Here is a 57,671-nt window from a genome sequence, read left to right on the forward strand (position 1 = left end):
GCTGCCAAGCGCAGGGCGGGGCGCGACAGTTCCGGCTCCACGGCAATGACATCGGTCATCGTGGGAGTGTGCCTGATTAAGCGGCCGTTGCCGAGTGGCTGACTAGAACGGAGTCTCCGCCTGAAACGACGGGCCCCGGCACTGCCGCGAGGGAATGCCAATGATTCATATTCGCTACCTGGCAGCGGCTTTCACGTCTGGGCGGAGGTGTCGTCGGCGTAGTGTCCAGGCGCCGGATGGTGTTCATCTGGATGTTGCCCGCGGGGAGATCGTCAGTCTTCTCGGGCCCAACGGCCTCGGAAAGACCACTGCGCTGCAGATTATCACCAAGCTTGCTGCGGCCCCAGCGCGGGACGGCCCAAGTCTGCGGTATCGCACGGCATTGAAAACTCTTGGGAGGTGAAGCTTCAGCTGGGATGGTGAAGCACCGGGCGGCCCGGCGGTGAGGCGGTCGACCGGGGGATGCTTTATGGGGGGGCGAGGGTCGGGATCGGGATCGGTCATGACGGCTCCCGCTGGGCGGCTGCGTCGACAATCATCACGATCAGCATGAGCAGACCCGCGCCCACGGCGGCCGCGGCGACGGCGGTCTCCCCGAAGATCAGGCCGAACCCGAGCCCGAGCACGCCGACCGCGGTCATCCACCAGCCGAGCCGGCCGAAGACCGGAGCCTGGAAGGCCGCGGCGAAGGGCACGAAGTGCAGCCCGACGGCGGTCACCACCCAGGCCGGTTGCAACTCGGCCGCGCCGACGGCGTTCAGCAAGGCGTTCCCGCCGGCCATGCCGACGAGCATGCCGAGGACGCTGAACCCGTAGACCCGGCCCGCGGTAGGACCGGGCGGAGGCAGAACCGGCAGGTGCCGGGAGCGCAGCAGGGAGGCCCAGACGAAGACCACGAGGACGACCGCCCAGGCGACGATCGCGGCCAGCGGCCAGGAGCCCGGCAGGTCACCCCTGTTGACGTGGACGAAGGCGGTCGCACCGGCCGCGCCGATGAGTCCCCCCAGCACCTGGGGGTGCATCGGTTGCGCGATCCCTCGTTGAGGGGCAGCGGGGTGATCCGCCGTGGACGAGGGCATACGGGTTCCTTCCGGGCCTGAGGATTCGTTGTCGTCCATGATGTCCTCCTCGGCCCGGACGGCAGAAGTGGGTGCTCGCACAAGATCCTCATGACGGCTGCCATGCCAGGGTCCTGCTCGACCCTCAGCTCGCGGCCGACGCCCTGCGCGGCGAGCCCAACCCGTTGTCCGAGCGCGAGGCGGTCCGCGCCGCCCGCCGCCGCGGCTGGTTCTGACGTTCGAGAAACCCTCAGGCCCGGCCGAGCAGCTCCGAATGCGGGCTGAGTTCCGGCTGCCAGGTCTGCATCCGGCCCTTGCCCTGGGCCTTCGCCCGGTACATGGCCACGTCGGCCCGGACCAGCAGTTCCGGCAGGCTGATCTGCGCGTCGGAATGCACCAGGCCGATGCTCGCGCCGATCGCGTACTGCCCGGCCGGGCCGCTGGTCAGCGTGGACAGGCCGAGGACGATGCGCTCGGCGATGTGCCCGGCGGTCCGCTCGTCGATGCCCTTCAGCAGCACGGCGAACTCGTCGCCGCCGAGCCGGGCCACCACGTCGTTGTCCCGGACCAGGCTGCGCAGCATCGCGGCCACCCGGACCAGCAGGTCGTCACCGGCCGCGTGGCCGAGGTTGTCGTTCACGTCCTTGAAGTCGTCCAGGTCGATGAACATGACGCTCAGGTCGCCGGTACCGCTGAGCAGGCGGGCCGTGGCCTCGGTGAATCCTTGACGGTTGGCCAGGCCGGTGAGGGGGTCGGTCAGGGCCTGGGTGACGAGTTCGGCGTGGGTCTCGCTGTTGCGGTGGGCCAGGACGACCTGATTGAGGATGCTGCCGGCGGTGGAGACGACGTCGGGCGGTACCCGGCCTGGATGTCCGAGAGCTATGGAGACGTCGGGAATCTCGTCGTAAGCGAGGACTTCCCAGCCACAACCCCCGTCCAGTTCCGAGACTCGATCGATCGACGTCAGGCCGGGCGGTGGCGGGTGCGGGAAACCTGTCGTCCGGTCAAGGTTCAGCCCGTCGGAGGTCCGGATCAAGCGGGCCACGCGCAGGCCAGGCGTGAATGACGCCAGGCTTTCCAGTGCCTGCCAACCCGTTTGGCGGATCCGCTCTCCATCGGTAGCCCCCAGCAACCGGGTGCCGGTTTCTGCGATCAGTCGTTCCCGGCGGGAACTGAACTCGCGGGCGTTGATCGATTCGGCCAACTGCCAGCCGAAGATGCTCAGCGAGACGGTCGTGAAGAACCCCGCGGTCAGCGCGGTGGTGAAAATGTCGGGATTGGGCTGCGCCTGCACATTCCACCAGAGGACGGGTCCGGCCGAGTAGGCGAACAGGAACAGCAGGGCGCGTAGCAGGTTTCGCGCACCACTGCTGTAAAGACAGCGGTACCAGATGGTCTGGAAGCCGATGCCGAAGCCGACCAGCGGGATCGCCGAGATCATCAGGACCAGGGTGAAGCAGAGCGCGTCGAGCACGTCCATGGCCACCGGCACCCGGCCTGTCCTTCGGCCGATCAGCAGCGACGCGGTCAGGACGGCCAAGAGCACGATCATCAGAGGGCGCGGTTCGGCCCGGGCGATCAGCGGCGGCGCGCAGGTGAGCACGGTGGAGAGCACGACGGCCAGACCGATCCAGCGCACGCGGGCCTCGGCCTCGTCGCGCGGCGGGATTCTCCACCACGAACGGTCCGCTTCGCGAACGTCGTCCACCAAAGCCCCATTTCCGCGCCACCGGCTGACGCAGACTACTCACCACCTCATGCTGTGTCTCGACCGGACCGACGCCCGACTTGATCGGTCAAGGCTCAGGACTCGCTGCCCACCGGCAGGCCCTCGGCCAGAAGAGAGCGGTACAGGGCCAGGTGCGAGGCCGCAGCGTCGTCCCAGGAGTGCGCACGGGCCAGCGCCAGGCCACGGGCAGTCCGCGCCGGATCGACGGCACCCGACAGGTCGGCCAGGAGGCCAGCGGCCAAGGACGCGGCATCGGTCGCGTAGCGCACCGAGTCCGAGAAGACCTCACGCAGGACCGGAAGATCGCGAACCACCACCGGACGACTTGCAGCCAGAGCTTCCATTGCGGCCAGGCCGAAGCCCTCGGCGGTGCTGGGGAAGGCGAAGGCTGTGCAGGATGCGACCAGGCCGGGAAGCTCGTCGTCGGGAACCGGGCCGAGCATACTCAGGCGCACTCCCAGCGACGAGACCAAGGCGTCCACCGAAGCCCGGTAGTCGCGGTAGTCGAAGAGAGTCTCACCACCGGCGATGACCAGTTGCACGTCTGGACGCACGGCCTGGACCTGCGCCATCGCAGCCACCAGGTCGAGAGTGCCCTTCCGGGGCTCGATGCCACCGACGGCCAGCACGAAGTCACCGCGCCCCGAATCCGGAACAGCTGAGGAAAAGCGTTCGGAATCAACCCCGTTCGGAATCACGGTAGCGCTCAGGCCCCAGCCGTCCAAGAGCTCAGAAGCAACGGACGAGGACACGCAGACTCGCGCGGTCGGCTCCAGCAGAGCGCGCTCATGGCAGGCAGCCAGTTCCGGGGTGGTGAAGTGGTCCAGGTGATGCACCGTGCGGATCTTGCCCGGGACCGCGTTGGCGGTAATGCAGTCCTGGGCATGGATCACGTCGTACGAACCATGGAAAGCATTGCCGAGAGTGCTGATTGAACGAAGGACGCGTTCGCCGACCGTTTCGTTCTCGTCCGGTGGGAACGGGACGGCCTGCACGGTGACGCGTGGATCGACCGGGCGGAAGAAGGCTTGGTCGCCGCCGCGGGCCAGGGTCCAGACGGTGACGTCCTCGCCCGCGCGAGCCAGCGCCTCGGCGAGGGCAAGGGTGTGGACGACGCCGCCGCGCGGCTTGGTGGAGTAGGTGAGAAGGCTGATCCGCACCCGCTCAGCATGCCTGAGAGATTGCGGTCATGCAGAAGTGTTCCGGACGAAACACTTCGGTAATCACGGCTCACTTCACTAATGAGGCATGAAGGCAAAGGACGACCTCTCGGGTCACCTGCTCGCCGGCGGCCTCGATGGCCGGCATCTGCCCGTCGCCGTGATCGGCGGCGGCCAGGCCGGCCTCGCCGCCAGCTACTGCCTCTCGGCCGCCCGGGTCGAGCACATCGTCCTCGAGCGCCGGAGCATCGGTCACGAGTGGCGGGAAAAGCGCTGGGACAGCTTCAGTCTGGTCACCCCGAACTACCAGTGCCTGCTGCCCGGGCACGAGTACGCCGGCCCGGCGCCGGACGGGTTCATGGTGCGCGACGAGATCGTCGACTACCTGCGGGACTACGTGCGCAAGTTCGACCCGCCGATTCTGGAGGGCGTGGAAGTCACGCTCCTGCGGCACGACGGCCAGCGGTTCGAGCTGCAGACCAGCCGCGGAACGCTCTACGCGGACCAGGTGGTCGTCGCCACCGGCGCCTACCAGTTGCCCAGGATCCCGCGGATCGCCGAACGGCTGCCCGGCAGCGTGTTCCAGCTGCACTCCGGCGACTACAAGAACCCCCAGCAACTGCCCGAGGGCGAGACGCTGGTCGTCGGCACCGGGCAGTCGGGCTGCCAGATCGCCGAGGACCTGCATCTGGCCGGGCGCAAGGTGCACCTGGCCACCGGTACCGCCCCGCGCGTGGCCCGGTTCTACCGCGGCCGGGACTGCATGACCTGGCTCGACGAGATCGGGCACTACACCAAGGGAATCACCGAGTTCGCCGACCAGGACGGCACCCGGCACAAGGTCAATCACTACGTGACCGGCCGTGACGGCGGCCGGGACATCGACCTGAGAGCGTTCGCCCGGGAGGGGATGCAGCTCTACGGCCGGCTCAGCACCATCGAGGGCAGCACGGTCAGCTTCCAGGACGATCTGAAGCGCAATCTCGACGGTGCCGACGCGGTGGCCGAGGGCATCAAGAACCTGATCGACGCCTACATTGCCGAAAAGGGCCTGAACCAACCCGAAGAGCCACGCTACACACCGGTGTGGGAGCCCGGCCCCGACGTCCCTGATCGGATCAACCTCTACACCTGCAACATCAGTTCGGTGATCTGGTGCACCGGGTTCAGCGCCGACTACCGCTGGATCGACCTCCCGGTCTTCAACGGCCACGGTTACCCGACCCACACCCGAGGCGTGACCAGCCTGCCCGGGCTCTACGTGCTCGGTCTGCCCTGGCTGTGGACCTGGGGTTCGGGGCGTTTCCGGGGAATCGGGGACGACGCCCGGCACCTCACCGAGCAGATCCTGCGCAACGCCCAACTCCAGAAGCGGGTGGCATGAAGCACTGCGACGCTCACCGGCATCTCGGCGTGCTGCCCGCCTATCCGTTCTACGGCGGCCCGCCGATCCAGGCCGACATCACCGCGCGCGGCACGATCAAGGAGTTGCTGCGCGACCTGGACGAGGAGAAGACCGAACGGGCGCTGGTGATTCCGAACTACGGTGTGCCGCAGGCCGATCTGGCCTTCAGCTTCAACGAGCTGGTGGTCGAGGCCGCGCAGACCGACGAGCGGATCCGGGCCGGCCTCTGGGTCTCGGCCAAGCCACAGGACACCGACCTCACCGCGAAAGCACTGCAGCTGGCCGGCGAAGACGGGGTCAAGGCCCTGAAACTGAGCTTCCTGCTGGGCGGCCAGGTCGACCAGGAAGACGTCCGGCCCGGCCTCGAGAAGATCTTCGCCACCGCCCGGACCCACAACCTGGTCGTCCACGTGCACACCAGCCCGGGCGGCGCCAGCGACATCGACGAGATCGGCAAGCTGGTCGAACGTTACGCCGACGACGTCAAGCTGCACCTGGTGCACTTCGGCGGCGGGATGAGCGGCCACATAAAGCTGATCGGCGGCCGCTTCTTCGACTGGATCGAGCAGGGCAAGCAGGTGTACACCGACCTGTCCTGGGCGATCGGCTTCGCCCCGCGCTGGCTGGCGCAGGAGATCGACCGGCGCGGCCTCGGCCACGACCGGGTGCTGTTCGCCAGCGACCAACCCTGGGGCGACTTCACCGGCGAATACGCCCGCCTCACCTCATCCTTCGTGGACGGCGAACTGGCCGGCCGCGCGCTGCACGGAACGTTCGAGTATCTCTACAACTGAAAGGTCCCGACCAATGACCGAACTGACCGAACTCGAGACCAAGTCCCTCGAGGAGATCCCGCACCCCTCGCTGCCCGAGGGCTCCAGCATCTACGGCGCCACCAAGGTCTTCCCCGACTACAAGGCCGAGAACGGCGAGACCTACTTCACCCTGGTCCACGGCATCGCGCACGAGTCCTCGGTGAGCTTCGTGGCGATCCTGCAGGCCACCCGCGCCCTGCGGAAGGGCTTTGAGTCGGCGATCTACTTCTACGGCCCGGGCTCACTGAACGCCCTTGCCACTCGCGGTTTCCCGACCACCGGCAACAGCGCCTTCCCGGGTGAGCACAACATCAACGATTCGCTGAAGACCTTCATCAAGGAGGGCGGCAAGGTCTACTGCTGCCGCTTCGGCCTCTCGCTGCACGGGGCCCGGGAGGAAGACCTGATCGAGGGCGTCATCCCGACCCACCCGCTGGACGTGCAGGACGCAGTGATCCACTACGCCCGCAAGGGTGCCATCATCAACTCGACCTACATGATCTGAGGTCTGCTTCATGGACACCGTCACGAGAGTGAACCTCGCGGTGCACGGGGTGCGCGTGGACGCCCCGGTCCGGCGCAGCAAGGGCGCCGGGCCGAGCGACGACGGGCACCTGGTTCTCGACGGCGAGAACGCGGCCCTGCCGATCGTGGCCGACAGCCCTTACGTGATTCGTCAGGGCCGGGTCTACGAGGGCCGGATCGATCTCGGCTTGTCGGTGAACACCGTGCAGCGGCCCCAGTTCTACGATCTCAAGACGGCCGACGGTGTCCCCTACGAGAAGATCGCCCTGCTGCACGGTAAGGACGTGCTGGCCACCACGGTGGTGCAGACCTGCATCCGCTACGAGGAGTCGCAGCGCTGCCGGTTCTGCGCGATCGAGGAATCGCTGAAGCAGGGCAGCACGATCGCCGCGAAGACGCCCGCCCAGCTGGCCGAGGTGGCCGAGGCCGCGGTCCGGCTGGACGGCGTGCGGCAGATGGTGATGACGACCGGCACCACCACCGGCCCGGACCGGGGCGCCCGCAATCTGGTGCGTTCGGTCCGGGCGGTGCGCCAGGCGGTCCCCGGCCTGCCGATCCAGGTGCAGATCGAGCCGCCGAAAACCCTTTCGGTGATCCAGGACCTGAAGGACGCGGGCGCCGAGGCGATCGGCATCCACGTCGAGAGCATGGACGACGAACTGCGCCGGAAGTGGATGCCCGGCAAGGGCAGCGTGCCGATGGCCGAGTACGAGGCCGCCTGGGACGAGGCCGTGCGGGTGTTCGGCCGCAACAAGGTGTCCACCTACCTGCTGATCGGGCTCGGCGAGAGCCCGGACGAGCTGGTCGCCGGGGCCAAGACCCTGATCGATCGCGGTGTCTACCCGTTCGTCGTCCCGATGCGCCCGATGCTGGGCACTCTCGCCCGCGCGGACGGCGCGACCCAGCCGTCCGCGTCCGTTGTTGCCGACGTAACCACACGCGTAGGTGCGCTTTTGCGGGAGGCCGGAATGCTGGGCGAGGAACAGGGCGCCGGTTGTGCGGCCTGCGGTGCCTGCAGCGCGCTGAAGGCGGCCGGCGGATGAACGGTGAACTCGGAGAAGTGCTCCTGCGCGACGTCGTCAGGCCGCGGCAGGGGCAGGGGCAGCGCTTCATCATCGAAGACGCGGATCAGCAGGCGCTTCGGGAGTACCACCAGCTCCGGCAGGAACAGTTCGTCGAGGAGCAGAACCTTTTCGCCGGTAGCGATCTGGACGACATCGATCAGGACCGACGGACGATCGTGCTGGTTGCGCGGGCCGGCGACGGTTCGGTGCTGGGCGGGGTTCGGCTCGGCCCGGTCGGCGCCGGTGAGGATATCGGGTGGTGGCAGGGCGGGCGCCTGGTCAGCCGAGGTGGCCTCGGAGTCGGTGCGGCCCTGGTCCGCGCTGCCTGTGCCCGGGCAGAGAGTGCGGGCGTGCTCCGGTTCGACGCCGTGGTTCAGCCCCGTTATCGCTCGTTCTTCACCAAGCTCGGCTGGGATCACGTCCGGCCCACCGAGTTGGCCGGCGTCAGGCACGAGTTGATGCGGTGGCCGATTCACCGGATCGAGGCGCTGACCACCGCCACCAAGCGCGATCTCGGTTCGCTGCTGTCAGGCTTCGCTCATGGCGGTGCGGGTTTCGTCGGCGACGACGGTGCTCCGGTGCCGGACAGCGACCTGGTTGCCGCCTGCGACGCGATTCTGCCGTCCATGGTGGAGCGGGATCCGGACTGGGCCGGCTGGTGCTCGGTACTGGTCAACCTGAACGACCTGGCCGCGATGGGTGCCTCGCCGGTGGCCCTGCTGGATTCCGTCGGTGCCCGGGACAAGTCCTTCGCAGCAAGGATTCTCGGCGGCCTTCGGCGGGCCAGCCAAGCGTACGGCGTGCCGGTGATCGGTGGGCACACCCAGCTCGGCGTGCCCGCCTCGCTGAGCGTCACCGCGCTGGGCCGGACTCCGCAGCCGGTGCCCGGCGGTGGTGGCCGGCCCGGCCAGCGGATCCGGCTCACCGCAGACATCGAAGGCTCTTGGCGGTCCGGATATACCGGGCGGCAGTGGGATTCGACCAGCCGCCGCAGCACCTCCGAACTCCAGGCGATGCTTGGCTTCGTCGGCAAGAGCCAACCGCAGGCGGCCAAGGACGTGTCGATGGCCGGTATCGCGGGCACGCTGGGCATGCTGGCCGAGGCCAGTGGGTGCGGCGCGGTGCTGGATGTGGCCGATGTACCGCGCCCAAGCGAGGCGAGTGCGGGTGACTGGCTGACCTGTTTCCCGGGATTCGCCATGCTCACGGCCGCCGCGCCGGATGCCGGTGAACCCTGGGCCGGACCGGCCGTGTCCGCCGCCTGCGGTGAGCTGGTCGTGGGTGAGGGAGTGCAGTTGCGTTGGCCGGACGGGGAAGTCACCCCGGCCGTGTCCGGAGCCGTGACCGGTCTGGGTCCGGCCGGGACGTTGAGGAGGCAGGCATGAGCGCCATCACGCTGGGGGTCGTCTCGGCGCCGTTCGACCGCGATCTGGAGGCGGACTTCGCCCGGATCGCCACGCTGATCCAGCAGGCTCGCGAGCTCGGGGTGAACCTGCTGGCCCTGCCGGAGGCCACGCTCGGCGGTTACCTGAGCGATCTGCGCGGCAGCGCGCCTCCCCCGCCGGCCTTCCGCCAGGACGGCCCGGAGATCGCGCGCCTGGCCGAACTGGCCGCCGACATGGTGGTCTGCGCCGGATACTGCGAACTGGCCGACGACGGTTCGCTCTACAACAGCGTGGTCTGTGTGCACGACGGCCGGGTGCTCGGCAATCACCGCAAGGTGCATCAGCCGCTGCGCGAGGACGCGCACTACACCGCGGGCGAGAGCTTCACCGCGTTCGACACCCCGGTCGGCCGGATCGGCATGATGATCTGCTACGACAAGGCTTTTCCGGAGTCCGCGCGGTCGCTGGCCCTGGACGGCGCGCAGATCGTGGTGTGCGTGTCGGCCTGGCCCGGGAGCCGGACCAACGCCCCCGAGAACATCGAGGACGACCGCTGGAAGCACCGTTTCGACCTCTTCGACGCGGCCCGGGCCCTGGAGAACCAGATCGTCTGGCTCTCGGCCAACCAGAGCGGGCATTTCGGCTCGCTGCGCTTCGTGGCCAGCGCCAAGATCGTCGGCCCGGGTGGGGACGTTCTGGCCGGCACCGGGGTCGGTGAGGGGCTCGCGGTGGCGAAGGTGGATGTGGAAGAGACGCTGACCGCGGCACGGCGGGCGATGGGGCACCTGCGGGATCGCCGCCCGGCCGCCTATCTGGTCGGCGCCGAGGGCTGAGCGATGGAACGGGGGATCACGATCGCGGCCGTGGCAGCCAGCTTCGGCCGCGACCTGGATTTCGACCTGGCGCGCATCCAGACCCTGATCGAGCAGGCGCGCAAGGCCGGGGCCGGGTTGCTGGTCCTGCCCGACGCCGCGCTCGGGGGCTACCTGCCGGATCTGCGCAATCCCTCGCCGGAGGCGCTGCCGCCCGCGTTGGAGCCGGATCACGAGCTGATCGGGAAGGTGGCGGCCGCGGCGGCCGAGATGGTGGTCTGCGTGGGCTACTGCGAACTCGGCGAGGACGGCGTGAGCCGGTACAACAGCGCGGTCTGCGTGAGCGGCGACGGTGTGCTCGGGCGTCATCGCAAGGTGCACCTGCCGCGGGGTGAGGAGCAGGCGTACTCCCCCGGCAACGCGTTCCGCGCCTTCGACACCCCGGTCGGCCGGATCGGCATGCTGATCGACTACGACAAGACGTTTCCCGAGTCCGCCCGGTCGCTGGCCCTGGACGGAGCGGGCGTGCTGGCCTGCTTGTCCGCCTGGCCCACGAACATCAGCAACCGGGCGCCGCGGATGAGCCAGGACCGCCAGTCCCGGCTGTTCGACCTCTACGACCGCTCCCGGGCGGCCGAGAACCAGGTGGTACTGGCCTCGGCGAACCAGACCGGCGCGCTGGGCGGGATGCGTTTCCTCGGGCAGGCCAAGGTGGTCGGCCCGGGCGGCGACATCCTGGCCCGGACCTGGGCCAAGGCGGGCCTGGCGGTGGCCGAGGTGTTCGTCGAGGCGGAGATCGCCCAGGCCCGGCGCGTGCTCGACCACCTTTCCGAACGGCGTCCCGACACCTACCTCCGATGACCAGGAGTCAGCCATGCCCGAGATGTACTTCCGCGTGACCTGGCCGGACGGCACCGCTCAGCGTTGCTATTCGCCGAGCCTGGTGATCCAGGACTATCTGACACCGGGCGAGAGCTACCCGGTGGCCGAATTCGTCCGGTTGAGTGACGAGGCCCTGACCATCGCTTCCGACCGGGTGCGGGAGAAGTACGGTTTCGCCTGCACCAGCGCGGCGGCCATGCGCGACGAGATCTGGGCCCGGGCCAAGGCCTACGAATCGGGCCAGGTCCGGGTGGAGGGCTTCGAGCGGACGTAAGCCCACGGTCGTACGTCCGGCCCGGGAAGAACCGCCTGTGGTCTGACGATCTTCGCCTCGCCCTTCACCAGGATGGTGCCACCACCGAGTGAGAGGTACGAAGCGATGAAGAAGATCAGCACCGTCTCCGCCCTGGTCCTGGGCAGCAGCCTGGTCGGCGCCGTCCTGCTGGCCCCCACGGCCCAGGCCGCCGACCTGAGCACCGACCGGACTCTGAGCGCGGCCGCGCTGCCTCAGGTGGGCTCGCAGACCGCCTACGTGCAGCGCGAGGAGACGGTCACGGTCTACCGCAACGGCAAGGTGCAGGCCAGGGTGACCGCCGAGTCGGCCGCGCACCCCCGGGGCCAGGGCAAGCTCGTGCTCACCGTGGAGGCCAAGAAGGCGATCTCGTTCAAGGCCGGCCAGTTCATCTGGGAGGACGAGGGCGGCGGCGACAACGAGGCGAGCAACCCCAAGCGCAAGATCAGCGTCCCGGCCGGCACCACCAAGAAGGTCACGATCAAGTACGACGGGGTGGAGGACGGCCACGTGATCTGGGCCAAGGGCTCGGACACGGTGGTCGGCGCCTGGACCGTCGAGGGCCGCCAGGTGGAGGGCCAGTCCAAGCTGCTGCCAGCCAGCTACGTGCAGCGCGGCAGCACGGTCACCGTGTACAAGGGTGGCGTGGTCACCGCCAAGGTCACTCCGAGCAGCGCGAGCTACGCCGACGGCCAGGGCGTGCTGAAGGTCAAGGTCGAGGCCAAGAAGAAGACCACGATCAACCCCTCGTCGTTCGTCTGGGAAGGCCCGGGCGGCGCCGACAACGAGGCCGTGCCCGGTCAGAAGAAGGTGACGGTGAAGGCGAAGAGCACCAGGACGATCACGGTCAAGTTCGAGGACGTGGCCGACGGCGCGGTGTTCTGGGCGCCTCGCGCCGATGTCGTGGCCGGTGCCTGGACGATCGACTGACGAGGTGAGCCGGGCAGACTGCTGAGTCTGCCCGGCTTTCGGGCCCACTACCCTTTCCCGGTGGCTCGTCTCATCCTGCTCAACGGCGCCCCCGGCAGCGGCAAGTCCACCCTGGCCAAGGCTTTCACCGCTGATCGGCCGCTGTCGCTGGCGCTGGACATCGATTCGGTGCGGGGGATGCTCGGCGGCTGGCTGGATCATCCGACCGAGTCCGGCCTGGCTGCTCGCGAACTTGCGCTGGCCATGGCCGGGGTTCACCTGCGCAGCGGGCGCGTCGTCGTGGTGCCGCAGTTCCTCGGCCGGCTGGATTTCGTGCTGCGGCTGGAAGCCCTGGCCTTGGAGGTGGGCGTGCCGTTCATCGAGGTTGCTCTGATCTCCGATGTGGAAGAGGCAGTTTCGCGATTTCTGAGCCGGGCGGACGCGCCCGAGACCCAGGAGCACCGGGATGCCGCGGCCCTCCAGGAGCGCTCCGGTGGGGTTGATCAATTGCGGACGATGTACGCGCGGCTTCTGGAGGTGGTTGCGGCCCGGCCGGCCACCCGCACCGTACTCACCGTGCCCGGCGAGATCGACGTGACCTACGGGCGCCTGCTGGCAGCGATCGGCTGAGCACCGGCGTCCAGGTCGATCCTCCGGGCCTGCAAACGCTGCCTTTTTGCCTCGTACAGAACCACACTCGCCGCATTGGCGGCATTGAGCGAACTCGCCGAGCCGGTCATCGGGATCCGCACCATCCGATCCGCCGCATCCCGCCAGGCCGCGCTCAGGCCCGCTGTCTCGTTGCCGATCAGCAGCAACGTGGGCTTGGTCAGATCGACGTCGAACACATCCGCGTCCCCGTGCTCGTCCGTTCCGATCAACTGGACCGGCGCGCTCTGCATCCAGGCCAGGACCTCGCCCGCCGAAGGCACCCGCACCGTGGGAACGGCGAACAACGAGCCGGTGCTGGCCCGCACCGCCGCCGGGTCGTACGGATCGGCCGCGTGCCCGGCCACCACCACCCCACCGGCCCCGAAGGCGTCGGCCGAGCGGATCACCGAGCCGAGATTGCCCGGGCTGGTCGGGCGGTCGAACACCACCCCGAGAAAATCCGCTGCGACCTCGATCCGGCTCAGCTCGTCAGCGGGCATCGACAGCACCACCACCAGCTCCGCCGTCTTCTCCCCCAGCTCGGCAATCAGCTCACTGCTCAGCGCGAACCGTTCTCCCCCGGCCCTTTCCAGAACCTGCCGGGCCCACTGCGAGAGCCTGCGCTCACCGTCGAACAGCACCGCCTCGACCGGCCAGCCCTGCTCCAGCGCCACCGTGATCGGCCGCACGCCGTGCACCGGGAACGCCCGTAACCGCTGCCGCTTGTTCCGGTTGCTCAGCAGCGCCTGCCACTGCTGGAAGCGGGCGTTACGCGAGGCGATCTTCGGTGATCCCGGCGACATCCCGTCACTCTATGCGAACCCGACCGGATCGGATGGTGAGCAGCAGCGCCGGCCGGCCACGACGTCCTTAATTCAAACAGCACAGGGGGCCCGTGACGATCACGGGCCCCCTGCCGAGCCGACCTACTTGAACAGCTTCGAAGCCTTGCCGAGCTTCATGAAGACGGTCTCGCCGGTGGAGTCGTCCAGCGCGTCGTTGTCGGTGGAGATGTAGACCTGGCCGTCGCCGCCGACGGTCATGCCCTCGAGCTTCTCCTGGGTCCAGCCGTTGGTGGACTGCAGGGCGGGCAGCACGTCAACGGCGAGCTTCTTCGGCAGGACCGGCAGAGCGCCGGCCTTCGGATCCCTCTTCGGCAACTCGACCGTGTAGATCCGCTTGATCTTGGCGTTCGGGCCGTTCAGCTTGTCGCGCTCGATCACCGCCAGCCGGTTCGGGCCGACGTAGGTGACCTCGGACAGGCCGATCCAGTCGCCGTCGGTCGTGGTGCTCTCCAGCTGGTAGCCGAACCACGTCCACTTGCCGGTCTTGACGTCGTAGCGGCCGATCCGGGCCACGCCCTTGGGATCGGTGGAGACCTCACGCTGCACAACGACGTACACGTGCTCGCCGTTCTTGTCGGTGCTGGCCGTAACTCCCTCGAAGCCCTGTGATTTCAGGCCGGCAGCCACGTCGGCCGGGAGGGCGACCGTCTTCTGGACGACGCCCTTGCGGTCTACCTGGACGAGCTTGTTCTCCGGCCCAGTGGCGCCTTCGACCGCCAGCCAGTAACCGCCCTGGGGACGGGCGTAGATGCCTTCGGCGTCCAGGCCGACCGCCTTGCCGTCGGCGTCGCGGACCTCGAGGCGCTTCTTGATCACGGCCGGGGTCCGGCTGGTGTCGATGGTGAGGATGCCGGTCGGGCTGTAGGCCGCGTCGGTCACGCTGACCAGCTCGTGCTTCTTGCCCGGGACGGCGGACAGGGCGCCGAGGGTGCCCCAGCCAATGTCCTTCTTGGACTCGATCTGCGGGAAGGCGGGCGCCTGCTTGCCGATCTTGAACAGGGTCACGGCGGAGCGCACGCCGTTGTCGGCCTCGTCGGTCTCGCTGGAGACGGCCAGCAGGCCGCGCGAGGGGATCGGCAGGATGCCTTCCGGACCGTTCGTGGTGGGCAGCACCTGGACGAACTTGGGCTTCTTGGGCTTGTCCACGTCGTAGACGGCGACGAAGTTGCTGCGCTCGGAGCCGACGAAAGCGTACTTGGTGCCGTTGAACTCGGCGGTGGCCAGACCCTCGGGCTCGACACCCTTGTTGTCGGCACGGCTCTCGGAGTGCAGGCCGACCTTGATCGCCAGCTTCTCCAGTTCGTTGCCGGAGTCGTAACTGATCTTGCCGGTCCTGGAGTCGAACACCGTCCAGCCCCGGGTGCCGCCCTTCCAGTCGCCCTCGTTGGCGGTGGCCAGGTAGCGGTCGTCCAGCCAGGAGACGGCGTCGGGCTCGCGCGGCAGGTCGACGATGCTGCCGGTCTGGTCGATCTGGCCGTCGTCTTCCACGTCGATGCCCTTGACCGTGGCCTGGCCCGCGCTGAAGACCTTGGTGATCTTCTTGCTCGCGGCGTCGATCAGCACGATCCCGTTGTTCTCCTGCAGCGTGACGGCCAGGTTGCCGCTCTCGCTGAACGAGACGTACTCGGGCTCGGGGTCGACCGGGGTGTCGATGCCCGCGGCCACCATGGACTTCAGCGCCGAGCCGTCCTGGTTCACCAGGTCGACGCGGTGCGCGCTCCAGGTGGCCGGGTCGGATGCCTTCTTCAGGTCCAGGATCTGCACGAAACCGGCCGGAAGCTGCGGCAGATCGCCCTCCTCGCCGCCCGCCGGGGTGGCTTCCTCGTCGCGCTCGTTCTCGATCGCGATGGCCACGTGCCGGCGCTTCTGGTCCACGGCGATCGAGTCGGGCTGACCGCCCAGGTCGATACTGCGCACCCGCTTGCGGTCGGCCAACCGGATCACGTCGACCCGGCCGGAGGGCTCGGTGTAGCTCTTGCTGGTGTTCACCACGACGAGGACGTGGTCGCCGACCACGGTGACCGAGGTGGGCTCGTCCTCGGAGTCGCCGAGTTCCTTCAGCGAGAGCGTGCCCAGCCCCTTGACCTGGTCGGGGTCGGAGATGTCGAGGAACCCGATGCGCTTGCCGGCCGCGTCGGTGTAGATCATGGTCTTGCCGTCCTGGGTGACGGTGGAGATCTCGGCCACCGTCTCGTCCGCGACTGCGTCGCCCGCCGGGCGGTTCTGGTAGACGGGGTACGTGTCGGTCCGGTTGAAGAACTGCTGCTTGGTGCCGGCGCTGGCGGACTGGGCAGACGCGGCGACGAATGCCGTGCCGGCCAAGGCGGTGATGGTGAGGGCAGCTGCGGCGCGCACCCCGGTCTGCTTCTTTGCCACGTTGTTCCTCCTGGTCGTCCCGGTCGGGACAACCGGGCAGCGCGGCGGAGCTTGCCACCACCGGGTTGACCAGGCCCGTCCAGAAGGTGAACGGGAATCAACTCAGACCAGCACTTCGAGAATGAGGTCACGTACTGCCGTGGCCTCGAATGTGGCTGCTGCGAAGGCTGAGTCGGAACAGAGCAGAACCGGTCCGTCTTTCGGGTCGGCGGCCCGACGGCCGTGGCTGCCGCGCACCGGCGAAGGATCCAAAGGCACTACCTTCATCGCGTATCGGAGGCCGGAGAACTTCTTCGCCAGGGTGAGGGCGGCTCGGGCTTTGACGAATCGGTCCTGGGGGTCCATGAAGAGTTCGGCCGGGTCGTAGCCCGGCTTGCGGTGAATTTCCACCCCTTTGGCGAAGTCCGGCGCCCGGTGGTCGTCCAGCCAGTAGTAATAGGTGAACCAGGAACTGGGTTTGGCCACGGCCACCAGTTCGCCGCTGCGCGGGTGGTCGAGGCCGAATTCCTTCTTTCCCTCGGCATCGAGCACGAAATCCACGCCGGGCAGTGCGCTCAGCAGTCTGCGGATCCGGCGGACGTCCTTGGGATTCTTCACGTAGACGTGCGCCAGTTGATGATCCGCCACGGCGAAGGCCCGCGAGACCCAGGGGTCCAGGTACTCCATCCCAGCCTGGGTGTAGACCTCCAGCCATCCTTCCCGGCGCAGCAGCCGGTTGATATCCACAGGGTTGTCCACAGCTGTGAGTCCATACTCGGACAGCACCACCACGGTGTAATCGTTGCGGCGCGCATAGTCGATCAGGTCGCCGGCCACCGCGTCGATCTCCTGGGCCGCGGCAACCGCCTCGGGGCCCTCCGGGCCGAAACGCTGCAGGTCGTAGTCGAGGTGCGGCAGATAGCAGAGCGCCAAGTCCGGTCGGTGGTCCTCGATCAGCTCGCGAGTGGCCTTGGCGATCCAGGTTGAACTGCTGATGGACGCGGTTGGTCCCCAATACGTGAACAAGGGGAAAGTGCCGAGCCGGTTGGTCAGTTCGTCGCGCAGTGCCGCGGGGCGGGTGTAGCAGTCGGCATCCTTCTTGCCGTCCGCGTGGTAGATCGGCCGGGGCGTGACCGTCCAGTCGGTGGTTGCGCCCATGGCATACCACCAGCAGACGTTTGCCGCGGTCAGTTTGGGACGGTGCTGCCGGGCGGTCTCCCAGACCTTCTCGGCCTCGATCAGCTGGTTGTGCTGGCGCCAGAGATAGACCTCGCCCTGGTCGCGGAAATACCAGCCGTTGCCGACGATTCCGTGGTCGGTGGGAAGTTTTCCGGTGAGATAGGTGGCCTGGACGCTGCAGGTCACCGCGGGAAGGATGCTGCCGATTCCGGCGGTGAAGCCTTCTTTTCCGACGGCGGCCACTCGGGGCATGTGCTCGAGCAGACGTGGGGTGAGGCCGACGATGTTGATCACCAGGACCGGGCTCTTCGTCATCGGATCGGTTCCAGTCCTAGTTCGGTGAGGCGGTCGGCGGTCCAGTTCAGTTCCCCGGCTATGCCTTTGATCAGTTCCTGGCTCGATCGGGGACGATGGGCGCCCGGAAGCACGGACCAGGTGTAGGTCTCGACATCCAGATGGTGAGTCTTCGCTGTCTGCCCGCCGACCAGAGCCTGCAACGTGTTGCGCAGTTCGGACTGCGTGGTGCGCTCGGTCTGGTCGAGCGGCAGGTGGTAGTGCACCCGCCATTCCTGCTCCGGATCGAAAGTCTGCCCGGTCTGCTCGGTGAGGTCGTCCTCGCCGTAGCCGTCGCGCTGGCGGATCTGATGCATGAACCGGGGCTCCGCGAACTCCGACAGCCATTTCCGATCGGGCTCATCGACGCGCAGAGCATTCGACACCTGAGCCTTGTACACCCGGACGTTCTCGGTCTCGCAGAGATCCAGCACCGACTCGTCCTCGAACTGAGTGGCCAGGTGCGCCGCGTCCAGACACATCCCGATCCACCCCGGAACCCCGAGCCGAGAAACCGAACGCACACCAGCGTCCATTGTTTCAACCACACAGCCGGGTTCGGGCTCTACGGCCAGCCGCACCGGACGCCCCCATTCTTCGGCCAGGGCCTGTAGTTCGGTGGCTACGTGAAACATCGCCGCGTCGGCCGAGGCGGTGCCTTCCGGGAACCGGGTGCGCCAGCCGAACGGAAGGGTGGAAATGCTGCCTTCCGCGGCGTCCTCGGGGAGTAGCTGATGCAGGACCACAGCCAGGTCCAGGGTGTAGTCCAGGCGCGCTCGCTCCAGCCAGTCCGGCCGATAGACCGCGCCTTTCACCACCTCGGCCTGGAACGCCTGGTACGGGAAGCCGTTCAGTGTGACGACTTCCAGCTGTTCGACTTCGAGTGTTCGCCTGAGCATACTGACGGCCTTGGGGTCAGCGGCCAGATGCCTGGCTGCGGGGGCGGGCAGCCAGAGCCCGACACCGAGTACCGGCCAGCCCAGAAGGCGCCGCACCGGACCGGCGTAGTTGTGCAGTTGGGCAATGATGCCCTCGAGGTCTTCGGCGGGATGCATGTTGGTGCAGTAGGACAGGTGCACCAGGCTGTTGTCGCGGTGCCGGAAGCGCATCAGCGCTCACCCCGCAGGATGGAATTGCCCTGCGAAAGTTCGCTGTTCTTGGTCGCGTCGAGTTCCAGCCGGCCGCTCTGGGCGAAGAAGGTGACCGGGTTGTCCCAGATCAGTTTCTCTACTTCCGGCTGGGGAATCTGCGCGGCCAGCATGGCTTCGGCGGTCTTGGCCACCTTCAGCGGATCACTGCGGCCCCAGTCGGCCGCCGAATTCACGATGACCTTCTCGGTGCCGAGTTCCTGGGCGATCAGGACCATCCGGCGTTCGTCGACCTTGGTGTCCGGGTAGATCGAGAAACCCGCCCAGACTCCCTGGTCCAGAACCAGCTTGGCGGTGAGTTCGTTGTTGTGGTCGATCAGTACCCGTTCTGGTGCCAGGCCGGATTCCCGCACCACGTCCAGGGTTCTTCTCGTGCCGGCCAGCTTGTCCCGGTGTGGGGTGTGGACCAGCACGGGCAGGTCGAACTCGATCGCCAGGGCTAGGTGCTCGGCCAGCAGTTCGTCCTCGGCCGGAGTGATCGAGTCGTATCCGGTTTCACCCACCCCGACCACCCCGTCCTTCGCCAGGTATCGAGGAAGGAGCGCCATGACATCGGCGCGGAAGTACGGATCGTTGGCTTCCTTGGGGTTGAGCGCGATGGTGCAGTGATGGGCGATGCCGAATTGCGCCGCCCGGTAACGTTCCCAGCCGACCAAGGCGTTGAAGTAGTCCACGAAGGAGCCGGCGCTGGATCGGGGTTGGCCCAGCCAGAAGGCCGGTTCGACCAGGGCCTGGACTCCGGCGGCGGCCATGGCTTCGTAGTCGTCGGTGGTGCGCGAGGTCATGTGGATGTGCGGCTCGAAGATGCGCATGGCTTTTCAGACCTTTCCGCGCTGGTTCAGTGCTTGGGCGGCCGCTTTCCGTCGTTCGGGATCGGCCGAGGCGAGCTGTTCCTCGATCTGGTTCAACACTTCGGCGGGCGGGTGCTGATCGATGATCGGCCACACGTCGGGCGAGACGTCCCGGCCGGCGCAGACTCGTTCCAGCACGAAATTGGCTGCCATTTCTGCGGTCCGGGCGGTTGATCGCCCGGTGATCGCGGGGACCCGATCGAGCGGGATCCCCATGAAGAGGCATTTCATCAACAGCTGATCGGCTTCCTCGTCGCTCAGGTTCTGAACGATGCCGGGCGCGGCCGAGGCGGTGACCAGCCGGGGGTCGTTGCTGCGGAAGGCGTCGCGGGCCAGATCGAGCAACTGGTCCTTGGTGTTGCGTTCGGCGATGGCCAGGATGACCGCGCGCTTCTCGTTGACGTCGCCGTACCGGTAGAGGTCCGGAATCTCCTCTTGGTCGGGCAACTCGGCCAGCATCTTGATCCGCGCGGCTTCATGTTCCGGGCCGGCCTTGCGGGTGGCCATCGGGAAGAGCTTGCGGATGCTGGTGGGATCTTCCTGAATCTGCTGCAGGGCATTGTCCAGCCAGGTCATGCCGTTCCCTCCGCTGCTCTGAGGAACTGGATGGATCGGGGGACGGTGGTGTGCGCCATATGTGAGTGCCGGGAAAGTTCGACCGCCACCAGGCCTTCGAAGTTCTCCAGCGCGGCGAGGGCGGGCGGGAAGTCGACGTCACCTTCGCCGAAGTCCAGATGCTCGTGCACCCCGCGGGGCATGTCGTCGATCTGCACGTAGAACAGGTGTTCGCGCACGCTGTCGATGGTCTCGGGGATGCTGAGTGGTTCGGTGACCAGGCAGTGCCCGATGTCCAGGGTGAGGCCGAACAGCTCGTGCTGCAGCTGGTTCCGGAGCTTCCGCCAGTCCTGGACCGATGCCACGAGCATGCCCGGCTCCGGTTCGAACGCCAGCCGCACGTTGAGGTCTTCGGCGGTCTTGAGCACCGCTTCGCAGCCCTCGAGCAGCCTTTGCTGGGCCTGCTCCGGGCTGACCTCGGGCTTGCGTACCCCGGCCCAGAACGACACCGCCTCGGCCCCCAGATCTGCGGCGGCCTGAACGGCGATCTGCAGGAACTCGATCCTGCGCTCCCGGCCCTGCTCGCTGAGCAACGTTGGCTCGTGCTTGTGGCGTGGGTCCATCACGAACCGGGCGCCGGTCTCCACCACCACCGCCAACCGCAGATCGCGAAGTTTGTCGGCGGTCGCAGCTACTCTTCGAGACAGATCAGGAGCGAAAGGATCCAGGTGATGATGATCCAAACTCAGCCCCACGCCGCTGTATCCGTGGTCCGCGAGCATCTGCAGCGCATCGGCCAGGCGGTGGTCCCCCAGCCCATTCGTCACATACGCGTACCGCAACCCCGGCGCCATCTCAGGTCACCCACCGGCGCCGGGCCAGCATCCGGCCCGCACGCCACAGGCCCAGCAAGGCCACGCTGGTGCCGGGCCTTCCGGCCGCCGCCGTCAGTGCACTCTGCAGCGGAATCATCCCCATCACACCGGTTCCGACCACCCGCTGCACCTTCTCCGGCGACGGGTCCTTGACCGCGGCCAGCGAGGCCCGGATCGAGGGAACGGCGTAAAGGCCCGCCGCTGCAGCCGTCAGCACCAGCGACGCACGCTGCTGCCACAGCGAACCAGCCCCGACCGCAGGCTGTTCTGTACTTGACTGGTTTGCCGCGGCGGCCAGCGTTCCCACCGCGATCGCTGCGGTAGCGGCGGCCGAGGTCCGGCCCAAGCTCTCGTCTGCGCCGTTGACCTCGTCGCGGCTGACCCGCGTGATCATGTACGTGTGAGCGGCCACCAGTCCGGCCGGCCCGAGCGCTGCCCGGAAGCTGCTGCTACCCCGCTGTACATCGAGGAACCGGCAGGTTGCCATCACCAGTGGACCGGCTGGAGTGTCCTTGGCCGCGAAGTCGTACGTGAGGACTGCGGCTCCGGTGGCCAGCGAGTAGAAGAGGCCACGCCGTCCGGAACCGGCCCAGGCCACCAAAGCGTCGGCTGCGAGCAGGGAAACACCGACGGCCAAGGCCTGGTGTGGCGTGATGCGGCCGGAGGGAATGGGGCGGGTGGGGCGTTCAAGGGCATCCACGTGGCGATCGGCGTAGTCGTTCAGAGCCATCCCGGCCATGTAGGCGAGGGCCGACGAGAGGACAGCCGCGCTGGCCTCACGGAGGCCGTGGTTCCCTTGGAAGCCATGGCTCCCTTGGAAGCCGTGGCTCCCTTGAAAGCCGTCCTTCTCTCGGAGGCCGTGGTTCCCTTGAAAGCCGTCGTTCTCTCGAAGGCCGTCGTTCTCTCGAAGACCGTCGCTCCCTCGGAGGCCGCCGCTCCCTCGGAGGCCGCCGCTCCCTTGGAAGCCGTCGCTCCCTTCGAAGCCGTCGCTCCCTTGAAGGCCGTCGCTCCCCTGGAGGCCGTCGCTCTTTCGAAGGCCAGGGTGCTTTTGGGGGCCGGGGTTCGTTCGGAGGCTGTGGTGCTTGAGGGCGAATGTGTGCTGCTGGGGATCGTCGCCCCCAGACTCAGCCCACCGCCGAACGGCAGACCGCTTGGCTTGCGCTGACGCCGGAACGAGCGGGACGGGCGGGAGCAGGCCAGGGCGCAGCGTCTCGCTGTGACGGTGGTCGAAGACCAGGCGTTCCTCGGGGGTGTACTCGTCAATCATGGCGGTAGCGAGGTGTCTGGGCGTGGCCGGTGGGCCCCCTTGCAATGGTTCTGCATGGGGCCACGCCAGACGCGTCCAGATGGCGTCCCGGGCGACCCGCAGTAGCCAGGGACCCGCAGCACCGGACCTCGGTGCGGATCCTCCGCCCGGATCGCGGGTGAGGGCGTGCCTCCGGGCTGCGGAACTTGCCGCAGCTCCGAGCAGCGGGTCTCCCGGGGCACTGAGTACGGCGGGTAGCCGCACCAGATCGGCGAAAGCGTTCACGCGGGCTCCTGTGAGGGATGCCCACTCACCTGGCTCGCTGCAGGGCGCATCTTTCGGCCGGGCCAGCCGACGTGGCCTCTGGTCTGGGCCGAGTGCTCCACGGTAGTCCCGCGGTCGGGTTCTGGATTCAGGTTCTGAGCCCAGCTGACCAGCTGGCGGAACTGGTGGTCGAGGCGATGCTCGGAGTTTTCCAGGGGGTCCTTGAAGAAGAAGGCCAGCTCTTTCAGGGCGCCGGTCCGGCCACGACGGTGGGCCAGGGCGGTGAAACGGGCCAGGTCGATGATCAGCGGTGCGGCCAGGGTGGAGTCACAGCCTTGCCAGGTGATCTGCATGGTCATCCGGGTGCCGAGGAAGCCGGTGAAACGTACTTGGTTCCAGGCGGTCTTCCATTCGCCCATGTCCTCGACGTAGTCGATGTGGACCGGCGCGGCGACGTCTTCACCGAAGGTCTCGTGCACCGAGCGGGCCTTGGACGCCAGCTTGGCCTCGGCGCGGGAGGGGTCGGCGAGGGCCCGGCCGTCGCCGCCGCCCAGCAGGTTCAGGCCGGACCAAGAGCTCACGCGCAGGTTGCGGCTGCCGAACATCGAGGCCAGGGCGGTCTTGACCAGAGTTTCGCCGGTCTTGCCGTCTCGGCCGGCGTAGACGGTCCGGCGGGCCCGGGCCAGTTCGTCGAGGGCGGGGATGGCGGCGCCCATGGAGGGGGTGAAGTCGATGAACGGTAGGCCAGCGTCCAGGGCGGCGTAGGCGTAGAGGGCACTGGCGGGTAGGGGGTCTTGGCCGGCGGTGAGGGCCTCGTCCAGGGCAGACAGTGACTCATGGACCGCAAGCACGGGTGAAATCGGCTCTGTGGAGGCAATGTTCACCACCACTACCGTCTCCAGGCCGTGCTGGTAGCTGAACGAGCGTAGGTCACGCTGGATCTGCTCGATGGCCGCGCGACCGCCGCCTTGTACGCCTGGGCACACACGGGCGTCCGTTGCTTCGAGTTCTGGGCGGACCAGACTCAGGGCGAAGGCGGGCAGCACGCCGGCTTGGACCAGTTCTTCGGCCCGGCCCTTGAGCGGGAGTTCGGCCAGGTCGTGCCCGCCGATCACGAAGTCGCGGGGTGAGGGCAGGCCGATGCCCTCGAATTCGGCCAGTTCGCTGACCATTCCCGTGGTCGCGAGGTCGCTCGCCTCCGCCGAGAGCAGGGCAAGCCCTGCGGTCACGGTGGTCCCGATGGAACCCCTGGCACCGATCAGCCACAGCCCGACGGTCATTGTCGGCACCTCCCCGGCACAGCACCGGGTCACCTGCGACGCCGATGTCCGGTCAAAAAGGTAACAAGCGGGACGTACGGTGACAACACTTCATGTCACAGAATCACAGCAGCGGGTAATTCTTTGTGCAGTTCCTGATCAAAGATGCGCAGTCTGAGGCCGAAGGGGCGAGGGGTTAGCGGTTGCGCGGTTCTGGCGGGCCGGGGTGGTTCTGGCGGGCCGGGGTGGTTCTGGCGGGCCGGGGTGGTTCTGGCGGGCCGGGGTGGTTCTGGCGGGCCGGGGTGGTTCTGGCGGGCCGGGCCAGCGTAGCTCCAGCCCGCCTCACCTAGGTCGGGCGCGGTCAGATGTCGGGGTGCAGCCGGGCCAGAAAGGGATCCAGCGCGGACGCGTCGGCCAGGGCGTCGCGGCTGACCGCCCGCTCCACCGGCACGCCGGCCAGGATCTTCTTCACCGGCACCTCGCACTTCTTGCCGTTCAGCGTGCGCGGTACCACCGGGATCCGGATGAACTGGTCCGGCACGTGCCTCGGGGACAACTGTGAACGCAAGGCGCGCCGCAAAGGCTGCTCGACGTCCTCAATCGTAATTCCGTTAGGCAGCACCAGGAAACACAACAGTTCGCCCTCCGACGCTGCGCCCAGTTCGGTGGTGTCGATCACCAGCGAATCGGCCACCTCGTCGAAAGATTCGACCACGGAATAGAAATCTGACGTTCCCATCCGCACGCCACCGCGGTTCAGCGTCGAATCACTACGACCATAAATGACGAACGACCCGCGCTCGGTGGCGCGCACCCAGTCACCGTGGCGCCAGATTCCGGGATAGGACTCGAAATAGGCTTCCCGTAAACGTGATCCGTCGGGATCGTTCCAGAAAGCGACCGGCATGGACGGCATCGGGCGAGTGATGACCAACTCGCCCACCTCGTCCTCAAGCTCTGAGCCCTTTTCGTCGAACGAGCGCACATCCGCACCGAGTGCGGCGCAGGACAGTTCGCCCAACCAGATCGGGACGATCGGCGAGCTGCCGAGAAAGGCCGTGCAGACGTCTGTTCCTCCCGATACTGAACAAATACGGACGTGGCGGCCGACTTCGCTGCGGATCCAGCGGAAGTTCTCAGGAGACAATGGCGAACCGGTCGATCCCAGGGATTGCATTGCACTGAGGTCGTATTCGGAGCCCGGATGCACATCAGCCTTGACCGCGGCCTGAATGAAGGGGGCCGATACTCCGAAGAGCTTGACTCGGTGGCGGGCCGCCAGTTCCCAGAGTCTTTCCGGGCCGGGGTAGGCCGGGCTGCCGTCGTAGAGCAGGATGGTGCTGCCGCCGAGCAGGCCGCCGATCAGGAAGTTCCACATCATCCAGCCGGTGGTGGTGTACCAGAAGAACACATCTCCCGGGCCCAGATCGTGCTGCAGTTTAATGGTTTTCAGTTGCTCCAGCAGGATTCCGCCGTGGCCCTGGACAATTCCTTTGGGCAGACCAGTGGTGCCGGACGAATAGAGCACCCACAGCGGATGATCGAAGGGGACCTGTTCAAAGGCCAGTTCGCCGGGCTGGGAAACGAATTCGGCCCAGGACATTTCACCGGCCTCACGTACCGGCTGCGCATTGGCGTCGAGGTAGGGCAGGATCACCGTGCGGGTCAGCGAAGGCATGCTCTCGCGCAGCGTGGTCACCGTGTCGCGAATGCTGAAACCTTTTCCGCCGTAGAGATAACCGTCCACCGCGAGCATGACCTTGGGCTCGATCTGGGCGAAGCGATCAGTTACCGCGCGGGCGCCGAAGTCCGGTGAACAACTCGACCAGATAGCGCCGAGTGACGCAGTGGCCAGGAACATGACCAGCGCGCCAATACCGTTGGGGGCAAGGGCCACCACCCGATCGCCTTTTCCCACCCCGGCGGCGAGCAGCCCCGTCCGGGCCCGGCCGACCCAATCCCGCAACTCGGCGTGGTTCAGCGTGCGCTCCACTCCGTCTTCCCGCACGAAAATCAGGGCCGGATCGCCGTCTTGACGACCTGGCCCGGGAGTCAGGGCATGTTCGGCATAATTCAGCCGGGCCCCCGGAAACCACTGGGTGCCTGGCATCTCGGCATTCGGAAGCACCCGTACCGCAGGCGCACTGAATCGCACTCCCAGGTATTCGGCGGCCGCGGACCAGAACTCTTCGAGATTCTCCACCGACCAGCGGTGCAGGGCGGCATAGTCGAGTTCGTCGATCGTGACGCCGCGGTGCCTGGTCAGCCACCGAGCGAAGTCGGCTACCTGGGTGTTACGGGCGGTCTCCGGATCCGGAATCCAGAGTGCTTCCGCCGGGCCGTCAACCGGGTGCAGAACCATCCTCAAGCTCCCTCGCTCGGATGCACCTCATGCTACGTCCCCCTAAACTCCCCTCGATATGGCAGATCATTCGCAGAACGGGTGGCCCGTCCTGTCGAGCACCCGGCTGACCTGGTTCTCAGCGGCCGGGGGCCGGTTCGCCGCGGCCAATTCCGACGTCGCCTTCCTGGCCCGGTACCTGATCGATCGCTTCGACAAAGAGGTGGAGAAGATCGATGGGAGGGTGCTGGACGACTGGTCGTGGGCCGCGCGCAACGTGCGTGGCTCGTCGTCCGTGATCAGTAACCACGCCAGCGCCACCGCCTGGGACCTGAACGCGCTGAAGCACCCCCGGGGTGCCCGGAACACGTTCACCCGGAGCCAGATCAGCAAGGTGCACGCGATTCTCGCGCGGATCACCGACGGCAAGGGCCACAAGATCTTCCGCTGGGGCGAGGACTACGTCAACGCCACCGTCGACGGCATGCACTTCGAGATCAATGCCTCGAAGGCGCAGGTCAGTCGCGCCCGCACGGTACTGCAGCAGCGACTGGAGGAAGAAGAGGACATGAAGTGGACCGATCAGGTCAAGCTGACCGCCACCGACGCCAAGATCTGGGGTAAGCCCTACAAGACCGGCGAGAAGGTGACGTACGGGCTGATGGTGCGCTACCCCACCCTGGCCCGCAAGACCCAGGCCGACCTGCGGGCGTTCGCGGCGGCCTCGGCCAAGCGGGATGCCGCGATGAAGGCGCAGCTGGACACGCTGATCGCTGCGGTGGGCGCGCTGTCGTCCGGGTCGGCGGCCGAGGTGTCGAAGGCCTTCGCCGACGGGATGAGCGCGATGCGGGCCGAGGTGGACAAGATCGACGCCGAGACGTCGGTGGTCGACGGCACCGGGGTGAGTGACGAGGAGATCGCGGCCGATGTGGAGGCGGCGATCGCCGAGGCGGAGGCCGAGGAAGCCATCGACCTCACCCAGGCCGAGCGCGCCAGCGCCTGACCGCCCGCGGCCACTCAGCCTCCGCTGCGCTTCACCAGCCCGAGTGACGCTTCACCAGCCTGCGTGACGCTTCGCCAGCCTTTGTTTCGGCAAAAGCCCAGGTCACCTTCTGGCCGCCGGCGACAAAGGCTGGTGAAGCAGGCGGGTGAGACAGCGGAGTGTAGGAGAGACGCTGCGGATAACGAGGGCGCAGTTGGAGCTGCTGGCGTCACCGGGCAGAGTGGCAGCGCGGATGTGTACACCTGGTACCAGGGGGGCCGGATGTACATGTTCTGGGGTTGGCTCTTGGGCTGTACCGAACCCTGACCAGACCAAAGTGAGCTGATCAGGGGCCTGGACCACCCCGTCCCTAGTTGGTGGGTTCGACCTGACCGAAGTCCCCAGCGCGTGGCCCGGTCGGGATACAGGGGCTGGGTGGGATAGAACTGTTGGTCATGACTGAGGGCCTGCTGACGTCGTGCTGACGGTTCACCGCTGTGCAGACGGCACCGGTCTGGCTCTGGCCCTGGCCGGGGTGCTGGCCGAACCGCTGCCCGACCCGTTCGCGGCCGAGACGATCGCGGTGCCGGCCAAGGGGGTGGAGCGGTGGCTCACTCAGCGCTTGTCGCACGTTCTGGGTACTGGCGCCGCCCCTGCGACCGGCACTCTTGCTGCACCCGACGGGGTGTGTGCGAACGTCAGTTTTCCGTCGTCCACCGCGGTGCTGGAACAGGCTCTGGAGAACGCCTCGGACCAGATCTCCAAGTCCGTGCGGGTGTGGGCGCCGGAGCGGTCCCGGTGGTCGCTGGTCGAGGTGATCGACGCGAGCTTGGATCAGGACTGGTGCGCTCCGCTGGCCCAGCACCTGCGCGCGGGGACCGAGGACACCGGGCGGCGGCTGGCGGCGGCAACCCGGCTGGCCCGGCTTTTCGACGAGTACGGCAACGCCCGGCCGAGCATGGTCACCGCCTGGGCACAGGGCCGGGACGAGTTCGGGGACGAGCGCCCGCTGCCGGACGACCTCGTCTGGCAGGCCGAACTGTGGCGGCGACTGCGCGAAAGACTCGATGTTCCTTCCCCGGCCGAACTGATCGAGGCGGCCTGCGAACGGTTGCGCGAGCAGCCCGGCCTGACCTCGCTGCCGGACCGGCTGTCGGTGTTCGGGGCCAGCCGGCTCTCCCCGGTGAAGATCCGGGTGCTGGCCGCGCTGGCCGAGCACCGCGATGTGCACCTCTGGCTGCACCACCCCTCCCCCGCCCTGTGGGACGTGACCAGTGGCCTCGGGCCGGGCGAACTGCCGCTGCGCCGCGATGACGACGACAGCCGGGCCAAGGTGCGCAACCCGTTACTGGCCTCGATGTCTCGTGACCTGCTGGAGCTGCAGCAGACCCTGATCCGCTACAGCCCTCACGCCCGGAATCAGTCGCATCCGGCCCCCGAACTGCCCAGCACCCTGCTCGGGCAGCTGAAACAGGGCCTGCGCAGCGGTGAGGTGAAAGAGGTTGCTGACCGCCCGGTTCTGCACCCCGACGACACCAGTGTGCAGGTCCACGCCTGCTACGGCCGGGTGCGCCAGGTCGAGGTGCTGCGCGAGGTGATCGTGGGCCTGCTGGCCGACGATCCCACGCTGGAGCCGCGCGACATCCTGGTGATGTGCCCGGACGTGGAGACTTTCGCCCCGCTGGTCACCTCGGCCTTCGCCCAGATGAACCTGCAGACGCATCCGGCCGGGCAGTTGCGGGTCAAGGTGGCCGACCGTTCGCCGCGCCAGAGCAATGCGCTGTACGACGTGCTCGGGCTGCTCCTGGAGCTGGGTACCGCGCGGATGACCGCGCCGGAAGTGCTCGACCTGGCCGGGCGCGAGGCAGTACGCAAGCGCTTCGGCTTCGATGACGACGACCTCGCCCGGCTGCGGGACTGGCTGGTGGGTGCGGGGATTCGCTGGGGCCTGGACGATGCGCACCGGCAGACCTGGCAGCTGTCCTCGATCCAGCAGGGCACCTGGCGGGCCGGGCTGGACCGGCTGATGCTGGGCGTCACCGTCGAGGGCGACACCGAGCAGCTCGGCGGCGTGATCGGGATGGACGACGTGGACAGCGCCGACATCGACCTGGCCGGGCGGCTGGCCGAGCTGATCGACCGGCTGGCCGCCGCGCAGGAGCTGATGGCGGGCCGCCACGACGTGGCGAAATGGCTGACCGGGCTGGAAAATGCCGTGCTCGACCTGGGCGCCACCGACCGCAACACCGCCTGGCAGGTGAACCAGCTGCGCTCGGAACTGTGGGACGTGGCCGAGGCAGCGGCCGACAGCCCGGCGCCCTGCAGCCTGGCCGACATCCGCAGCGTGCTCGGCGACCTGCTCAAGGGCCGGCCCACACGCTCCTCGTTCCGCACCGGCACGCTGACCGTGTGCACGCTGGTCCCGATGCGCTCGGTGCCGCACCGCGTGGTCTGCCTGCTCGGCCTGGACGACGGCAGCTTCCCGCGCCGGGCCGACCCGGAGGGCGACGACGTGCTGGGGCGCGACCCGTGGGTGGGCGAGCGCGATCCCCGCAGTGAGGACCGGCAACTCTTCCTGGACGCGGTCTGCGCGGCTCAGGAGCATCTGGTGATCACCTACTCCGGCGCCGACGACCGTACCGGCGCGCCGATCCCACCGGCCGTGCCGCTGGGCGAGTTGCTTGACGCGGTGGACCGCACGGCTTGGGTGGACGAAAAGCGGGTGCGGGACCGGATTACCGTGCGGCACCCGTTGCAGCCGTTCGACCCCCGCAACTTCACCGCCGGAATGCTGGGTCGGCCGGGCCCGTTCAGCTTCGACCGGCCGGCCCTGGAAGGCGCCCGGGCGATGGCCCGCGAGCGGGTTCCGAGCGGTCCGTTCCTGGCTGCGCCGCTGCCCGCGCCGGATCGCCCGCACGACGTGGAGCTGGCCGATCTGCTGCGGCTGCTGCGGCATCCGGCCAAGGGTTTCCTGCGGCAGCGGCTGCAGGTGAGCATGGCCCAGGCCGACGAAGAGCCGGACTACGCCCTGCCGGTCGAGTTCGACAACCTGCAGCAGTGGAAGGTCGGGGACCGGCTGCTGCGCCAGCGCCTGGCCGGGCTGAGACCGGAAGAGTGCATCGAGGTGGAGCAGCGGCGGGGGCTGCTGCCGCCCGGTCAGCTGGGTCGCGATCTGCTGAGCATCGTCGGGCCCAAGGTCGATGAGGTGTTCCGGGCTTCGGCGGTGGAACGGGCGGCGGCCCCGGACTCCCGGGATGTGGACGTCACCTTGCCGGACGGCTCCCGGCTGACCGGAACCGTGCGCGACGTAAGGGATTCGACGGTTCTGGCGGTCTCGTACTCCAGGCTCTCGCCGAAGTCGCGGCTGGAGTCGTGGGTGAACCTGCTGGCGCTGACCGCGACGGGCGGCAGCTGGACGTCGGTCACTGTCGGCCAGGGTCCACGGGGTGGGGCGGGGCGCAGCGTGGTCGAGCCGATCGAGGCCGAGGTGGCCCGGCAGGCCCTGGGCGAGCTGGTCGGGGTGTACCGCTCCGGGCTCTGCGCACCGCTGCCGCTGACTCTGAAAACCTCTGCCGCGTATGCCGAACGCCGGTTCCGTGGAACCCGGCCGGACGCCGCCGGGCGGGAGGCGGCCAAGGCCTGGAACGCCGGGAAGTCCAAGCGGGGCGCACCGTATCCGGGTGAGCAGTCCGACCCGGAACACCATCTGGTCTTCGGCGAGGACGTGGACTTCAGCTTCCTGCTGGCCGCGCCGCCCGCCCCGGACGAACAGGGCGAGGGCTGGATGATGGACGAGCCGCACCGGTTCGGGCGGTTGAGCCGCCGGATCTGGGACCGGCTGCTGGCCGCCGAACGGCTGGAGGGCCGATGAGCGTGATGCCCGGCCAGAGCGCCTTCCGCCGGCAGAGCCCGTTCGATCTGCTCGGCGAGCTGCCCGAGGAGACCACCACGATGCTGGAGGCGAGCGCCGGCACCGGCAAGACCTTCACCATTGCCGCCTTGGTCACCCGGTACGTGGCCGAGGGCCTGGCGAACATGAACCAGCTGCTGGTGGTGAGTTTCAGCCGGGAGTCGACCCGGGAGCTGCGCGAGCGGGTGCGCGAGCGCCTGGTCAGTGCGCGCGACGGGCTGGCGCTGGCTGATCCGGCGATGATCGACCCGCGGGACGAGGTGCTGGTGCACCTGGCCAACGCCGCCGACGAGGGCCAGCGCAGGCGCCGGCTGGAGCGGCTGGAGATCGCCCTGGCGGCCTTCGACGCGGCCACCGTCACCACGATTCACGGTTTCTGCCAGCAGGTGCTGACCACGCTGGGCACGAACGGCGACCACGACCCGGACACCGTGCTGGTCGAGGACATCGGCGATCTGGTGCGCGAGGTGGCCGACGACCTGTACCTGCGCAAGTGGGGTCATCTGGGGTCGGAGAAGCCGGATCTGAGTCAGGCCGAGTTCCACCGGCTGGCGCTGGACGCCGTGGCCGAGATGGCCGAGCTGGTGCCGGATCCCTCGGTGGGCGGCCGGCCCGGCCTGCGGGCGAAGATCGCTCAGGTGGTGCGGGGCGAGGTGGAGCGCCGTAAGCGCCGGCTGGGCGTGTTCAGCTACGACGACATGCTCACCCGGCTGGCCGCGACGCTCAGCCATGATCAGTCCGGCCCGGCCGCCTGCCGCAGGCTACGCGAACGGTACCGGTTCGTGCTGGTGGACGAGTTCCAGGACACCGATCCGGTGCAGTGGGACATCATTCGCCGACCGTTCCACGGGCACAGCACGCTGATTCTGATCGGCGATCCGAAGCAGGCGATCTACGGTTTCCGCGGGGCCGACGTGCAGGCCTACCTGAACGCCTTCGAGTCCGCCGAGACGGTGCGTACCCTGCCCACCAGCTACCGCAGCGACGCCGGTCTGCTGCGCGGTCTGGACACGATGTTCCGGGGTGCGGCGCTGGGCGACGAGCGGATCCGGGTGCAGCCGGTGGGCGCGGTTCACACCGGCCGGATGGTGGCGGTCGAGGGCACTCAGGCCCCGGTGCGGCTGCGGGTTCTGCCGCGCGACGCCGTGGCATCGACCGAGAAGAGTGATCTGCCGCAGGCCCCGCTGGCCCGGGCCGTGATCCAGAAAGACCTGGTGGCCGAGGTGGTGCGGATGCTCTCCGGCGCCGCCCGGCTGCGCCCCCGGGATTCCTCGCCGGAGCGGGAACTGCGCCCCGGGGACATCGCTGTGCTGGTGCGCGCCAACTATCAGGCTCAGGACATCAGCGCCGCCCTGGTCGCCGCGGGAGTGCCGGCCGTGGTCACCGGCCGGACCAGCGTGTTCAGCACCGAGGCCGCGCAGGCCTGGCTCCTGCTGCTGGAGGCGATGGAGCAGCCGCACCGCACCACCCGCTACCGCCGCCTGGCCCTGAGCTGCTTCGTCGGCCACACCGCGGCGGATCTCGACCAGCGTGGCGAGCAGATCGACGACCAGCTGACCCAGCTGCTGCGGGGCTGGGCGCACCTGCTCACCGAGAACGGCGTGGGCGCGCTGTTCGAGACCGTGGCGCTGCAGACCGACCTGCAGCAGCGGCTGTTGCAGATACCGCGCGGTGAAAGGCTTCTCACCGATCTGCGGCACGTCACCCAGGCGCTGCAGGAGGCCTCGGACACCAGCCGGCTCGGCCTGAGCGGGCTGCTGCTGTGGCTGCGGCACCGGCAGGAAGAGGCCACCGGCACCGAGGGCGCCCTGGAGCGCAGCCGGCGGCTGGAGTCGGACGCGGCGGCCGTGCAGGTGATGACCGTGCACACCAGCAAGGGCCTGGAATTCCCGGTGGTGATGCTCCCGTTCGCCTGGAACCAGGGCCCGCTGCGCGAGGACGTCTCGGCCGTCACCTTCCACGAGGCCGGACGCCGGATGAAGGACGTCGGCGGGGAGGGCTGGAAGGACTGGCGCAGGCACCTGGACGCCGGCCAGGCCGAGGACGCCGCCGAGGAACTGCGCCTGACCTACGTGGCGCTGACCCGGGCGCAGTCGCAACTGGTGCTGTGGTGGGCGCCGACCAGCTTCGGCCGGTTCTCCCCGTTGCACCGGATCCTGTTCAACCCTGATCCGGAACAGCCGGTCCCGCAGAGCGTCAAGATGCCCACCGACCCGGGTGCCCTGGCCGAGTTCGAGCGTCTGGCCAACCGCAGCGAGGGCACGCTGGGCATCGAGATGATCCAGCGACGCAGCCTGGAGAAGTGGACTCAGCCGGCGCCGCAACCGGTTCCGCTCAGCGTGGCCACCCTGGACCGGGAACTCGACCAGGACTGGCGCCGCACCTCGTACAGCTCGCTGACCGCCGCCGCCCACGAGCAGCAGGGCACCAGCGAGCCCGAAGTGAGCCTGAAGGACGACGAAGGCCCGGAAGAACTCCTGCCCCCGATCGAGGACAGCGGGCCGGACGAATCGCTCAAGGCCGTCCCCTCGGCCTGGAACGAACTGCCGGCCGGAGCCCGCTTCGGCACCCTGGTGCACGAGGTGCTGGAACTGGCCGCGGACGCCGGCAACGAGGACGATCTGCGCACCACAGTCGCCGCCCGGGTGGCCCGCTCCGGCCCGGCCGTGGATGTGGAAACCCTGGTGCAGGCGCTGATTCCGGCGGTCTCCACGCCCTTGCACCTGGAACAGCTCACGCTGAAGGACATCGACGCCAAGGACCGGCTCTCCGAGCTGGACTTCGAGCTGCCGCTGGCCGGCGGCGACGACCCGGTGGCGCAGAAGGTCCTGCTCTCCGACTTAGTTCCGCTCTGGCGGCGGCACTGCCCGGACCAACTCATCAGCTACGCCGATGCCCTGGCCGACCTGGAGGCCGTGCCGCTGCGCGGTTACCTCACCGGGAGCATCGACGCGGTGCTGCGGGTGCACGCGGAGCAGGGCCCGCGCTACGTGGTGGTCGACTACAAGACCAACCGGCTGGGTGTCCCGGACGAGCCGGTCAACGCCTGGCACTACCGCCCCGGCGCGATGGAGGAGGCGATGATCGCGGCGCACTACCCGCTGCAGGCCCTGTTGTACGGCGTTGCCCTGCACCGGTTCCTGCGTTGGCGCCAGCCTGGTTACGACCCGGCCCGGCACCTCGGCGGGGTGCGCTACCTCTTCCTGCGCGGGATGTCCGGCCCGGGGGTGTTCAGCGCGGACGGCACCGCGCCGGGCGTGTTCTGCTGGAACCCGCCGACCGCTCTGATCGCTGCCACCTCCGATCTCCTAGCCGGTAAGGCAGGCAACCAGTGAACCCGCAGGACGAGCCCGGCCACCCGCACCGGATCGCGGTGAAGGCGAGCGGCCTGCTGGCCGAGTTCAACCGGGCCGGCTTCCTGACCGCGGCCGACGTGCACGTGGCCACCCGGGTGGGGGTGCTCGGCAAGGAAGTGGACGAGGCGGTGCTGCTGGCTCTGGCGCTCACCGTGCGCTCGGTGCGGCACGGCTCGGTGGTGCTGGACCTGGCCACCGCGGCCGAGACGATCAGCCCGGACGACGAGGACGAGGGTGAAGAGGCCCCCGAACCGGCCCAGCCGCTGAACTGGCCGGAGCCCGGCGAGTGGGCCCGGCGGTGTGCCGCCAGTGCGCTGATCGGCGGCCCGCTGCGGATGACCGGCAGCCAGTTGTGGCTGGCGCGCTACTGGGAGCAGGAGCAGACGGTCGCCGCCGAGTTGCTGCTGCGGGCGGCCGAACGCCCCGACGACCTGGACGAGAACGTGCTGCGGGCCGGTCTGCAGCGGCTCTTCCCGGAAACTCAGTACGCCGACCAGCAACTGGCGGCCGCCGTGTGCGCGCTCTCGCGGGTGAGTGTGCTGGCCGGCGGGCCCGGTACCGGTAAGACCACCACCGTCTCGCGCCTGCTGGCCCTGGTCCGTGAGCAGCACCCGGAGTACCGGATCGCCCTGGCCGCGCCCACCGGCAAGGCCGCGGCCCGGCTGCACGAAGCCGTGCGCTCCTCCACCGCCGACCTGCCCCTGGAGGACCAGGCCCGGCTGAACGAAGAACTCACCGCCACCACCATGCACCGCCTGCTGGGGTGGCGGCCGGACGCCCGCAGCCGCTTCCACCACGACAAGCACAACCGCCTGCCGTTCGAGGTGGTGATCGTGGACGAGAGCTCGATGGTCTCGCTGACCCTGATGGCCAGGCTGCTGGAGGCGCTGCGCCCGGGCACCCGGCTGATCCTGATCGGAGACCCGGACCAGCTGGCCTCGGTGGAGGCCGGCGCCGTGCTGGGTGACCTGGTGGACCGGGCCCGGCTGAACCACCGCACCGAAGACTTCGCCGCCGTCCTGCAGCGGGTGCTACCGCAGAGCCTGACCTCGAACACCCAGCCGGACTCCCCCACCGCGCGCTTCCGCAACGGTGTGAGCACCCTGCTGGCCACCCGGCGCTTCGCCGCCGGAGGCGACATCGCCGCCCTGGCCGCCGCGATCCGGGACGGAGAGGCCGACCGAGCCGTAGACGTCCTCTATTCGGCTTCTGATGCAGTTGATTTCGTCGAACTGGCGGACGACACCCGGCCAGGGCCGGAGCAGCTCGAACCGATCCGGGCCGAAGTCCGGGCCGGCGCCGCGCAGGTGATGGCGGCAGCCGCGGCCGGTGACGGGGTGGCCGCGCTGGCCGGCCTGGAACAGCATCGGTTGCTGTGCACCCACCGGCGCGGCCCGCGCGGGGTGCAGTTGTGGAGCGACCTGGCCGCGGGCTGGATCTTCGAGGACCATCCGGTGGTACCGCGCAGCGACGGCCGTTACGCCGGTGAGCCGCTGCTGGTGACCACCAACGACTACGAGTCCGGCCTGTACAACGGCGATACCGGGGTGGTGGTGAGCACTCAGGACGGTTCGCTGACCGCGGTTTTCGGGCGTGGAGGCGATCCGATCCCGGTGCCGCTGGCCCGACTGGGGGCGGTGCGGCCGCTGTACGCCATGACCGTGCACCGCAGTCAGGGCAGTCAGTTCGACCGGGTGAGCGTGCTGCTGCCGGCGGCGGCCTCTTCGCTGTGCACCCGGGAGACGCTGTACACCGCGGTGACCCGCGCCCGGCAGCACGTACGGGTAGTCGGATCGGTGGAGGCCTTGCGGACCGCGATCCTGCGGCCGGCCGCCCGGGCTACCGGGCTGCGCCAGCGACTGTCCGGCTGACATAAGGCGTCACAAAACACCACAACTTTAACACCCGAAACCCGCACTTGCCCATAGGTGCAGCACGAGTGTTCAGTCACACCTTGATCAACTATCGTAATCAAGTGTGCACGTTTACTGTGAAGTACGTGTAAACCACACCGGGAATTCGGGAGTTGGCCATGAACAATGACGTCGCGCTGACCTCAGCCGCAGAAACCTTCCCCGGCTCAAACTCCGTCCCCCTCACCGGTTCCGAGGCCGGCACGATGATGTCGTGCGAGACCTGCAACCTGGTGGGCGGGCCCTTCCCGGCCGCCGAGGCCGCCCACCTGCGGGCCATCCACGACCGGCTTCACCACGGCATGCTGTTCGCCGCCTGAAACGTTTCTACGACCCGGAACCCCCGGCCGACCGGCCGGGGGTTCCCGCGTTTCCCGGCAGTTACCTGGGAATCGCCTGGGCCGACTCGCCCTGGGCCGCCGCCGCGGGAGACGATGGGGCGGTGACACGCGCATACCACCGACCGAGGTCGAGCCGATGAGCCTGAGCGGTCCCACCAGCGGCCCCGTCGAGGGCGGCCGCGCCCTGTTCCGGGGCAAGGTGCTGGGCTTCCCGGTGCACCTCGACCTGTCGTTCATGGTGATCATGGCGGTGCTCGGCTACATGTCCACCGGCGGCGACGTCGAGGGCATGATCGTCTGGCTGCTGATCACCCCGGTCGCGGTGCTGGTGCACGAGCTCGGCCACGCGCTGGTCGCCCGCACCACCGGGGCCAAGCCGGAGATCGCCCTGGCCGGCTTCGGCGGGGTCACCAGCTTCACCCCGCCCAAGGAACTCTCCCGCGCCCGCTCGATCGCGATCTCGCTGGCCGGGCCCGCGGTCGGCCTGGCGATCGGGCTGGTGCTGCTGGCGGTGGACCGCTCGGTGGGCGACAGCATCACCAGCGAATGGGCCTGGTGGGCGCTGCGGATCGGGATCTTCACCTCGATCGGCTGGAGCATCCTGAACCTGCTGCCGGTGCTGCCGCTGGACGGCGGTCAGGCGATGCGCGAGTTCCTGCCCGGCGACCCGGTCACCCGGCTGCGCCGGGCCGCGATGGTCTCGATCGCAGTGGCCCTGACCGCCGCGGTGGCGGTCTACCTCTACAGTCCGGGCGCCGTCTTCCTGGCCCTGTTCCTGGTGTTCTTCGCGGTGTCGAACTTCTTCACGCTGCGCGACCTGTCGCAGAACCACTCGGTCAGCTCCGACGGCCTGCGCGGTCCGCGCCCGGGCCAGACCCCGGAGACGCTCATCGTCGAGATGCTCTGGCGCAACCAGGCCGAGCGGGCCCGGCAGCTGATGCAGACCCTGCCCGACGGCACCCAGGTCGACCTGGCGCTGCACGGAGCGGTGCTCAGCCTGACCGGTGATCCCGGTCAGGGGCACGCCCTGCTGGAGCAGGAGGTGGCCCGGCGGCCGGGCGATCCCAATCTCGCCGCGGTGCTCGCCCTCACCCAGGCCCTGGAACACGACTGGGATGCGCTGATCCACACGCTGCAGGGGCCTTTCGGGCCGCTGGTCCCGCCGCCGGTGATCGATCGCACCATGGTCGAGGCCCGGGCCACCGGCCGGGACGACGTGGCCGGGCGGATCGCCTTCCTCCGCTCGCAGAACACTCCTTCCTGAAAAATGTGCAGACGCCTCTGCTCACCGATCGGTGAGCAGAGGCGTCTGTAGTTTGTGGTTCAGACGATGAAGAACAGACCGATCGCGAAGACCGGGTAGAACACCGCGGCCAGGGCCAGCCGGGCCGGGGTGAGCCGGTTGGTGGCCATGGTCAGCAGCAGGTACCCGATGGCGGCCATGGTGACGATCGCCGACCAGGTCAGCGCGCCGTCGAAGTGCCAGTCGGCGAAGATCATCGCGGACGCGCTGGGCACCGTCACCTGGATCATCATCGCGCCGGAGATGTTGGCCAGCGCCAGTTTCGCCTTGCCCTGACGCACCCAGATGATCGAGTTCATGATCTCCGGCAGCTCGGTGGCGATCGGCGCCAGCAGCAGCGCGGTGACCGCCCCGGACAGGCCGATCATCGGGCCGATCGCGTCGAGCTGGCCGACGAAGATCTGAGAGGCGAAGAAGATCACGGCCAGGGTGGCGGCGAGCTGCACCCCGATCGCCCAGCTGGCCGGAACTGCCTGGTTGGGCTGCAGTTTCAGCGGCTCGAGCTCCTCCTCGTCGTCCTCGTCCTCGGACTCAGCCTCGGCCGAGGCCTTGGGGGCGCCGAGCACCATCTCCTTGTACACGTACACCGCGTACACCGCCAGGAAGAGCACGCCCAGCCAGGGTTTCCAGGCGAAGACGACCAGGCCGAGGATCACCTTGAACACGAAAACGACCAGGAACCAGCGCTGGTCGACCGACAGCCGGGCGACATCCTGGCGGCTGCCCAGCATTTCCCGGTCGTCGGCCGGCAACGAGCTTCCCGAGCCCGCCCCGACCGTGATGAGTTCCCTGGTCAGGATGCGCTTGCGCCACAGCAGCATGACGCCGGTGACGCCGTAGGCGAGGGTGGCCAGGGCCAGCGGACCGCCCATGGCGGCGCCCACGCCGATCTCCTTCTGGTCCTCGCTACCGGTGGTGACGGCCACCAGGGTGACCACGGATTCCGGCAGGGCGGTACCGAAGGCGGCGAGAATGGTTCCGACGGCCATCTTTCCGACGTTCAGCCGCTCTCCGAGCCATTCCACGGCGTTGACGAACCACTCACAGGAGAGGTAGATCGCCACTGCGCAGACGATGAGTAACACGAAGTGCCACACGATGAATTGTCCTCAGCCTTGTCCGCGTCTTCCAACGGGAACCGGAGGCTTCGGGAGAGCAGGCCTCGGCCCCGAAAGCAGACGCACGAATGCGTTCACTTGCGGGACCGAAGGTCTCGTCCACCCGCCGGACTCGGCGGGCCTCACGACCGGAGAGCCGGAGCCCTCAGTGTGTCGATCGTGGGATTAGCGGACTACTCCCCCTCGGAACTCCTTGAGAGTGACACAGTCCGTCACAGCGGCGCAATGGTCCACCTGAGCGTGTGGTGGACACAACAATCCGGGATGTGGACGCTCTCGGTGCGCACAGCGTCCATTATCGGTGGTTCTGGGGGATATTCGCCGACCGGTGACAATGTCGCCGGGCACTACTCGTGAGCACCCGCCATGCTCGGCCCATGCGGATACCCAGGCCGGACCTCACGGTGAGCCACCGGCTGGAGGCGGCCGGACCGATCGAGACCTCACTCGTCTGGCGGCGCTACTGCGAGCCCGCCCTCTGGCCGCTCTGGTCGCCACAGGTGCGTCGGGTGGAGTACGCGTTCGAGCGAATCAGGCCGGGTACGCCGGGACGGGTGTTCGGTCCAGGTGGGCTCTGGCTGGCTTTCTGGATTGAGGACGTGCGTGCGGACGAACGCTCATGGACCTGGCTGGCGCGCCGGGGGCCCTGGGCGGTGGCGCTGGAGCATGCCGTCCAGCCCACCACCGAGGGCACTCGCACCCAGCTGGCGATCCGCGGGCCGGCTCCGCTCGTTCTGCCCTACCTGCCGCTGGCCCGCTACGCCCTGCACCGGCTCGTCAACCTGCCCTAGGAGGAGACCGTTCCGGCTCGCAGCCAGGACAGCACGGCCAGCACGCGCCGGTTGTCGTCGGACCCGGCCGGGATGTCCAGCTTGCCGAAAATGCTTGCGGCGTAATTCTCCACGGTCTTGTGACTGAGGTTCAGCACCGCCGCCACCCCGGCGTTCGAGCGCCCCTCGGCCATCTGCCGCAGCACCTGCCGCTCCCGCACGGTGAGGGCGGCCAGCGCGTCCTGCCGCCGGGAGTGCCCGATCAGGCTGTCGACCAGGGTGGCGTCGACCAGCGACTCGCCGGCCGCGAGCCGGACCAGGGCGTCGCGCAGGGTGCCCACGTCGTCCACCCGGTCCTTCAGCATGTACCCTCGCCCCGCACTGCCGTTGGCGAAAAGCTCCGCTGCGTAGGTCGTCTCGGCGTAGGTGGAAAGGATCAGCACGCCGATGCCGGGGTCCAGCTCACGGATCCGGGCGGCGGTCTGCAGGCCCTCCCGGGTGAAGGTCGGGGGCATCCGGATGTCCAGGATCGCCACCTCGGGCCGGGCCTGCTCGATCCCCTCCAGCAGTTCCTCACCGTTGCTCGCCTCCAGGCAGACCTCTACGCCCACCTGACTCAGCAAAAGCCTCAGCCCGCCCCGGAAAAGGGTGGAATCGTCCGCCATAGCTACCTTCACACCCGGCTCCTCATGTCGTGCCCAGCTGTCCGTGGTCTTGCGTTCATCGGTACGGGATCTCTGCGGTCAGGGTGGTCCCGGCCCCGGGCGGGCTGTCCAGCCGGAGCGTGCCCCCGGTGGCCAGGACCCGCTCGCTCAGCCCGTTCAGGCCGGTGCCGGCGCCCAGGTCGGCGCCCCCGACCCCGTCGTCCTGGATGGTCAGCTGCAGGCTGCCGCCGGTGTCCGCGCCGTGGACCTCGATCCGGCTGGCCCGGGCGTGCCGCACGGCGTTGGTGATCGCCTCGGCGGCCACGAAGTACCCGGCCACCTGAGCCGGCATCGGCAGGCCGAGCTCGGGCAGGTCGACCTCGACCGGCAGCGGCTGGGCGGCCCCGATCCGGCGCACCGCCTCGGCCAGGCCCACCTCGTCCAGGATCGAGGGGTGCAGCCCGGCGGCGATCTCACGCAGCTCGGCGACCGTGGTGCTGAGCTGCTCGGAGGCGTACTCCACGGCCTGTTCCAGCCCGTCGACCCGCTCGGAACGGATCTGCTCGAGCAGCGCCTGCACCCGGTGCAGCGCCCCGGCGTCCAGGTCCTTCTCCAGGGCCTGCCGCTCGGCCAGCTGGGCCGCCACGATCCGGGCGTGCGAGGCCCGCACCAGCTCCAGCTGGGCCCGGGCCTCCACCTGCAGCCGGGCGTTCTCGATGGCCAGGCCGGCCGCCGAGCCGACCGCCTCGACCAGGTCGGGGTAGCGCCACAGCGCCTGGTCGGCCCGGACCATGGCCAGCCGGGCGCCGTTGGTGGAGGTGATCGGCAGCAGCAGGCCGTGGTCACCGGTCTCGCCGCCCGGCTCGGCCGAGGTGGCGCCGTGCCGGTCCACGTAGGCGCCGATCTCCGCGGCCCAGTAGTGGATCTCCAGGTCCGGGTCGTCGAGCACCTCCCGGAAGGCCGCCTCCAGCCGCTCCGGGGTGCGGTCGACCCGCAGCCGGGGCAGCAGGTCGGCGATCACCACGCTGGCCAGGCGGCGGCGCACGGTGGCGATCACGAAGGCGATCGGCACGGTGAGCAGCAGCATGGTCTGGATCACCAGGATGTCGTCGAGCAGCCGGCCGCGAACCCCGAACACCTGGGCCAGCGAGGCGGCCATGCTGGCGGTGGCGGCCAGCGCGGCGGCCCCCACCACCGGCAGCATCAGCTTGCGGTCGAGGCCGCGGATCAGCCGGCTGCGGCGCACCCAGAACACCAGGAAGCCGACGGCCAGCAGCACCTCACCGGCGGAGGACAGGTACGACAGCCAGCGGTGCAGTTCCGGGTCGGACTCCAGCATCGGCCACCAGGCGGTGCCGTCGTCCCGGCCGGTGGCCAGATCGGAGCTGAGCACCACCAGGAACCGGCCGCCCAGCATCCAGACGGTCAGCGCGATCAGCAGCCGGCGCTCGGTCCGGCCGACCGCGGCCCGGTCCGGGTAGCCGTTGATCGCCCAGGTGCCCAGGATCAGGGTGAGCGGGGCGGCCAGGTAGGCGAGCAGGTGCAGCGGCCCCCGGCTGATCGCCTCGACCCAGCTGATCGGCCAGACGCAACCGGCCACCACCAGGGCCCAGCCGGCGTTACGCTGCCCCGGCTCGCGGGAAAGGATCACCCCGGCGGTGACCAGCGACCCGGCGAAGGCCACGGTGGGGGCGGCCAGTTCGGGGCGGTGCTGCCAGATCGAGGCGGTGCCGATCGAGGCGATCACCGTGACCGTCAGCCCGGCCAGCACCGCGCCCAGCCACGGCACCGGGCGGCCGGTCGGCGGCCCGGGGGTTCCGGGTGGCTGCGGGGCCCGTGGCACCCCGGAGAGCCGGGCGAGCCCGGCGATCCTGGCGGCCATGGTGTTGGCAGACAATCGAGTTACCTCGCACCCGCGGCCGGGCAACGGTTGCCCACCGGAGGGTGGGAGAACGACAGTGACTGAACAGCATCAGAGAGTATCTGCTGCCCGACGCAATGGCCCCATCCAGGACGGATCCCGACGCCCGTCCGGGGCGCAGCGTTACCCTCCAGGCTCCGTCCCCGCACGGTTGGTGACCGATGCGTAACGCAGCTCTCAGCCGCAGGGGATGGCGGCGACCATGAGTGAGCCACCGCGCGAGAGGGTGGAGAACATGATGTCGCCGCCCAGCGCGCGCACCCGGTCCAGCATGCCGGGCAGCTCGGACTCCAGCCGCGACCCGGCCGGGCGGCGGGAGTCCTGCTCCACCTCGATGGTCAGCACGCCGTCCCGCTCGTGGCCGCGGATGATCACCCGGGAGGCCCCGGGCGCCTCGGCCGTCTTCAGCGCCGCGCAGATCAGGTAGTACGCGGTCTCTTCGGTGGCCGCCGGGAAGCGCCCGGTGGGCAGGCTGGCCTCGACCTCGATCGGCTGCTGATCGGCCACCGCGTCGATCGCCGCGGACAGCCCGGCCTGGCTGAGCACCGCCGGGTGGATGCCCCGGGCCAGGTCGCGCAGCTCGTTCAGGGCCAGCGCGATTTCCTGGTTCATCTGCCGCAGCCGCTCCCGCGCCGCCTCGGACAGCTGCGGGCGGTCGGAGGCGGCCAGCACCAGGCGCAGCGCCAGCAGCCGCTGCTGGGCGCCGTCGTGCAGGTCGCGCTCGACCCGGCGGCGTTCGGCCACCCCGGCCTGGACCGCCTGCATCCGCACCGCCCGGACCTGGCTGAGCCGGCCCAGCACGGCGGCCTGCAGTTGGGCGTTCTCCAGGGCCAGACCGCTGGCGGCCAGGGCGTTCGAGAGCACCAGCGGATGCCGGCGCAGGCCCGGGTCGGCATCGATCACCGCCAGTGGCTCTCCGGTGGGCTCGGTGACCGGCATGACCAGCCGGTCCTCGTCCTCGGCGGGCGGCCCGGCCGGGGCCCCGGTGACGTCCACGTGGGCGTTCAGCTCGGGCGCCCAGTAGCGCACCCGCAGCGTGGCGTCGCGCAGGGCCGTGCGCAGCGCGGTCTGCACCGCCTCGGGGGTGGGGCGGCGCTGGACCTGCTGGATCAGGGTGAGCACGGCGTTGTCGGCCAGCCGCCGGCGCACCACGCTGATCAGGAAAGCCAGGGGGATCACTGCGAGGGCGGCCGGCTGCAGCGCGTACACCCGGTCCATGGTCTGCCCGGTGAGGCCGAGCAGCTTGGCCACCGGCACCGCGCCCACCGCCACCGCGATCACCGGGGAGGCGAGGGCCATCGGGGCCAGCAGCTCGCGGTCCAGGCCGCGCATCCGCCGGATCCGCAGCACCCACAGCAGCAGGAAGCCGCCGATCACGAGCACCTGCAGCGGCCGCAGCACGGTGCCGATGGCAACGTTGAACTCGCGGTCCGCGATCAGCGTGATCCACCAGGTGTCCGGCTGGTAGCCGCGCCACTGCGGGCGGGCGGTCAGGGTCTCGGCCAGGATGCCGCCGACCGCGACCCCGGCCAGGATCCGGACGAAGACCCGTTCCAGCCGGCTGAGCAGGGCCGGGTCGGGGTAGCGGAACATCGCCCAGGCGGCCAGGGAGAGGGCCAGGTAGCTGGCCGGGCCGGAGATGAAGGGCAGCGGGCCGATCGCCCACTCCTCGCTCCAGCCCAGGGCCCAGAACTGGCCGGCCAGCACCAGGAGGACGGCGGTGCGCCGGTGGCCGGGCTCGTCCCAGAGGATCACCCCGGCCCCGCTGAACATCGCGGTGAACAGGATGCTGCCGGCCGCCACATCGGGGGAGACCTGCCACAGCGGGCCGAAGATCAGGGCGCCGGAGGCGGTCAGGACGGCGGTGACGGCCAGGGTGCGCGACCACTGCCGGCTCGCCGAGGCCGGAGTCGGCGGGCGTTGCGACGTCGGGGCGATGGACGTCGTCCTCACCGTATTCACCCTGTTGGCCCAGCCGAACTCGGACAAGAGGGATATCCCCTGTTTCGGCCACGTTGAAGTCGGCTCAGATTGTTGAAGCTGACACGTAGCGGTGTCAGCCTGGGCGCATGCCCACCCTCCGCGGTCCCGGGATCGACGACCGCTTCGACTCCACCGACCTGGACGACATCCGGCAACGCATTGTCACGCCCGTCCTGGAAGGGTTGCTGCGGCCGGGCGAACTGCAGAGCGTGGACCTCGGCCGCGGACCGGCCCGCCAGATCTGGCTGCAGGTCCGGGCCGCGGACCGCAGCTGGCGGGCCGCCCTCTGGTTCGGCCCGGAGGACGACCCGCAGGAGACGCTCGGTGAGGTGGCCTACTACCTGGCCGACCGACTGGAGGACTGGGTCTGCGCCGACGTGGCCTGGGGTGAGCAGCGGATCGCCGACATCCGCATTCCGGCCCGGGATCGTCGCAACCGGCGTTCCGCGGGTTCCCAGACGTCCCGCGGTTCTCATCGTCCGAATATAAGGCGAGCGGACGGCGCCGCATAAGCGCCGTCCGCCCAGTACCTCAGCTTCCTCAGCGCACCGATTCCCCGCCCCGGGGCCCACCGTGGCCGGGCATGCTCGGGATCGCCTCGCGCGGGGTGGAGGCGTCGGACCAGCGCAGCACCGCCCCGATCCCGTCGTTCAGCCGGGGTGTGTCGGCCTCCAGCAGGGTGATGCCGGTGTCCGAGGCCAGCGCGGCCCAGGCCAGCGCGGTGTCGGCGCGCACCCTGACCGGTTCGGCCGCGCCCATCGCCCGTACCTCGTCGGCGGCCTCGGCGATCTGCAGCGGTTCGTCGCCGACCCACAGGTGGTAGGTCGAGGACGGGTTGTCGTGCAGCAGGATCTCGTCGGCCTGACCGCGGCGGATCACCTCCACCACATCACCCAGGCCGGAGACCGCGGTGTCCTGCCGCCCCTCCCCCAGCCGGAAACGTTCGGCCAGATCGTTCTCCTGAGCGGCCTGGTGCTCCGAGACCGCCGCCGCGACCGCCTCGTTCACGGCCTCGCCGGAGATGCCGTCGGCCCGGCCACCAGTACCCAGCCGCCGGGTGACGGTAGCGGCCTCGGTGCCGAGATGGCCCAGGAAGTGCGACACCGCCTTGTCGTCGCCGCCGACCAGCACCAGGTCCGGCCGGTGCCGGCGGTGCAGCCGGCCGACGGTCTCGGCGACCGCTGCGGCGTTGCGCTCCCAGGAGTCCTCGGCCCGGTTCTGAAAACGATGTTGCGAGTAGCTGTCTCCGGGCGACTTGCGCAGTTCGTCGTGACCGCCCTCGACTTCGATCCGCTCGACCGGATCGCCCGGTTCACCGTGCAGTTCGAGATCGGCGCCGGCCCGGTCGATCTTCACCAGCAGATAGGACGTCGTGCCCCGCCGGGCCCGCACGGCCGGCATCAGCGCCGGGGCCACACCCCAGCTGATCACCGTCTGCTCCGGGGCCCGGGGCAGGGGCACGTCGAGCACCAGCCCGTCCTCGGCGGTGGCCACGAGAAGTCTTCCTGGCGGCCCGGGTTCGGCCTCGGTCACCGCCGAGGCGATCGCATCGGCCACCGATTCGGGGGCACCCTGACCGGTCAGGTTCCGCCGGGCGTTCTCCCAGCGGATCGCCGCTCCGGCCGCCCCGGCCTCGTCCGGCCGGGAGGTGTCGAGGGCCACGGTGGCGTAGGGGCCACTGTGACCGAGCAGTCCGTGCCAGTGATTCAGCTTCACGGCGCTCCTCTCTCAGGCATCGCTTGCGCCCTCGACCCTAGCCAGACCCGCAGCGCTCGCAGGTTCAGGTGACCCGGTCAGCCCCGGTACCGGAAACCGTCCAGAAAACGCCGGAACACCCCGCCTTCAGGGGGTAACGGAGCCGCCGGGGCCGGGGCGGTGCGGCGCTGGGTGGCGATCGGCTGGTCGTAGTCGGTTCGCGAGATGGCGTCGACCACCTGGGCCTCGTCGAAGTCCTCCGACCCGGGAATCGTGGGCACGAAGCCGACCAGCACCCCGTTGCGCATCACCTGGGCCTCCAGCCCGGCCGAGCCGTCGGTGTCCCAGATCGCCTCGCGGCCTTCGGTGATCTTGATCCAGAGGCCGAACTGGTAGACGCCGGCCTTCTCCATCCGGGCATCCACGCCTCGTGCCCGCAACGCATCCACCACACGCCGGGCCCGGTTCTCTTCCATGCGCATCACGTAACCCGCCATACCTGGGAAACGTCTGGAAGTTCGCTGCACAGATCATCCGGTACTGCGCATCCTTAACCCGGACAGAAGGTACGCCTGAGGCCGGGACGGCCAGGCTCACCGACCGTGTCCCGAAAGAAGCTTGATCTCCGTGCCGTGTCGGCCCTGGTCGCGTTCGCCGTGCTGGCAGTGACCGGTGGTGTCTTCTACGCCCAGTCCGGTTCGGACCCGGGCCCTGCGCAGGCGTCGCTGATCCTGTCCCAGCCCGACCTTGCGATGAGCACGCAGGAAGCGCCGGAGCCCTCGCCCACGGATGCCCCGGTGAAGAAGAAGGCCGAACCCGAGGAGAAGCCGGCCAAGCAGGCCGTGGCCACCTCCGCGGAAGAGACCACCGAAGAGGCTGCCCCGAAGGCCGAACCGAAGCCGAAGAAGGCCTCCAGCGACTCGGGCCGATCGGTGGCGGCCGCCGGCGCGGCGAGCGACCGGATCAAGTTCGGCCAGACCTACACCGGCATCGCCACCTTCTACGGGGCCACCGGCGCGGGCAACTGCTCGTACGAGCCCACCGGCGATCTGATGGTGGCCGCGATGAACCAGCAGGACTACGAGGGCTCGCAGGCCTGCGGCGCCTTCGTGGACGTCACCGGGCCCAAGGGCAACACCGTCCGGGTCAAGATCGTCGACCGCTGCCCGGAGTGCGCACCCGGCCACATCGACCTGTCGGCCGAGGCCTTCGCCAAACTGGCCGAGCCGGTCGAGGGCCGGATCGACATCAGCTGGAAACTGGTCAGCCCCAGCCTTTCCGGGCCGGTGAAGTACGTGTACAAGGAGGGTTCCACCCAGTGGTGGTGCAGCATCCAGGTGCGCAACCACCGCAACCCGATCCGCTCGGTCGAGCTCAAGGGCAAGAACGGCTGGATCACCCTGCCGCGCGAAATGCACAACTACTTCACCTCGGCCGGCGGTGAGGGCTGCGGCGGCGAGGTCCGGATCACCGACGTGCAGGGCAACCGGCTCACCGACAGCGGCATCAAGGTCACTCCCAACCAGGAACAGGCCGGCGCGCAGCAGCTCCCCGCCGCCTGAGCCAACCCGGACGTACGGCCCGGTTCCCCGGTCAGGGGAGCCGGGCCGTCCCCTATTTGCCGCCTTGACGTATGCCTATATGGGAATACGATTGGGCCATGGCCAGGGCAGCGACCACGACCGATGCGTTCAACGCGGTGGCCGAGCCCCGCCGACGGCAGATTCTGCAACTGCTGGCCCAGGGCGAACGACCGGTGGGTGAGCTGGCCGATCTGACCGAGCTGGCCCAGCCGGTGGTCTCGAAGCACCTGCGGGTGCTGCGCGAGGTGGGCCTGGTCACCGTGCAGGAGCAGGGGCGGCAGCGGGTGTACCGGCTGAACGTGGCCCCGCTGCGCGAGATCCAGTCCTGGCTGGCATCTTTCGAGCAGCTCTGGCAGGAGCGGTTCGACGCGATGGACAGCGTGCTGGAAGACCTCCAACGACAGGAAAAGGGGCAGGGACAATGACGGTTACACCCACCACCGGGACGGCGAAGGTCGAGCTCCCGAGCGAGACCACCATCCTGATCACCCGCCGGTTCGCCGCACCGAAAGCCCTGGTCTGGCGCGCCTACACCGAGCCCGAGCTGATCAAGCGCTGGTGGGCCGGGGAGAAGGGCGAGGTCACCCTGGTCGAGTCCGACTTCCGGGTGGGTGGGCGCTGGCGCCAGGTGATGGTGGCCGGGCCCGGCTTCGAGGTGGGCTTCAACGGCGAGTTCCGCGAGATCGTGGAGTTCGAGAAGATCGTCTGCACCGAGACTTTCGAGGGGATGCCGGACGCCTACTCGGTGAACACCATCTCGTTCGCCGAGGAGGCCGGTCACACCACGCTGACCATGCTGATCGAGCACACCGAGGCCGCGCACCGCGACGCGCACATCAACTCGGGGATGGAAGAGGGCATGCAGGGCTCGCTGGACGCCCTCGAGCGGGTCGCGATCAGCCTGCGCTGATCACCCGGTCCCGCCCGGAGCGCTTGGCCTCGTACAGGGCCGAGTCGGCCCGGTTCATCAGCTCCGGCATGCTCTGGGCGGGATCCCACTCGCAGTAACCGATCGAGATCGACTGGCCGCGCGGCATCGCCAGGCGGACCCGCTCCAGCACCTGGAAGGCGTCGGCGTCCAGGCAGTTCGGCAGCGCGATCGCGAACTCCTCACCGCCCCAGCGAGCCACCACGTCCACCACCCGCAACTCCGCCTTGACCGCCTGCGCCACCTCGCGCAGCAGCACGTCTCCCTCCAGGTGCCCGTGCGCGTCGTTGTAGGCCTTGAACCGGTCCACGTCGGCCACCGCCACCACGAACGGCTCACCGCTGCGCCGAGCCGCGGCGACCAGCACCGACAACCGCTCGTCCCAGGAGCGCCGGTTGGGCAGGCCGGTGAGCGGGTCGGTGCCGGCCAGGTCCGCGTAGCGGCGCAGCAGGGCGTCGTGCTCCAGGGCGAACGCGGACTCGTCGGCCAGCAGCGAGACCGCCAGCAGCCGGCGGTCGGACAGGTCGGTGAGCTCGGCGTCCCAGCTCACCGACAGCAGGGCGATCACCTCACCGGCTTTGCGGACCGGTTGGTACAGCAGCGATTTCGCCCCGATCATCTTGGCCAGCTGCTGGTTCAGGCCCGGGTGCTCGGCCGCCCGCGGGATGAACAGCGGCTCGCCCTCGCGCCAGACCGCGGCGGTCACCTTCACCTCGGTCTCCGGGTACACCGTGTCGACCATCCGGGGTTCGGAACATCCGGTGATCATCAGGCTCTCGCCCGGGCCGCGCTCGAACAGGCTGGCCATCTCCGCCCCGGCGATGTCGATCAGCGCCGTGATGATCGCCTCGCGGGCGTCGTCCCCGGCCAGGATCCGCCGGGTCACCCGGCTGATCGCGGCCAGGTTCTCCTGGCTGTCGGCCAGTTCCTGCTCGGCCCGGTGCCGGTCGGTGACGTCGAAGACGTGGGCCAGCAGGTGCGGCTCCGGCTCGCCGTCGTCGATCCAGCTCAGCCAGGCCGAGGCCCAGGCCAGCACCCCGTCGAAGCGCCGGTACCGGACCAGCACCTCCAGACTCTCACCAGGGCGCTGCCTCAGTTCCTGCATCGCCTCCGGGTGCAGGCGGTTGTCCGCCGGGTGCACGAACTCCGAGCGCAGCCGGCCCACCAGCTCGGACTCCGGCACGCCGAGCAGCCGGCACATCGCCGGGTTGGCCGACAGCAGCCGGCCCTCGGTGTCGGTGAGGGTGATGCCCATCGGGGAGCCGTGGAAGATGCTGCGGAAACGTTCCTCCGAACGGGCGATCTTGGCCGCCGAGGCCACCCGCTCGGTGACCTCCCGCGCAGCGCAGTGAATTTCGAGCTCGCCCCGGTCCGGGTCGTAGAGCGGGGCCAGGGTGCACTCCAGCCAGTGCCAGATCCCGTCGGCCGCCAGCACCCGCACCGTGCAGGTCTGCGAGTCGCCCTGGCGCACGGCCTCGATCGCCTCGCGCATCCGTGGCCGGTCGTCCGGGTGCACCCGGCTGAGCAGGTTGGCGTCCAGCTCCAGGGTCACGTCCACGCCGAGCACCGAGCTGACCGAGGGGCTGATGTAGGTGATCCGGCCGTCCAGGCTGCACCGGGCGATCACGTCGCCGGAGTTCTCGGCCAGCAGCCGGTACTCGCTGCGGGAACGGGCCAGCTGCCGTTGCGCGGCGGTGCGCAGCTCGATCTCGCGGGCCTGGTCGATGGTCATCCGGCGCAGCTGCAGCTGGCTGGAGACCTGCCGGGCCAGGGCCCGCATCTGCTCGCGCTGCTGCACGCTCAGGGACCACTCGGTGCTGTGGATGACGCAGATCGTGCCCAGGATCGCGCCGGTCTCGGTGGTGATCGGGAAACCCGCGTAGAAGACCACGTACGGCTCGCCGGTGACGAGCGGATTGCCCGCGAAGCGCGGGTCGAGCCGGGCGTCGGGCACCTCCAGTTCCGAGCGGCCGCGCACCACGTGGTCGCAGAAGGCGACGTCCCGCCGGGTGGCGCACAGGTCGGTGCCGACCTTGGCCTTGAACCACTGGCGCTCGGCATCGACCAGCGTGACCAGGGCGATCGGGCAGCCGGTGAGCTGGGCGGCGAGCGCGACCAGGTCGTCGAAACCTTGTTCGGCCGGGCTGTCGAGGATGTCGAGGGTGTGCAGTTCGTCCAGCCGGTTCGCCTCTGCGGCCGAGGACTGCGCCGGGGTGAACTGCAGCGGCAGGGTGGGCGCGCGCAGAACAGCAGACGGCGCCGGGTCCTCCCGGGGCGTCTGCGCGGCGTTGGCATCACCGGTCTCCATCTCGCACCGGGTATCGGCAGCCCCGGCCCGGCGGTGAATACCAGGCAGAACTTCATCCGCAGCGGCGGAGTCTCCTTCGCGCCGGGCGGGCCGGGATGCCATCATCGAAGCTGTGTCCGATCTAGCACCCCAGACGATTTCCTACCCGGCCCCCGGGTCACGGCCGTCGCGGAAGGGTGAGGAGAGCCTCGCCCCGCACGTGATCGTGCTCTTCGGGGCGACCGGCGACCTCGCCCGCCGCAAGCTGCTGCCTGGCATGGCGCACCTTGCCGCCTCTGCACTGGCACCGGACATCCGCGTGGTCGGCACCTCGCTCGAGGACATGAGCGACGACGCCTTCCGCGAGTTCGCCCACGCCGCCATGCAGGAGTTCGGTACCCACAAGCTCGACCCCGAGCAGTGGGACACCTTCGCCAAGAACCTTTGCTACGTACCCCAGTCGGCCGGGCCGGAGGCGCTGGCCCAGGCCGTCGCCGACGCCGAGGCCGGGCTCGGCCCCGACGTGCGGCGCCTGCACTACCTGAGCGTCCCGCCGAAGGCCGCGCTGGCCGTCATCACCATGCTGCGCGAGGCCAAGCTCGTGGAGAAGTCCCGGGTGGTGATGGAGAAGCCGTTCGGTACCGACCTGACCTCGGCGATCATCCTGAACGACCAGGTGCACGAGACGTTCCGGGAGAGCCAGATCTTCCGGATCGACCACTTCCTGGGCAAGGAGGCCGCCCAGAACATCCTGGCCTTCCGTTTCGCCAACGGGCTTTTCGAGCCGATCTGGAACCGCAACTTCATCGACCACGTCCAGATCGACATCCCCGAGACGCTCGGGCTGGGCGGCCGGGCGAACTTCTACGAGAGCACCGGCGCCTACAAGGACATGGTGGTCACCCACCTGCTCCAGGTCCTGGCGTTCGTCGCGATGGAGCCGCCGACCGCCCTGGAACCGCGGGCGATCAGCGAGGAGAAGAACAAGGTCTTCCGCTCGATGCTGCCGATCGACCCGCGCGACGTGGTGCGCGGGCAGTACAGCGGTTACCGCGGTGAGGAAGGGGTGGCCCGCGACTCCGACACCGAGACGTTCATCGCGCTGCGGGCCGGCATCGACAACTGGCGCTGGGCCGGGGTGCCGTTCTACCTGCGTACCGGCAAGCGGCTGGCCGAGGGCGCGCGGATCATCTCGATCGCCTTCAAAGAGGCGCCGAAGTCGATGTTCCCGGCCAACTCGGGGGTCGGGGCGGCCGGTCCGGACCACCTCACCTTCGACCTGGCCGACGCCTCCAAGGTCTCGCTGTCGTTCTACGGCAAGCGGCCCGGGCCGGGCATGAAGCTGGACAAGCTCTCGATGCAGTTCTCCACCCAGGAGACCGAGCGGGCCGGCGACGTGCTGGAGGCCTACGAGCGGCTGATCCTGGACGCGATGCGCGGCGACCACACGCTGTTCACCACCGCCGAGGGCATCGAGAGCCTGTGGGAACGCTCGATCCCGCTGCTGGAGGACCCGCCGCCGGTCAAGCCCTACGCCCCCGGCACCTGGGGTCCGAACGCGATCCACCAGCTGATCGCCCCGCACGCCTGGCGGCTGCCGTTCGAGCGGGCCTGGCGCGAGCACCGCTGAGCACAAGAGCACTACCAGAACACACCAGAGGACGTCCGGAAGCTCGCTTCCGGACGTCCTCGGCTTTGCCGCGCCCCAGCGGGCGCCACTTCGAAACCGGCTGCACCAGTGGGCTTTCAGCCCAGCCCCGGCCGAGCGGGCCGGATGGAGGTGATCGGGCGTAAGTGTCACCGTCGGGACCCGGGCGAGGAGAGCGTCCGTAATCAAAGTCCGCTCGAGCAACGCCTGGTCCGAGGGCGGTGACGAGAACAGCATTCCCCACCGTTTCTGTCAAGAATGTTGACAATCGGCAAGGCCGACCTAATATCGATGGAAGCAGCGTAAGACGTTGCAGCCGCCGTCGCGACACAAGACCGCGACAGGTGAATGTTCCTGCCCCGCAGGCAGTCAGGCCTGCCCTCCGGCGCGCGCCGGGCGGCCGCCTGCGGTGGCGGAACTGTCCATCAGCTGGCTGCTGTGAAGGATGTGTGCAACGGTGAAAATCGCCGTGGTCGTGGGCAATCCCAAGCCCGAGTCACGAACCCTGCGGGTGGCGGAGGCCGTCGCCGACGTGATCGAGAAGCTGCTGCCCGGGCAGCCGGCCGAGCGCCAGGTGATCGACCTGGCCGACTACTCGTCCCGGCTGTTCGAGTGGCCCGAGCCGACCCTGGCCGAACTCAACGACGCGGTGGCGGCCAGCGACGTCCTGGTCGTCGCCTCGCCCACCTACAAGGCCACCTACACCGGCCTGCTGAAGGCCTTCCTCGACCGCTACCCCAGCAACGGCCTGCAGGGCGTGGTCGCGGTGCCGGTGATGACCGGCGCCGCCGACACCCACGCGATGGCCACCGAGGTCAACCTGCGCCCGCTGCTGGTGGAGCTGGGCGCCACCGTGCCCAGCCGCGGCCTGTACCTGGTGATGACCCGGATCGCCGAGCTCGAGGCGATCGCCGCCGAGTGGGGCTCGGCCAACGCCCACTCGCTGATCCCGGCTGTTCAGGGACGCCTGGAGGTGGCTTCACGTGGCTGAGTTCGACACCGCGAGGTTCCGCAAGGTGGTCGGTGGCTTCGCCTCCGGCATCACCGTGGTCACCGCCGTGCACGAGGGCGAGCCGGTCGGGATGACCTGCCAGTCGTTCTTCAGCCTCTCGCTCGACCCGCCGCTGATCGCCTTCTCCCCCGCGCTCAGCTCCAGCAGCTATCCGCGGATCCGGGAGGCGGGTTCGTTCTGCGTGAACATCCTGGAGTCCGGGCAGGAGGCGCTGTGCAACCAGTTCGCCCGCAGCGGGACGGACAAGTGGCGCGGCGTGGCCTGGGAGCCCGGAGTGACCGGCAGCCCCCGCCTGGACGGGGTCCTGGCCAGCATCGACTGTGACCTGGAGAACGAGTTCGAGACCGGGGACCACTACCTGACCGTGGGCCGGGTGCGCTCGCTGCACACCACGCCCGGCCTGCATCCGCTGTTGTACTTCAACGGAACGTACCGGCGGCTTCACCCTCACCAGGAACTCGGGGCGCGCAGCGCGTAGGACAGGTCCTGGTTGGGGGCACCCCGCTGACGGATCCGTCCCGGGTCAGGCAGACTGCCCACATGGAAGAGGACGACGACGAGCTGACCATCCTGGTGGGCGCCGCGGAGGGTTCGACGGCGCTGGAGCGCGACGGCATGCTGCGCCGACTCGAGGAGTCGGTCACGCTGGCCATCGCCGAGTGCACCAACGAGGGGTACCTGACCAACGGCAGCACCGGCGACGTCGACATCAGCCTGACCGTCGCCGCGCCCGGCCTGGCCGCCCCCGAGGTGCTCAGCCTGGTCGGGGACAGCGTGGCCGCACTGGTCAACGACCCGGCCAACCCGGGCTGGGGACCGTTCTCGGTGAGTGTCACCGGTGAGTCCGCGGACGTCACCGAGGGCCTCGACGAGGTGGGCCCCGACCTGCAGGTCCTGGACGACGACTTCGACGAGCTGCTGGACGGCCCGGGCGAGACCCAGACCGTCGTCGTGGTCGAGGGCCCGGACGGGCTGAGCCTGACCGGGCTCGACACCGACCGGGACACCGAGGCCGGCCAGGCGGCCCTGCTGACCAGTGCCGAGCTGCTGACCAGCGTGGACCTGACGCACCTGACCACGCTGGACGTGGCCGCCGAGGACGAGCAGGAGCAGCAGGAGGCTCTGCTGCAGGCCCGGTTCGTGGCCGGGGCGCTGTTCCAGGCCTCGGTGGCGGTGGTCGACCAGCTGTTCATCGATCTGGACACGCTGACCCGGGACGGGGCCACGGCCACCGTGGAGGACGCCCCGGACGACGTGTTCTTCGTGCTCGGTGGGCTGCCGGTGCGCTACGCCGACCGCTACGACGCGCTGTTCACCCAGCGGCTGATCATCGCCACGGCCGATGTCACCCGGCGCCTGACGGCCGGCTGGGAACCGCTGGCCTGTGTGGCCCACGAACTGGCCCTGCGGCTGATTCTGGACGCCACCGAGGTGCAGCTCGACCTGGTCGACGTGGAGCTGGAGCCGGGCTGGCGCGAGGTGATCGAGGAACACCACTTCGCCGACAGCGACCACGACATGCTGTACGACCCGCAGATCCCCGAGGACGTGGAGGACGAGGACCTGCGGGCCCGGCCGGACTCCGCCCCGCTGGGGTTCGACTTCTGGTTCACCCCGTTCGACGCCGAGCTGCACCTTCCGCCGTACCTGGTGGAGGGCTACGAGCCGGAGCTCGACGAGGACGACGACGACCTTGACGAGGACGACGACGAGGACCTCGAGGACGACGGGCAGCGGCAGGAGCACCAGCAGCACTGAGTACCGGTGAACGAGGAAGGCCCGGCTCCCTTGGTAGGGGGCCGGGCCTTCGTCAGTTGATCAGACCGCGGACTTCTTCGTCTCGGTGCTGCCGGACGGGTCGGGCTGCGGTACCGGGTCGCACTGCTTGTCCGACTTGCGGCCGTCGACCCGCTTGGGCAGCGAGCCGTCCTTCAGGTAGGCCGCGATGGTGTCGTCGGTGCAGGCGATCCCGCTCAGCGAGCCGGAGTGGGTGGTTCCGCCGACGCCCTCGATCAGCACCGACTTGGGGAAGCGGCTGCGGACCTCCAGCGCACCCTCGTACGGCGTGGCCGCGTCGTGGGTCTCGGAGACCAGCAGGATCGCCGGGGCCTTGGCACCGTTCACCGTGACCGGCTTGCCGACCTCACCGGCCCAGTTCAGGCAGGGCGCGTTGAACCAGGCGTTGGACCAGGTCATGAACGGGGCCTGCTTGTGCATGGCCCAGTTGTCCTTCTTCCACTTCGACCACTTCTTCGGCCACTGCACGTCGGTGCACTGGGTGGCCAGGTAGACCGCGAAGCCGTTGTCGGCGCCCGGGCCCTGCGGGTTGGAGTCGTCGAACATCGTCTTCAGGGTCTTCCAGTCACCCTTGTGCACCCAGCCGGAGAACGCCGAGGCGACCTCCTCCCAGCCGAACACGTAGTAACCGGCCCCGAGGAAGATGTCCGTCCACTCGTCGCCGCCGATCTTGCCGCCGGCCGCCTTCTTGTCCAGCGCGCGCAGCTGCTTGTAGTACTCCTTCTTGACCGCGGCGCCGGTCTTGCCCAGCTTGTAGGTGGCGTTGTTCTTGGCCACCCAGGCGAAGAAGACGTCCATGTTCTTGTCGAACGCGGCGTCCTGGTCGAGGTTGCTCTGGTACCAGATGTTGCGCGGGTCGACCACGCCGTCCAGCACCATCCGGTGCACCCGGGTCGGGTACTGGGTGGCGTAGACCTGGCCCAGGTAGCTGCCGTACGAGAAGCCGTAGAAGCTGATCTTCTTCTCGCCCAGCGCCTTGCGCAGCACGTCCATGTCCCGGACGTTGTCCCGGGACTTCATGTTGTCCAGCAGCGCGCCGCCGGCCTTGGCGCAGGCCTTGGCGTACTTCTTGGTCTTGCCCAGCCAGAGCTTCTCGCCCTTGGCGGTGGCCGGCACGTACTTCGGCCGGTCGTAGCCGGTGTAGTTGCCGTCGCAGCTGAGCGCGGGCTTGCTCGAGCCCACGCCGCGCGGGTCGAACCCGATCCAGTCGTAGGCCGCACCGGCGTCGTCCGGCACGTACTGGCCCAGCGAGGAGAGGGTCAGCCCGGAACCGCCGGGACCGCCCGGGTTGACCAGCATGACGCCCTGGCGGTCGGCCTTCTTGCTGGTGGCCTTGATCCGCGAGACGGCGATCTGGATCTTCTTGCCCTTGGGCTTGTCGTAGTCGAGCGGCACGCTGAGGAAGCCGCACTTGGCATCGAGCGAGGTCAGGCTCGCGCTGGCGCACTTGCCCCACTTGATCGCCTTGGGCTTGAACGCCACCTCGGTCGGCGCCGGTGCGGCCGCCACCACGGGCGCGGCCTTGCCGGACTCCTCCGAGCCGACGGCCCGCGCCACCGATCCCCCCACCACCGTGGTGGTCACCAGGGCAGCCGAGACCGCCATCACCACCAGCTTCTTCTTCACCATCGGCCCTCTATCGGTAGCCCTCTTCTTACGTTTCGCCGTGCTTGGTAACCCGCCGAGTGTTCCGTCCCGGTCCGCGGATGGCAATAGAGGGTGCGCACCGGTGGGCGACGCAAATCACATCGGTCGGCCCCAAGAGAAAGCGGAAGCGGAATTCCGTTACCGGGTACGCTGCTCGCAGCGGAATCCCAGTTCCGTTTTTGCGACCACAAGGAGCACGATGCAGTCCGCTCAGCCGAGCGTTGCCCCCTTGAAAGCCCCCTTCGGAAGAACACCCCCTGAGGTGACCTTCGCCGTCCTCACCCTCGCGGTCGGCACCTTCACCCTCCTGCAGTCCCTCGTCATCCCGGTGATGGCGACCATCCAGCACGACCTGAACACCACCCAGAGCGGCGTCACCTGGGTGCTCACCGCCTATCTGCTCTCCGCCTCGGTGGCCACCCCGATCATGGGACGGGTCGGCGACCTGGTCGGTAAGGAAAGGGTTTTCGTCGCGGCCCTGGTCGCGCTGGCGATCGGCTCGCTGCTGGCCGCCCTGGCCCCGAACCTGGCCGTGATGATCACCGCCCGGGTGATCCAGGGCATCGGCGGCGGGGTGCTGCCGCTGGCCTTCGGGATCATCCGGGACGAGTACCCGGCCCACCGGGTCACCGGCGCGGTCGGCACGATGGCCTCGCTCAGCGCGATCGGCGGCGGGCTGGGCCTGGTGCTGGCCGGGCCGATCGTCGACTTCCTGGGCTACCGCTGGCTGTTCTGGCTGCCGCTGATCATGACCCTGATCGCCGCGGTGGCCGCCTATCTGCTGATCCCGGCCTCCCCGGTGCGTTCCGGGGGCCGGATCTCCTGGCGCCCGGCGCTGCTGCTGTCGGCCTGGCTGGTCTGCCTGCTGCTGCCGCTCAGCCAGGCCTCCGCCTGG

The 57,671-nt window shown here is 69.0% G+C and carries 49 protein-coding genes and 1 pseudogene (1 of these 50 running past the window's edge); 29 read left to right on the plus strand and 21 right to left on the minus strand.

The features are described from left to right. Positions 1 to 160: 160 nt before the first annotated feature. Positions 161 to 403 (plus strand): ATP-binding cassette domain-containing protein, encoded by a 243-nt coding sequence (locus tag LR394_RS41675; protein WP_269329285.1) that lies wholly within the window; start codon positions 161 to 163, stop codon positions 401 to 403. Between the two features lie 97 nt (positions 404 to 500). Here LR394_RS41675 and LR394_RS16245 read toward each other — a convergent pair whose 3' ends face one another. Next, positions 501 to 1,118 (minus strand): hypothetical protein, encoded by a 618-nt coding sequence (locus LR394_RS16245; RefSeq protein WP_231442699.1) that lies wholly within the window; start codon positions 1,116 to 1,118, stop codon positions 501 to 503. Between the two features lie 32 nt (positions 1,119 to 1,150). Between LR394_RS16245 and LR394_RS16250 the strand changes: the two genes are divergently transcribed. Further along, positions 1,151 to 1,294, plus strand: coding sequence for a hypothetical protein (locus LR394_RS16250; protein WP_231442701.1), 144 nt, complete (start codon positions 1,151 to 1,153; stop codon positions 1,292 to 1,294). Positions 1,295 to 1,308: 14 nt separating this feature from the next. Here LR394_RS16250 and LR394_RS16255 read toward each other — a convergent pair whose 3' ends face one another. Beyond that, on the minus strand, positions 1,309 to 2,766 hold the full coding sequence (locus tag LR394_RS16255) for a GGDEF domain-containing protein (protein WP_231442703.1): 1,458 nt from the start codon (positions 2,764 to 2,766) through the stop codon (positions 1,309 to 1,311). Positions 2,767 to 2,861: 95 nt separating this feature from the next. Next, positions 2,862 to 3,947 (minus strand): MSMEG_0565 family glycosyltransferase, encoded by a 1,086-nt coding sequence (locus tag LR394_RS16260; protein ID WP_231442705.1) that lies wholly within the window; start codon positions 3,945 to 3,947, stop codon positions 2,862 to 2,864. Between the two features lie 88 nt (positions 3,948 to 4,035). Between LR394_RS16260 and LR394_RS16265 the strand changes: the two genes are divergently transcribed. The 10 genes from LR394_RS16265 (at position 4,036) to LR394_RS16310 (ending at position 12,666) form a co-directional block, all read left to right on the plus strand. Next, positions 4,036 to 5,331 carry an MSMEG_0569 family flavin-dependent oxidoreductase gene (locus tag LR394_RS16265; RefSeq protein WP_231442708.1) on the plus strand — a complete coding sequence of 432 codons (1,296 nt, stop codon included), beginning with the start codon at positions 4,036 to 4,038 and terminating at the stop codon, positions 5,329 to 5,331. Then, complete coding sequence (locus LR394_RS16270) at positions 5,328 to 6,146, plus strand: amidohydrolase family protein (protein WP_231442709.1); 819 nt, start codon at positions 5,328 to 5,330, stop codon at positions 6,144 to 6,146. Before LR394_RS16265 ends, LR394_RS16270 begins: the two co-directional genes overlap by 4 nt. Positions 6,147 to 6,159: 13 nt before the next feature. After that, entirely contained in the window at positions 6,160 to 6,672 is a 513-nt protein-coding gene (locus LR394_RS16275; protein WP_231442712.1) for an MSMEG_0572/Sll0783 family nitrogen starvation response protein, read from the plus strand. 10 nt (positions 6,673 to 6,682) lie between these two features. Continuing rightward, positions 6,683 to 7,735, plus strand: coding sequence for an MSMEG_0568 family radical SAM protein (locus LR394_RS16280; RefSeq protein ID WP_231442714.1), 1,053 nt, complete (start codon positions 6,683 to 6,685; stop codon positions 7,733 to 7,735). Further along, positions 7,732 to 9,141: an MSMEG_0567/sll0787 family protein gene (locus tag LR394_RS16285; protein WP_231442716.1), complete on the plus strand. Its 1,410-nt coding sequence runs from the start codon at positions 7,732 to 7,734 to the stop codon at positions 9,139 to 9,141. The genes LR394_RS16280 and LR394_RS16285 overlap by 4 nt, the downstream gene beginning before the upstream one ends. Continuing rightward, complete coding sequence (locus tag LR394_RS16290; protein WP_231442718.1) at positions 9,138 to 9,974, plus strand: carbon-nitrogen hydrolase family protein; 837 nt, start codon at positions 9,138 to 9,140, stop codon at positions 9,972 to 9,974. Before LR394_RS16285 ends, LR394_RS16290 begins: the two co-directional genes overlap by 4 nt. 3 nt (positions 9,975 to 9,977) lie before the next feature. Further along, complete coding sequence (locus LR394_RS16295; protein ID WP_231442721.1) at positions 9,978 to 10,814, plus strand: carbon-nitrogen hydrolase family protein; 837 nt, start codon at positions 9,978 to 9,980, stop codon at positions 10,812 to 10,814. Between the two features lie 13 nt (positions 10,815 to 10,827). After that, complete coding sequence (locus LR394_RS16300) at positions 10,828 to 11,109, plus strand: MSMEG_0570 family nitrogen starvation response protein (protein WP_231442723.1); 282 nt, start codon at positions 10,828 to 10,830, stop codon at positions 11,107 to 11,109. Positions 11,110 to 11,214: 105 nt separating this feature from the next. Further along, entirely contained in the window at positions 11,215 to 12,057 is an 843-nt protein-coding gene (locus tag LR394_RS16305) for a hypothetical protein (RefSeq protein WP_231442725.1), read from the plus strand. 60 nt (positions 12,058 to 12,117) lie between these two features. Continuing rightward, positions 12,118 to 12,666: an AAA family ATPase gene (locus LR394_RS16310; RefSeq protein WP_231442727.1), complete on the plus strand. Its 549-nt coding sequence runs from the start codon at positions 12,118 to 12,120 to the stop codon at positions 12,664 to 12,666. Here LR394_RS16310 and LR394_RS16315 read toward each other — a convergent pair. The 8 genes and pseudogenes from LR394_RS16315 to LR394_RS16350 form a co-directional block, all read right to left on the minus strand. Further along, positions 12,636 to 13,490, minus strand: a complete 855-nt coding sequence (locus LR394_RS16315; RefSeq protein WP_231442728.1) for a TrmH family RNA methyltransferase — start codon at positions 13,488 to 13,490, stop codon at positions 12,636 to 12,638. The two genes, LR394_RS16310 and LR394_RS16315, sit on opposite strands and share 31 nt — an antisense overlap. A gap of 123 nt (positions 13,491 to 13,613) precedes the next feature. Continuing rightward, complete coding sequence (locus tag LR394_RS16320) at positions 13,614 to 15,908, minus strand: esterase-like activity of phytase family protein (protein ID WP_231442730.1); 2,295 nt, start codon at positions 15,906 to 15,908, stop codon at positions 13,614 to 13,616. Between the two features lie 102 nt (positions 15,909 to 16,010). Continuing rightward, positions 16,011 to 17,381, minus strand: a complete 1,371-nt coding sequence (locus tag LR394_RS16325) for an alkaline phosphatase family protein (protein ID WP_231442732.1) — start codon at positions 17,379 to 17,381, stop codon at positions 16,011 to 16,013. After that, on the minus strand, positions 17,378 to 18,508 hold the full coding sequence (eboE, locus tag LR394_RS16330) for a metabolite traffic protein EboE (RefSeq protein ID WP_231442734.1): 1,131 nt from the start codon (positions 18,506 to 18,508) through the stop codon (positions 17,378 to 17,380). Before eboE ends, LR394_RS16325 begins: the two co-directional genes overlap by 4 nt. Beyond that, the gene (locus LR394_RS16335; RefSeq protein WP_231442736.1) at positions 18,508 to 19,359 is read right to left on the minus strand and encodes a TatD family hydrolase; all 852 of its coding nucleotides are present in this window, start codon (positions 19,357 to 19,359) and stop codon (positions 18,508 to 18,510) included. Before LR394_RS16335 ends, eboE begins: the two co-directional genes overlap by 1 nt. A gap of 6 nt (positions 19,360 to 19,365) precedes the next feature. After that, positions 19,366 to 19,974 carry an EboA domain-containing protein gene (locus LR394_RS16340; protein ID WP_231442738.1) on the minus strand — a complete coding sequence of 203 codons (609 nt, stop codon included), beginning with the start codon at positions 19,972 to 19,974 and terminating at the stop codon, positions 19,366 to 19,368. After that, positions 19,971 to 20,807, minus strand: a complete 837-nt coding sequence (locus LR394_RS16345) for a sugar phosphate isomerase/epimerase family protein (RefSeq protein WP_231442740.1) — start codon at positions 20,805 to 20,807, stop codon at positions 19,971 to 19,973. The genes LR394_RS16340 and LR394_RS16345 overlap by 4 nt, the downstream gene beginning before the upstream one ends. 1 nt (position 20,808) lies before the next feature. Beyond that, positions 20,809 to 21,612, minus strand: a pseudogene (locus tag LR394_RS16350) (UbiA family prenyltransferase); the annotation flags it as partial. A 21-nt stretch (positions 21,613 to 21,633) separates the two neighbouring features. Here LR394_RS16350 and LR394_RS16355 point away from each other — a divergent pair. Continuing rightward, positions 21,634 to 21,993, plus strand: coding sequence for a hypothetical protein (locus LR394_RS16355; protein WP_231442744.1), 360 nt, complete (start codon positions 21,634 to 21,636; stop codon positions 21,991 to 21,993). Between the two features lie 362 nt (positions 21,994 to 22,355). Here LR394_RS16355 and LR394_RS16360 read toward each other — a convergent pair whose 3' ends face one another. Both LR394_RS16360 and LR394_RS16365 read right to left on the minus strand, forming a co-directional pair. Continuing rightward, on the minus strand, positions 22,356 to 23,618 hold the full coding sequence (locus LR394_RS16360) for an inositol-3-phosphate synthase (protein ID WP_231442746.1): 1,263 nt from the start codon (positions 23,616 to 23,618) through the stop codon (positions 22,356 to 22,358). Positions 23,619 to 23,958: 340 nt separating this feature from the next. After that, on the minus strand, positions 23,959 to 25,959 hold the full coding sequence (locus tag LR394_RS16365; protein WP_231442748.1) for an acetoacetate--CoA ligase: 2,001 nt from the start codon (positions 25,957 to 25,959) through the stop codon (positions 23,959 to 23,961). Between the two features lie 58 nt (positions 25,960 to 26,017). Here LR394_RS16365 and LR394_RS16370 point away from each other — a divergent pair, with 58 nt between their 5' ends. From LR394_RS16370 to LR394_RS16395, 6 genes are all read left to right on the plus strand, one after another. Beyond that, positions 26,018 to 26,941, plus strand: coding sequence for a M15 family metallopeptidase (locus LR394_RS16370; RefSeq protein WP_231442750.1), 924 nt, complete (start codon positions 26,018 to 26,020; stop codon positions 26,939 to 26,941). 457 nt (positions 26,942 to 27,398) lie between these two features. Continuing rightward, positions 27,399 to 30,791 (plus strand): exodeoxyribonuclease V subunit gamma, encoded by a 3,393-nt coding sequence (gene recC, locus LR394_RS16375; protein ID WP_231442752.1) that lies wholly within the window; start codon positions 27,399 to 27,401, stop codon positions 30,789 to 30,791. Next, positions 30,788 to 34,165, plus strand: coding sequence for a UvrD-helicase domain-containing protein (locus LR394_RS16380; RefSeq protein ID WP_231442754.1), 3,378 nt, complete (start codon positions 30,788 to 30,790; stop codon positions 34,163 to 34,165). The genes recC and LR394_RS16380 overlap by 4 nt, the downstream gene beginning before the upstream one ends. 38 nt (positions 34,166 to 34,203) lie before the next feature. Beyond that, complete coding sequence (gene recD, locus LR394_RS16385) at positions 34,204 to 36,057, plus strand: exodeoxyribonuclease V subunit alpha (RefSeq protein ID WP_407937064.1); 1,854 nt, start codon at positions 34,204 to 34,206, stop codon at positions 36,055 to 36,057. 161 nt (positions 36,058 to 36,218) lie between these two features. Continuing rightward, positions 36,219 to 36,419, plus strand: a complete 201-nt coding sequence (locus LR394_RS16390; protein ID WP_231442758.1) for a hypothetical protein — start codon at positions 36,219 to 36,221, stop codon at positions 36,417 to 36,419. A gap of 157 nt (positions 36,420 to 36,576) precedes the next feature. After that, positions 36,577 to 37,704 (plus strand): site-2 protease family protein, encoded by a 1,128-nt coding sequence (locus tag LR394_RS16395; protein WP_231442761.1) that lies wholly within the window; start codon positions 36,577 to 36,579, stop codon positions 37,702 to 37,704. A 59-nt stretch (positions 37,705 to 37,763) separates the two neighbouring features. Here LR394_RS16395 and LR394_RS42985 read toward each other — a convergent pair whose 3' ends face one another. Then, complete coding sequence (locus LR394_RS42985; RefSeq protein ID WP_231442763.1) at positions 37,764 to 38,840, minus strand: sodium:calcium antiporter; 1,077 nt, start codon at positions 38,838 to 38,840, stop codon at positions 37,764 to 37,766. A 398-nt stretch (positions 38,841 to 39,238) separates the two neighbouring features. Between LR394_RS42985 and LR394_RS16405 the strand changes: the two genes are divergently transcribed. Beyond that, positions 39,239 to 39,652 carry an SRPBCC family protein gene (locus LR394_RS16405; RefSeq protein ID WP_231442764.1) on the plus strand — a complete coding sequence of 138 codons (414 nt, stop codon included), beginning with the start codon at positions 39,239 to 39,241 and terminating at the stop codon, positions 39,650 to 39,652. On the opposite strand, the gene LR394_RS16410 is transcribed toward LR394_RS16405, so the two are convergent. The 3 genes from LR394_RS16410 to LR394_RS42990 all read right to left on the minus strand — a co-directional run bounded on the left by LR394_RS16410 (position 39,649) and on the right by LR394_RS42990 (position 44,149). Continuing rightward, positions 39,649 to 40,308, minus strand: a complete 660-nt coding sequence (locus LR394_RS16410) for a response regulator transcription factor (RefSeq protein WP_231442766.1) — start codon at positions 40,306 to 40,308, stop codon at positions 39,649 to 39,651. The two genes, LR394_RS16405 and LR394_RS16410, sit on opposite strands and share 4 nt — an antisense overlap. A 43-nt stretch (positions 40,309 to 40,351) precedes the next feature. Beyond that, complete coding sequence (locus LR394_RS16415) at positions 40,352 to 42,172, minus strand: sensor histidine kinase (RefSeq protein ID WP_231442768.1); 1,821 nt, start codon at positions 42,170 to 42,172, stop codon at positions 40,352 to 40,354. 201 nt (positions 42,173 to 42,373) lie between these two features. Then, positions 42,374 to 44,149: a sensor histidine kinase gene (locus LR394_RS42990; RefSeq protein WP_231442770.1), complete on the minus strand. Its 1,776-nt coding sequence runs from the start codon at positions 44,147 to 44,149 to the stop codon at positions 42,374 to 42,376. Positions 44,150 to 44,265: 116 nt separating this feature from the next. On the opposite strand from LR394_RS42990, the gene LR394_RS16425 reads away from it, so the two are divergent. Further along, entirely contained in the window at positions 44,266 to 44,691 is a 426-nt protein-coding gene (locus LR394_RS16425) for a hypothetical protein (protein ID WP_231442772.1), read from the plus strand. A gap of 28 nt (positions 44,692 to 44,719) precedes the next feature. On the opposite strand, the gene LR394_RS16430 is transcribed toward LR394_RS16425, so the two are convergent. Beyond that, entirely contained in the window at positions 44,720 to 45,895 is a 1,176-nt protein-coding gene (locus LR394_RS16430) for a baeRF2 domain-containing protein (protein WP_231442774.1), read from the minus strand. A gap of 77 nt (positions 45,896 to 45,972) precedes the next feature. Continuing rightward, positions 45,973 to 46,350, minus strand: coding sequence for a hypothetical protein (locus tag LR394_RS16435; protein ID WP_407937065.1), 378 nt, complete (start codon positions 46,348 to 46,350; stop codon positions 45,973 to 45,975). Between the two features lie 156 nt (positions 46,351 to 46,506). Here LR394_RS16435 and LR394_RS16440 point away from each other — a divergent pair, with 156 nt between their 5' ends. The 3 genes from LR394_RS16440 (at position 46,507) to LR394_RS16450 (ending at position 48,367) form a co-directional block, all read left to right on the plus strand. Further along, complete coding sequence (locus LR394_RS16440) at positions 46,507 to 47,436, plus strand: expansin EXLX1 family cellulose-binding protein (RefSeq protein WP_231442778.1); 930 nt, start codon at positions 46,507 to 46,509, stop codon at positions 47,434 to 47,436. Positions 47,437 to 47,534: 98 nt separating this feature from the next. Beyond that, a complete protein-coding gene (locus tag LR394_RS16445) occupies positions 47,535 to 47,882 on the plus strand; it encodes an ArsR/SmtB family transcription factor (protein ID WP_231442780.1) in 348 nt (115 codons plus the stop codon). After that, positions 47,879 to 48,367, plus strand: coding sequence for an SRPBCC family protein (locus tag LR394_RS16450; RefSeq protein ID WP_231442783.1), 489 nt, complete (start codon positions 47,879 to 47,881; stop codon positions 48,365 to 48,367). Before LR394_RS16445 ends, LR394_RS16450 begins: the two co-directional genes overlap by 4 nt. Here the strand turns inward: LR394_RS16450 and LR394_RS16455 are convergent. Then, positions 48,354 to 50,693, minus strand: coding sequence for a diguanylate cyclase domain-containing protein (locus tag LR394_RS16455; protein ID WP_231442785.1), 2,340 nt, complete (start codon positions 50,691 to 50,693; stop codon positions 48,354 to 48,356). The genes LR394_RS16450 and LR394_RS16455 overlap by 14 nt on opposite strands. A 112-nt stretch (positions 50,694 to 50,805) precedes the next feature. Between LR394_RS16455 and zwf the strand changes: the two genes are divergently transcribed. From zwf to LR394_RS16475, 4 genes are all read left to right on the plus strand, one after another. Next, complete coding sequence (gene zwf / locus LR394_RS16460; RefSeq protein WP_231442788.1) at positions 50,806 to 52,302, plus strand: glucose-6-phosphate dehydrogenase; 1,497 nt, start codon at positions 50,806 to 50,808, stop codon at positions 52,300 to 52,302. Between the two features lie 475 nt (positions 52,303 to 52,777). After that, positions 52,778 to 53,311, plus strand: a complete 534-nt coding sequence (locus LR394_RS16465) for an NADPH-dependent FMN reductase (RefSeq protein ID WP_231442790.1) — start codon at positions 52,778 to 52,780, stop codon at positions 53,309 to 53,311. After that, a complete protein-coding gene (locus LR394_RS16470) occupies positions 53,304 to 53,810 on the plus strand; it encodes a flavin reductase family protein (protein WP_231442793.1) in 507 nt (168 codons plus the stop codon). The genes LR394_RS16465 and LR394_RS16470 overlap by 8 nt, the downstream gene beginning before the upstream one ends. A 62-nt stretch (positions 53,811 to 53,872) precedes the next feature. After that, a complete protein-coding gene (locus LR394_RS16475) occupies positions 53,873 to 55,090 on the plus strand; it encodes a hypothetical protein (protein ID WP_231442795.1) in 1,218 nt (405 codons plus the stop codon). 60 nt (positions 55,091 to 55,150) lie between these two features. Here LR394_RS16475 and LR394_RS16480 read toward each other — a convergent pair whose 3' ends face one another. Then, a complete protein-coding gene (locus LR394_RS16480) occupies positions 55,151 to 56,758 on the minus strand; it encodes an alpha/beta hydrolase (protein ID WP_231442796.1) in 1,608 nt (535 codons plus the stop codon). A 217-nt stretch (positions 56,759 to 56,975) separates the two neighbouring features. On the opposite strand from LR394_RS16480, the gene LR394_RS16485 reads away from it, so the two are divergent. Further along, positions 56,976 to 57,671 carry the beginning of an MFS transporter gene (locus LR394_RS16485; protein ID WP_231442799.1) on the plus strand. The gene runs 834 nt beyond the window's last position, so the window shows 696 of its 1,530 coding nt (coding positions 1–696); the start codon lies at positions 56,976 to 56,978; its stop codon lies off the right edge, out of view.

Source organism: Kineosporia babensis (genome assembly GCF_021129305.1).
Classification (GTDB): domain Bacteria; phylum Actinomycetota; class Actinomycetes; order Actinomycetales; family Kineosporiaceae; genus Kineosporia; species Kineosporia babensis.

Coding starts and splice junctions, on each gene's coding strand:
- LR394_RS41675 (WP_269329285.1), top strand. CDS start 161: ATGATTCATATTCGCTACCTGGCAGCGGCTTTCACGTCTGGGCGGAGG.
- LR394_RS16245 (WP_231442699.1), bottom strand. CDS start 1,118: ATGGACGACAACGAATCCTCAGGCCCGGAAGGAACCCGTATGCCCTCG.
- LR394_RS16265 (WP_231442708.1), top strand. CDS start 4,036: ATGAAGGCAAAGGACGACCTCTCGGGTCACCTGCTCGCCGGCGGCCTC.
- LR394_RS16270 (WP_231442709.1), top strand. CDS start 5,328: ATGAAGCACTGCGACGCTCACCGGCATCTCGGCGTGCTGCCCGCCTAT.
- LR394_RS16275 (WP_231442712.1), top strand. CDS start 6,160: ATGACCGAACTGACCGAACTCGAGACCAAGTCCCTCGAGGAGATCCCG.
- LR394_RS16280 (WP_231442714.1), top strand. CDS start 6,683: ATGGACACCGTCACGAGAGTGAACCTCGCGGTGCACGGGGTGCGCGTG.
- LR394_RS16285 (WP_231442716.1), top strand. CDS start 7,732: ATGAACGGTGAACTCGGAGAAGTGCTCCTGCGCGACGTCGTCAGGCCG.
- LR394_RS16290 (WP_231442718.1), top strand. CDS start 9,138: ATGAGCGCCATCACGCTGGGGGTCGTCTCGGCGCCGTTCGACCGCGAT.
- LR394_RS16295 (WP_231442721.1), top strand. CDS start 9,978: ATGGAACGGGGGATCACGATCGCGGCCGTGGCAGCCAGCTTCGGCCGC.
- LR394_RS16300 (WP_231442723.1), top strand. CDS start 10,828: ATGCCCGAGATGTACTTCCGCGTGACCTGGCCGGACGGCACCGCTCAG.
- LR394_RS16305 (WP_231442725.1), top strand. CDS start 11,215: ATGAAGAAGATCAGCACCGTCTCCGCCCTGGTCCTGGGCAGCAGCCTG.
- LR394_RS16315 (WP_231442728.1), bottom strand. CDS start 13,490: ATGTCGCCGGGATCACCGAAGATCGCCTCGCGTAACGCCCGCTTCCAG.
- LR394_RS16325 (WP_231442732.1), bottom strand. CDS start 17,381: ATGACGAAGAGCCCGGTCCTGGTGATCAACATCGTCGGCCTCACCCCA.
- eboE (WP_231442734.1), bottom strand. CDS start 18,508: ATGCGCTTCCGGCACCGCGACAACAGCCTGGTGCACCTGTCCTACTGC.
- LR394_RS16335 (WP_231442736.1), bottom strand. CDS start 19,359: ATGCGCATCTTCGAGCCGCACATCCACATGACCTCGCGCACCACCGAC.
- LR394_RS16340 (WP_231442738.1), bottom strand. CDS start 19,974: ATGACCTGGCTGGACAATGCCCTGCAGCAGATTCAGGAAGATCCCACC.
- LR394_RS16345 (WP_231442740.1), bottom strand. CDS start 20,807: ATGGCGCCGGGGTTGCGGTACGCGTATGTGACGAATGGGCTGGGGGAC.
- LR394_RS16355 (WP_231442744.1), top strand. CDS start 21,634: ATGGCTCCCTTGGAAGCCGTGGCTCCCTTGAAAGCCGTCCTTCTCTCG.
- LR394_RS16360 (WP_231442746.1), bottom strand. CDS start 23,618: ATGACCGTCGGGCTGTGGCTGATCGGTGCCAGGGGTTCCATCGGGACC.
- LR394_RS16365 (WP_231442748.1), bottom strand. CDS start 25,959: ATGGTTCTGCACCCGGTTGACGGCCCGGCGGAAGCACTCTGGATTCCG.
- LR394_RS16370 (WP_231442750.1), top strand. CDS start 26,018: ATGGCAGATCATTCGCAGAACGGGTGGCCCGTCCTGTCGAGCACCCGG.
- LR394_RS16380 (WP_231442754.1), top strand. CDS start 30,788: ATGAGCGTGATGCCCGGCCAGAGCGCCTTCCGCCGGCAGAGCCCGTTC.
- LR394_RS16390 (WP_231442758.1), top strand. CDS start 36,219: ATGAACAATGACGTCGCGCTGACCTCAGCCGCAGAAACCTTCCCCGGC.
- LR394_RS16395 (WP_231442761.1), top strand. CDS start 36,577: ATGAGCCTGAGCGGTCCCACCAGCGGCCCCGTCGAGGGCGGCCGCGCC.
- LR394_RS16405 (WP_231442764.1), top strand. CDS start 39,239: ATGCGGATACCCAGGCCGGACCTCACGGTGAGCCACCGGCTGGAGGCG.
- LR394_RS16425 (WP_231442772.1), top strand. CDS start 44,266: ATGCCCACCCTCCGCGGTCCCGGGATCGACGACCGCTTCGACTCCACC.
- LR394_RS16435 (WP_407937065.1), bottom strand. CDS start 46,350: ATGGAAGAGAACCGGGCCCGGCGTGTGGTGGATGCGTTGCGGGCACGA.
- LR394_RS16445 (WP_231442780.1), top strand. CDS start 47,535: ATGGCCAGGGCAGCGACCACGACCGATGCGTTCAACGCGGTGGCCGAG.
- LR394_RS16450 (WP_231442783.1), top strand. CDS start 47,879: ATGACGGTTACACCCACCACCGGGACGGCGAAGGTCGAGCTCCCGAGC.
- LR394_RS16455 (WP_231442785.1), bottom strand. CDS start 50,693: ATGGAGACCGGTGATGCCAACGCCGCGCAGACGCCCCGGGAGGACCCG.
- LR394_RS16475 (WP_231442795.1), top strand. CDS start 53,873: ATGGAAGAGGACGACGACGAGCTGACCATCCTGGTGGGCGCCGCGGAG.
- LR394_RS16480 (WP_231442796.1), bottom strand. CDS start 56,758: ATGGTGAAGAAGAAGCTGGTGGTGATGGCGGTCTCGGCTGCCCTGGTG.